The organism is Haladaptatus litoreus (assembly GCF_900156425.1).
In the GTDB taxonomy this organism is placed as follows: domain Archaea; phylum Halobacteriota; class Halobacteria; order Halobacteriales; family Haladaptataceae; genus Haladaptatus; species Haladaptatus litoreus.
Window position 1 is genome coordinate 1 of the sequence record NZ_FTNO01000008.1, and the last position, 55,362, is coordinate 55,362.

Here is a 55,362-nt window from a genome sequence, read left to right on the forward strand (position 1 = left end):
CATTCAAAAATATCACCAGTCGCCCGTACCTGCTGTTCTGTCTGCTGAGACGGGGTTTCTGAACTGAAGGCACCGCGTAACCGATGTAGTAGTTCCATAGCAATGCACAGACACTTTCTCTACATATATATTTTACCGCCAAAATGGCATAATACTTACTATTATTACTGTGTCGAATATTACTAATGAAGTCGGCTTATCGGTTCCGAGATACCGCTGAACCCCTCATAGTCGCACTCCTTAGGATCGTCAATCTTCACCCTCGGAGAAAGTCCCAAGCGACCCGGGAAGTACTCGGCGGCGATATCGGCCGCGTGCTGTTGTGTATTATCCCTCAGGTGTATCGTCGGCGTTGCATCCGCGTTTTCCGTCAGTGTTCGCTGGCCAGTGATATCCGAGAACGTCACTTGGCGTGCCATGGATAAAAAGAGCTGAAGCAGTGGTTCGTTCGGCAGTTCTTTGCGACCCGCACGAACGCATGGCCAGCACGGGAAGTCACCGAGGCTATCGCAGTCGCAGTCTTCGGGTTCGTCTTCGTCCTCGGAAGGGAAGGCCTCAAGCATCCCGTCGTCAGTTGCATTATCCACGGCGACCATGTGTTTGCAGTCGGCGGTGCGGTGGACGTGGTGCGGGCAGGTACAGGCCATTAGGTCCTCGGTCACGTCGTCGATGGAGACTGTGATTGGTGCATCGTTTCGTACCTGTGGAGTCCACTACAGCAGTCTTATTACTCTCTATTACATACTGTTACGTATGCCCGTTGACTTCGAGAGCTATCACCCAACAGAGCTACCGAATGAAAACACGAATGGACGGTACATCCTCGAGTTTCTTGCCGACGATCCAGAGTTGGGATACCGTGCTGGTGAATTAGCCAAGGAACTCGATATCCCCCGTGGGAGTGTTGGAACCACACTGAGTCGACTTGAAACTCGGGGACTTGTCCGGCATAAGGGAGAATATTGGGCAATCAATCCTGAAGCGTACGATGCTCACACGGCGAGCCTCATCGGATTAGAGACGGTTGCAATACAGTTCGAGGGCGACTACTACGACGAGAATCCGGACTGGGACGAAGATCTGCCAGATCTTGACGAAGAGGGGCAAGAGAGTTCTTCGACGGGGGAGGAGTGATGTATGGCCGTGGTGCCGTGGTCGTCGCTTCTGACCCGTTTGGAAATACACCTCGACGGCCGTATTTGATTATCAGCGGTCAGGATCATCCGTTTGCCGAGCAACAGTATATCGCGCTTGGAATCACCACGAAAGAGTATCCTGAAGGGCTCTCACTGGCGAACGAATTCGAGGCGGGTACACTGAATCGAGAATCGTTTGTCTCTCCGTGGGCTGTTGTCTCACTCATGGACATTGATATTGATCGTGCAGTTGCTCGACTGACTGAGGAGTTTGTGGACATCGCGGTCGAAACGATGACGCAGTACGTTTTCGAGTAATATTCACGGCCCTTTGTTGAGTGTCACTCGTCGTCGGAGTGGCCGTCGCCCACTTCGACACGGAGTGACCCACCACACTCACTACAGCTGTACTTTTCCGGGTTGCGCACTGTTTTCGAGCGTCGATACCGAGCAATCCAACCACCGCAGTCCTCGCACACGAGCCACCACTTCGGGGTGGTGAAGCGTTCGCAGTGCCGCGAGGTGCCGAGGGCGTCCGTCCAGCGGGTGAATGTTGCGCCGTGGTCCGCGTCACCGAACTCGTGGTACTGCCAGGCGTGGATGAGTTCGTGGCGGACGGTGGAGCTGAATTGCTCCCACCCATGCTGTTCGTAGGCCGTCCAGGTCAGCGCAATCGTGATCTCTTCTGTTGTGGGGTCGTATTTCGTGACGCATGCCTGTCGTTGGGCTCGATGTGAGATCTCCCAGTCGATCGTTTCGACCGGCAGATCTGGGAAGTGCTCGGTGGCGACGTCGGCCGCATGGCATTGCGTACAATTGAGCAAATCCTGCTCGGTATCTCGTGGGGACTCTGGTAATTGATACTGAGTGTTGAGAGAACCCGACGTAATCGAATTTCTGTAGTACTATTCTATGGGGGATTTTCTCGAAGATCGCGAACGTACATTTCTGGTGGATCAACATTCGAGGACGGCATTCCAACTTTACTAGGGTCAAGATCAAGAAGCCCACTAGATTCGAAATTTTTTGCAGCATAAAAGGCTCGTGCACCGTCGTTTTTCGGGTGGAACAGGACTTTCACGCGATCGATTGATTCGGGAAGAGTCTTCAATCCCCGTTCAAGTAATCGTGTTCCGATTCCTTCACCATAGTAGTCAGGGTGAAGATAAATATGCCGTAGATCGGCTTCGTTTGCGTCTAGATAGGATGAAGCTGTCGTATCCCATGTGAGGTAGAGATACCCGATGATCCCTGCAGCATCGTCGTCAACTACGAGAACAACACCTTCGCTATCAGCGAGCCGCTCTTTCAATTCTTCGGAGTGATAGAATTCGTTGCTTGTCACGTGGGTCCGAACGGTGTCAGTGCCAAGATAGTCAGAGTACGTTGCAATCCATGATTCCTGTACAGTTGTTCGAATACCAGGAAAATCGTCTTCACGTGCGTTTCGAATCATCAACTACGATGAGTCACGAGAAGCGGTTAGCATTTGTGTCGTGATAGTGCAACAATTGTCAATAGAAAATGATACTGGTTGATCTGTTTTCGCTATTGATTTGCTATATCGACAGATTCCAGCCCTGACAGAGCACAGTAATATTTTTACCATCTAACTCTTCTGGTTGCACATGCGCGAATTTCGATTCACGGTTGAGTTTGATAGTGGAGCAGATCCTGTCGCAGATGTATTTCTCAATCATCCAAGTTTACAGGCAAAATCAATCTCACTTTCCGTCTCTACACACGGGATGTGGCGTGTTGACCGCATTACAGGGGCTGATGACGGGATTACAGCACTCACATCAGCACTTGTCGACGATCAGTATTGCCCCGAATGCGTTGGTGAACACGAAGGGTGTGACGCACAATGGGAGTACGAAATAATCAGTCGAGATACTGGTGGTGTATTTCTATATTCGTTTTTAGATACAGTTTCGTACTGTCATTCAATTCCATTTCTTGCGGCGACAGGCATGGGCAACGGATCGTTCTTCGATACATATCGTCACCAGGGCATCTACAATTGGCGCATCTTACTTCGAGAGCACCAACGTGTTAGTGAGTTATTTGAGCAAGTCCAAGAGAACGTTCCATCAGGGGTGTCGATCACGCTCCAGCAATTGAAAGAGCCCACACAGTGGGGCAATGGGGCCAAGACGCTCGCGGATCTCTCCCGCAAACAACAACAGGCGATTGAGACTGCTCATCAATTGGGATACTATGCAACCCCCCGCTCTGTAACGCTTGAAGACATCGCGACTAAACTCGAAATTCCTCGATCAACTCTTCGCTATCGTCTTCGCAGTGCTGAGGAGTGGGTTATGGATAGTTTTGTAGCCCAGCATCGCCTTTCGGAGTAGAAAACAACACCAGAATCATCTAGCGCTGTTGTCGGGTCGTACTTCGTGACGCCTGCTTGTCGTTGTGATCGGTGTGAGACCTCCCACTCGATCGGTTTGACCGGCAGGTCAGGGAAATGCTCGGCGGGGACGTTTGTTGCGTGCTGTTGTGCCTGGTCGAGGAGGGCTGTCGGTGTCTGGGTGTATTGTTGGTCACAACAGTTAGAAACTATATCAGTAGAAAGAAAACGGTGAGAGATATCGGATTAACAACTGCCGAGATTCCGGAAGTCGCTCTGGTCACACTTTGAACAATGGGATGGTTTCGAGATAAAGGTGGTACCGCATTCTTCGCATTCAAAAATATCACCAGTCGCCCGTCCCTGCTGTTCCGTCTGCCGAGACGGGTTTTCTGAACGAAAGACACCGCGTAACCGATGTAGTATTTCCATTGCTATGTATAGACACTTGCTCCACATGCATATATTTTATCACCAAACTGCCATAATGATCTCTATTATTACTGTATAGAATACTGTTAATGAAGTCGGCTCACCGATTATGAGACGCCGCTAAAACCCTCATAGTCACACTCTTTCGATTCGTCATTCTTCGCCCTTCAAGGAAAGTCCCACGCGTTTCAGGAAGTGCTTGGCGGTGATATCGGCCGCGTGCCGTTGGTGTCTCATGAGTATCATCGGTCGCAGCATTCGTGCTTTCCGTCAGTGTTCGCTGGTCGGTGATCTCCGAGACCGTCACTTGGTGTACCATGGATAAAAAAGACTGAATCGGTGGTTAGTTCGGCAGTTCTGTCCGTCCTGTTCGTACGCATGGCCAGCACGGAAAGTCACCGAGACCGTCACAGTCGCACTCTGCCGATTCAGTGTCGTCTTCGTTGTCCTCGTCGTCCTTCGACGGGAAAGCCTCAAGCGTCCCGTCATCTGTTGCGTTTTCGACAGCGGCCATGTGTTTTCAAAAGGCGTTCCGGTGGACGTGATGCGGGCACGTGCATGCTATCAGTTCCTCGGTCACGTCATCGATGGAGACGGTATCCTGTGGTCAAGGCTATTACCGTTGAGATTCCCGAAGAATGAGTGGGCCAATCGCAAGCGTTCGCTTGGCAACGGGTGCGATGCGAAGGATGTAGGAAGTAAACAAGAGGAATGGAATGAGTGTCACTGTAAACGCCCCGCTCACGACCCATGTAACAATAGGAATCGCAAGAAATGTACCGCTGAATGTTTCTGCTCCAACGAAGGTTAGCATACCTCCAGCAACAATGAGCGCTGGAATAGCTGCATAAAGAATGTATTGTGAGAGATCAACGAGTGCCCACTGGAAATACAGCGTCTTAATGTGTTCTCGAGCTGGGCCAAACATGGCCAACGCTGTCTCCAGATCATCAAAGGCCATTCGTTGATCATCAGTCAGTGAATCAGAAAATTCAGTTACCATTCGTTCGACCTGGTAGATCTTCCACCCATAGTTGAAATTCAATGCCGAAAATAGAACATCAAACGTCCCAAATTGGGATCCTTCGAGCTCGTCTTGGACTTCTTTGGCGTTTCCATGGAGGCTGTCAACGAATTCGGAAACCTGCTGGATTAGTTCTTCATCGTCGCTTTCGTCGACAAGTCGATCAAGAACCTCTGCTCGCCGTTCAGTTTCATTTACCAGTTCTCCAAGGAAGGCAGATGGATCGGCTGGAACAACGGAGTTGAACAAATCTTTTGTGTAGGTTCGAAAGTCCATCGCATCGCTCATACGTTTTCGTTGATCGCCCAATGGGCCATTTTCTTGTGAAAGAACGAGTTGGCTGATAGTGACGACAAGTGTTGTTCCGGTGACGATGACACCGATCATCGCAGAGAAGATCGTTTCAATTGTGTCGGTTGACTTGATTTCGCTCGGAAAGGACGGATCCAGAGTAAGACTGAAGACGAGAAAGGAAAGAAGAACGAGAAGAGCAAGTAATCCAGTCAGGAGAAATCGATTCATTCGAAAGAGAACCCACATTTTGAGTCGGCTCTCTTCGGACCGTCCTCGCATCGTATTCGCAGTCCCAATATCGCTTTCGTTGGTACTCATTTATTCCTCCATTCCGTGTTCTATAGGTCGTTTCAAAACGAGATACTTTGTGCCACCACCCTCATACTCGATCGTATCGACGAACTCCCATCCATCAGCTCCAAGTTCGTTGAGTTTGTCCGTTGGATCACTTGCTTCTTTTTGTGTCTCTTCACGTGGGGGTCTGAGGCTGTAGTACTCCCATTGAGTAGCGTTCTGGGCACACATCAGTCTACTCTTCGAGTTTTTATCATATGAGCCTTCGGTCGATATCCTAAAACCAGTATCTCTGGGACAGGAGACGTGTCTTCGTTCTGGTTCGCAATCGGTCAAAGTACATCGATTATGTGATAAAATACAACTAACAACAGAGCGTGCGAGTTTAGAAAAAATAGATATTGGCTGACGGGATAGACCCATACTAATGGCCGGAACGATTGTCGAAGTGACATTCCCCGCTAAACAATTTGCACTCGAACACACACTCAACACGCTTGAGACGGTGACCTTCGAAGTCGAGCAAATAGTTGCAACCAATCCGGACAGCTTGATGCCGTTCATTTGGATCACCACGTCAGATCAAAGCTTACTCGAAGAAGCCTTTACTGCCGATGAAAGTGTGGCCGAGTTTCAGTTGATTGCTGACTTCGAGACAGAGTATTTGTACCAACTCGAATGGGTTGACCATATTGAGCATCTCATTCGAATTCTCGTGACGGAAAAAGCGACAGTCCTGGCTGCGAGAGGGCAAGAAAATACGTGGCATTTACGATTGTTATTTGCTGATCACGATTCTGTTACACGGACTCACGAGTACTGTCAGGAACACGGTATCGAATTTGACATCGAGAATATCCAAGAATTCAGCAATCAACGGAGCACTCGATTTGGGCTCACCGAAACTCAGCAAAATGCACTCTACCTTGCTGCTGATCGTGGGTACTACTCAGTTCCACGGGAGAGCACGACCGAGGAACTCGCGGAAGCCCTCGACGTAAGTCACCAGGCGCTCTCCGAGCGGCTACGGCGCGGTCATGGCACTCTCGTCGATCATCTGCTGAGTACAAGTAAGACAGCAGAACCTCACGAAACAACATTCACTGAACCAGACCAGAAAACACGTACGGACTAACAGAGACGCCGTCGAAATCAGGACTCATCTGCAGGAAGAGGATCCAGAGAAATTGTTCTATCACCGGCGACAGTAACGCGGTAGCCACAGTACTGGAAAGTTACTTTCCCGTGGCGTTCGCTCCCTGCTTGCGTTGGTGTGAACAAGTTGTCAAGGGCATCTGGATCGATGACATCATATAATAGTGGGCAGTCATCTGGATTGATCTCTTCTCGTGCCGTAATTGCCTCGAGAATGAGGAATGCGATCGATGGTTCTGTTGCAGTACGCTGACTATCGTTAGGTGTGTTGTCAGTGCTCTCTCCCATTGTATCTCACGTCTAGGGTACCCACGGTAGGGAAATCCCTCCTCAAGTACAAACCCCCATGAGCACTCCATCCTCGCTAAGGATGGTAGTTATAAACATGTTCTGGCGGTTGATGAAAACAGATGATTGTTCATTAGATTTGATCCCCTGAGAAAGTGTATCACTACCACGGCCGAAATCTGATTAGTTGATTATCTCAATTATAGGGTCTCCACCTGTTTGTGTCGGCATCGATGTCCATTTTGGCGATTCTTCGTGACGCCTGTCGTTGTGCTCGATGGAAGACCACTAGTCGATTACTTGGCACCATTAGTATGAGCTACTAGCAGTACAGGCTTTACATGTGAACGAAGAGCGAAAGCAAGAGCTTAAGCACAGTCACCCGTGAAAATCTTCCTCGTATCTACTGCTTGTCGCAAGAACTACGTAAACGAGAAGTGGTTAGTGACCGTTACCTACTTCGAAGCGTAGTGATCCACTGCACTCACCACAACGGTATTGCTCCGGGTTGCGGACGGTCTTCGAGCGCCGATACCGGGTAATCCGACCGCCGCAGTCCCCGCACACCAGCCACCACTGTGGTGCAGTGAAGCGTTCGCAGCGTTGTGAGGTGTGCAGAATGTCCGTCCGTTGGGTCAAGATAGCTCCGTGACCGTCCTTACCTACTCATAGCAATTTAGAGAGGACATTACGATTATGTGAAGTTGTTTAGGTTCTGGTAACGCTGGTTAAGCCAGTGAATAGCTTCTAGACGGATGTTATGGGGGGAAAAACAGACGAATTCAAACCAGAAGGTGAAGAGGAACGCGAGGTAGCTGAAAAAGCTGCATACGATCGCTCCGAGCTGCTTTCGCTACTCCAGCAGTACTATCGTGGCGAAATGTCTCAGTCAGCAACCTTTCTTGGCCGACTCGATTTGACTGTTGATTGGGCGATTGCGGTTGTTACAGCGATTCTTGCGTTATCATTCGAAAGCAGAGGTTCTTACTTGCTTCTGATTGGAATGGTTGCTCTCACAATGTTTCTGATTTTTGATGTACGCCGATATCGGATGTACGATGCCTATCGGGCACGAGTCCGTCTTATCGAAGAAAACGTCCTTGCGAACGCATTTGACCCGGAGGGAGTACCACTCTCCAATTGGCGTGAAGAGATCGCTAACGATCTAAAACATCCCACGTATAAAGTGTCATATATTGAGACACTAGCCCGCCGCCTCAAACGGATTTATCTGCCATTGTTGGTGCTACTTGGTCTCGCCTGGCTCTTCCGTATCACCATCTTTGTGCCTGATGAGACATGGAACGAAACAGCAGCAATCCCTGGAATTCCCGGTGAAATTGTCGTCAGTATCGTCGGAGTTTTTTATCTAGTCTTATTTGTGCTGACGTTCTGGCCACGTGAGCGGAAAGCGAAAGGAGAGTTCCATGGGAAATCATCAGACACGTGGAAAAAAGCAGACTAACTCTTCGATTCCACCATTCATATTGAATAGATACGAGATACACTTTTTCTTGATGTAAGGAGTCACGTTCGCTGGTTGTTGTATCCCCACGTTCCACGAGCATTCGCTACTCGGTGCTATCCGAGACCGTCAATCGGCATACCTGGGATAAAAAGTGCTGAAGCGAGAGTTAGTTCGGCAGTTCCGTCCGTCCCGTCCGCACGCATGGCCAGCACGGGAAGCCATTCAGACCCTCACAGTCGCAGTCGTCTGGTTCGACATCGCTGTCGTCCTCGGAGGGGAAGACCTCGAGCGCCCCATCGTCAGTTACGTTTTCGACGGCCGCCATGTGTTTGCAGAAGGCGTTGCGGTGGACGTGATGCGGGCAGGTGCAGGCCATCAGTTCGTCGGTCACGTCGTCGATGGACACGACGTATTGGTGGGCTGCGGGGTCTCGTGACTCTCGGAGTTAGCGACGCTTACCAGTCGGAAGGTCAACCACAAGACGGCGGTGGATGTGCTTCAGACGATTCGGCGTTCGGAGAGTTTCAATATTCTTCCTGTTGAGGAAGGTGTGTTTGCAGCGGCGTGTGATGAGTTCGAGCGCTATGACGATCAGCAGATTTCGTTTGTTGATCACACGAGTGCGGTACTGGCTCGTGAGTACGATATCGAGCATGTCTTTACCTTTGGTCGGGATTTCACGACGCTTGGGCTGACTCGGGTGCCTACTGATATTCACTTTCGCGAGTGAAGAGGAGAGAATCGCATAACACCGCTATCGGTCAGTAAGATTGTTCAACAACACTCGGCCCTCGACAACCGATATCCGGTCTTCAACACCAACGGCTACCAAGGCAGCTCGAATCGCTTGCTCCGCGATCCTATCGCTCACGAGTACCGCAACATGCGTTTGGCCTTTGGCGACGTATTGATAGGCTAACCCGGCGAGAATAGTATCCGTTTTCTCAATCTCGTCTTCCGTGACGTCATCTGCAGAGAGGCTCAACATCCGTCTTCGCGTTTTGTCGACGACTTCCGGAACACGAGGAGTTGAAAAATCAATTCGACCTGGCTCTAACCACCCTGCATCTTGGGCTGCTCGCAATCGGTCGCGCTGATAGGCGTATGCATCGGGGCTCTCACCCAACTCTGCAGCGACCTGTTCGGGAACAGTGACGGTGAGGTTTCGCTGCCGAACAAATTGCTCGAACGCTTGGTATTTCTCGTTCGACGGTCCACCCATTGCGAACAGGACGCTACTGTCGATGATTGCGGTGCTATCGCTCGGAATCTCCACCCCTACCATTATTCGGCCCGCTCCAGATAGGGATCGTAATCAGCCGCCTCCTCGACCACATCCTGTAACGCAGTGAAGACAGTCATTCCCTCGACGGGGTGAACACCGAGTTTGGATGCCCCAGTCCGTTGTGTGAGCTCACCATTCATCACCCGGAGCGTATAGTGGAGCGCCGCGGCCAGTTTGGCAATACCCTGCCGCTCGACGAAGACACGAATGTCCTCTGTATCGTGCTGGCGGCCAATCGCGTCGATGAGGGTTGGGGTTGCAGTCACATCGCCATGCTCGGTCTCGATCTGGAGGCGAATCGGTTCGACAGTGACCATTGCTGGTGTCTCATCGTCGTGGCGGGACAGCACACCCATCTCTTCGAGTTGCCCGATGTATTTGTAGGTCGTCGAATGGGCCATGTCGAGATCCGTTTTGATCGTCTCGATTGTGACTGGCCCGTTCTGGAGAATGTAGATGTAGAGGCGGGCGAGTTGTGGGGTGTTCAGGAGTTCAGCGTAGGTGAGAAGGTCGTTGAACGTCTCCTCGTGGTTGGTGGTTGTCGAGATTCGGTCGTCCGTCGACATCACAATACATATTCTATGGATAGTGTATTAACTCTTGTCCTGCGGTGTGGACGGCATTGAAAGCAGAAATTCGGGAAGAACGCTATGACGACCGGCAGATTTCGTTTATTGATCGTTTGAATGCGGTACTGGCTCGGGAGTACGATATCGACCATATCTTTGCCTTTGATCGGGATTTCTCGACGCTCGGGCTGGCTCGGGTTCCTGCGAAGATTCACTTCCCGGAGTGAAGTTGGTGAGGAGTCCAAGAAGGATTCTAGCTGGAAGATTTGTTAGTAAGCGTTGTGTTTCGGACAGCCATTCGAATGTCGGTTTTGTAGGGAATTAGAGGGTTGAGAGGTGTCAATCAATCCGTCTCAATTGGTAAGTCGGTGCCTCGCGAAGGAAGGCTATGGAAGAGGATCTCCACGAATACCATGGAAAGGACATCGAGGTCACCTATGATCACAATCGATGTATTCACGTCCGGGAGTGTGTCGAGGGACTTCCCGGGGTGTTTGACCCGAATCAACGGCCATGGATTGACGCGGACAATGCTGACGCTGACGAAGTAGCGCGAGTGATCGAACGGTGTCCAACAGGAGCACTTCACTACGAGCGAACAGACGATGGTGCTCCTGAATCAGTACCTCCCCGCAATACAGTCACTGCTACCGCCAACGGACCGCTGTATCTCCACGGCGATATCGTGATTCGGTCGAACGATGACGTTGTCCTCGAGGATACACGAGTCGGCCTCTGTCGCTGTGGACATACAATGAACGAACCACTCTGTGACAACAGTCATGCACGAGTCTTCGAGGCTGAGGGAAACAAATCGGTAGATCCAGCCAGTAGTGAAGATATCGAGGATAAGGACGTTGAGGAGTATGACACGTTAGACACGAGCGATGGGGAAGACGGTGAGAACCAACCCGATGGGCCGTTAGTCGTGACGCCGACACCGAACGGGCCACTTATCCTTGATGGATTCTTCGAACTCCTTTACGGGGAGGAAGAACCGACCCGACATGATGAAGCTGCATTGTGTCGGTGTGGTGGGTCGGCGGCCAAACCATTCTGTGATGGGACGCACGCCACGATTGGTTTCACAACGAATGCGGAGGAGTGAAAATCTGGATACGTTTGTGTTGATGATGCTGATTGCAGTATTTTGTGAGGATGCTTTGAGTTACTAGTCGGTTTAGCAACTGCCATGATTCTGAAATTCGCTCCGATTACACTGTGTACAGTGAGTGGGTTTCGAAATGAATGTTGTACCGCATTCTTCACACTCAAAAATATCACCGGTCGGTCGTACCTTGCTTTCTGTCTGTTGAGAAGGGCTTTCTTGAGTAAAGGCATCTCGCAACTGGTGTAGTATCTCCATAGGCGGAGTCAAATTCAACAACCTTGTACAAAGACTTTGTTACCTTGAAGACAATATATCTCTCTTCTCTATTGAGAACGAAATAGGCAGGTAGCACTTATTTCCCATTACTAGCAGATTACTAACAATAGAAATCTAAAGACACTGATGAGAAGAATCTATTTTACAGAAATCGTTTTGTGTATTCAAAACAGTAGAAGGAGTATGTCTGCCCTCGATTCCACGTCCGAGGAAACGATGATATTCCCGAACCAACGGTGGAATCTGGCGCTTGCAGCCATGTTCACCCTTCTGGGCGTCTACTTCATACTCTCTCCACAGATGGGTGCTGGATCATCTACGGCTGGTGTCCCACTCCTATTATTCGGCGTATTTGGATTCATTGTCTCCTTTGTGAGATACGTCCGTCACTAGCTGATATGAAACCGAACATGAACCACCGTGTAAACAAGTACTGCATACTGGAAACCTTCATTAGTTCTGGAGTCACCTTGTAATCCATGGGAAAGTTAGTAGCTATAACGACTGATAACAAGGAAATAGAATGTCACGATATAAGAGAAGGAGACAATGGTTTACAACTTCGTAACGAGGAGAAAGAGCTTGTTGGATATATTCCCTACGACCGTCTCTGCTACGTAGAAACGACGTAAGCTAGTTTCTGAGCATTTCCCGAAAGACATTGCTGTGCTTGCCGGATGTCTGCTCTACTTTCCCCACCATCTCAACGTTGGGTCGATCCATGAGACAGGTTGGTATTTAACCTCTTATCGCGTATTTTTCCTTATGAAATTTTCTCGTAGACAGTTCCTCGCTACCAGTGCTGCTGGTATCGGAGTTGTCTTCGCAGGGTGTCTAGTCGGAGTCTTTCCCGTGGGGATCTGGCTGTAACAACGGAACCCTCCATACCGATCACTCGATTCACACCGATCGGATCACGGCCACTTGGCCCCGCCATCGATATGACGCAGGCAACACCGCGTGGAACGCCGATAGTCGCCCATCACGACAACAGCCGCTTCATGCATGGTAATACAAACTCTGTTCGAACACGGTCACCGCTCCGGTTGTGGCTAACGATCGAATTTTCGTTGGTACTGCTAGTGGTCTTCTCGCTCTTCATGCTGTGACAGGGAAACGCCAGTGGCAATCAGATGAAAGCACGGTGAAGAGTCCACCAACAGTTGCGAGCGGAACAGTGTATGCTGCGACAACCGAACACCTGTCGAGGAGGTGCTAAACTAGACAGTGCCGGGATTATTATAACATCAACCGTTTGCCGGTTTCGACAGTATATCATAATTATAATAAAAAGGCAGGAAATCGAGCGAGACTGCGTTCGTTAGTCGTTCACAGCACTCTGTGCCGAGTCGGCGTGCTGTCGTTCATCGGTGAGATCTGCCTCCCGCCAGGTGCCCCGACGGAACCACAGAAACGCGATAACCGCACCAGTGACGTTCGAGACTGCAAATGAGAGCCAGATGCCCTCCGCTCCGAATGGACGGGAGGCAAACCAGGCAACCGGGAGGCGGATTACACCGAGCATCAATACCGAGATGACTGCGGCGGTCAACGTTTTGCCGGCTCCTCGGAAGCCGCCGGTGTAGGCGCGGACGACACCGATAAACCCGAATGTTGGCGCAACATACTGCAAGAAGGTTACACCCACGTCGGTGACTGCAGGATTGGTTGTAAAGACGGCGACGACCGGACGCGCACTCAGCCAAACGACGATACCCATAGCACCTAGAATTAAGAACATTGCCCGGGCTGCGAAATCGTTCGTCGCTGCGACGCGATCACGCTCATCGGCACCGATGTTCTGTCCGGTCATTGTCTCGACACCGCGGGCGACTGCAATCGCTGGCAGAAAGATCACCGAAAAGACACGGACGCCGATTCCATACCCAGCGACAACCGTCGTCGGGAAGAGGCCAACGATAATCAAGAGCAAGTTAACCGAGAGTGCCCGCCCTGTGACTTCGACCGACGCCGGGACACCGATTCTAAGCATTTTCCGGAGATACGATAGATTAGGAATCATCTGTTCAAGTCGGATTTGGAGTCCGTGCGACCCGTGGATCAGGATACTCAGTCCAACGACCATCGCAAGCATACGTGCAAAGATCGTTGCGTATGCCGCACCTGCCACTCCCAGTCTAGGAAACGGTCCCCACCCGAAAATCAAGAACGGATCAAGGACGATGTTGATGGCGACCGATCCGAACATGACGAGCATCGGCGTCACCGTATCGCCATAGCCTCGCATCAGCGCGACGAAAATCCAGAAGCCGAACATGAACACGAGTCCCAGAGAGATAATCCGCATATATGAGGTTGCAAGAGGCAATACGGCTGGTGAGGCACCAAGCAGTGCGAGGAGGTCCCCGACGAGAAAGTATCCTCCCCCTCCAATCATCAACGCTGCAACCACAGAGAAGACGACGGTCTGTGACGCCGCATAGCCCGCCTGCTGTTGTTCGTCAGCGCCTGTATGCTGAGCAACGAGGACGCTCCCAGCGACCGATAATCCCATTCCGAGCGCGATGAGCAAGAACACCATGGGAAACGCGAAGCTGATCGCGGCGAGCGCATTCGTGCTGTACTGGCCAAGCCAAAATGTATCTGTGAGATTGTAGGCCGTTTGGAGCAGGTTTGTTACGACGATCGGCAACGAAAGATAGAACAACGGCCTGGCGATGCCGCCCGAGGTGAGGTCGAACTCCTCACGCGTTTTGAAAACGTTTCCAAGGCGGTCGCGAATGCTCACCTCAATACCTCGTCCGCAATCGACCGCTCTCGAATCGGTGTCGGAGAACTGACCGCAATGTTCTCACGTAACTGACTATAGTCGATTTCTCGCTGTTTTGTATGGACTGCCGTCGAAGTACCGTTCCAGCCACCGTTCGTCCTTTTTTGCAAGTACATCACTGTCTCTCCCACATCTTCCATCGCGGTTCGCTTACGTCGTTGATTCATATCTATAAATTCATTTCTACTATCGTGCATTCGAGCACCCATCATTCGAACAATTCTGTATCACACTCTCCCCACTTGGAACCGTTTAGTGACAGGGTGGGCAGGATGAATTGACTTCCGGCCATCCTTTACAATCCCTTCGAGCACGAAATCAGCGAACGTGTGGTCGGTCATACGTAGATTGTGAATGTACTCAGAGAAATGGGAATGCCTCAATCTCCTTCCAGCCGTCCCCCGACTGACCGGTTTGACACGGATTGCGTCAAAGCCATCGGTCACAGTATCACATTCTTGGGCAAGCGACGGTCGGCCTACAACGTCCTCACTCGACTCCATGAGAGCGACGAGTTCGAAAGAAGAAGCCCGAAGCTCGCTGTGTGATCTGGATTCGACCGGAATAGCGGTCCGCCAGTAGGGAAATGAGTGCTGTGTAGCGACAAAAAAACAGGTTGATGCTAGCTTAAGGCGATGGGCAGCTACAAATCGCGCGCTTGGACGGTTTTACGATCGTTTTCTTCGGCTCGTCGGGAAGCGTTGTCGAGGACTGCTGCGACTTCGTCATCAAGTGCATCGTAGAAGTCGCTAGCCACGTTTTGTCCTTCGAGCTGTTCTTTCACTGCGGATTTGACAATCAAATCGGCCATACAAGCGCCCAGACGGTAGAATACTACAAAAAGACAGCGGCAAAATAGTCGAGAAAGGACCATTAATTCGGGTCACTGATGTCAATATCCTTTGAGTGATTGAGGGTTCAAGTTTCCGACGGTGACTGCTCGGTGGGTCGTAGATACGGTTGGGATAGAACGACGACCAGTATATGGCGACTCGAGAAGTTGCATGAACGCGGTGAGGTGGAACATGGGAAAAGTGAGTTCGCGAGTAGTTATCTGGTGGATTCCAGAAGGATAGTGAGTAAATCAGCGTGCCCCACATGCGAACGGTTATCAGCCAGAATGTGGAGTCTCTGCTGATCGATCCGTCATGTTCTAGACCACAAAGTCTAATATGGCACTATCTCGTAGTATGGCATATGCCCGTGAATGAGGATGCGCAGCGTCGGATGAACAAGGACGTCCGAGAAAACTCTGCACTGTATGCAGCGCTCGCTGACGCTGACGACGACGAATAACTACTTCTTCGCGTATTCTAGTACATCGTCAAAATAGCGCCGCCAGACGTCATAGAGCGGATCTCTCTGATAGATGTCTGCAAGGTAATGTTGGTAGTTCACCTCGAACAGTGTGAGATTCGTCCCTCGCTCGGCGAGTCCGTTCTGGATCCCAGTCGCCAGGAGGAAGGTCGTTTTCAGCCATAATCTCACGGAGGATAACGACCGCTGTTCGATGGTTTGCGTCCGGGAAAAAGTGCTTACCGACGAACGCTTGCATCCACAGAGCGCATTGGTCGTGGAGTGGTTCACCGTATGGAAATCGTTGCAGGAGTTTTTTGATATCTCCATTTCTCACGACCCATATATCATGCCGAAGTCGATGATCAAGAAGTCCTTGTCCAACGCGATACTCCATCCCATCCTGTTCCAGGAAATGGGTGTTTTGGAGCTTGATGTCCTCCGGATTGAGAAATGAGAGATCCTCGATCTTGGCAGGGGAATTATCGGGGGACACAAGCTGTCTTTTGTTGGTATTGGGTCAAAGAGCTTTCCCAGTGACGGTGGACCAGACGAATTCCAAAGAAAAAGTGAATCGATTCCCTGATTCACGAATTACGTCGAAAGACGTAGCTGCAGACAGGACACGTTCGTTTGAGTTCATCGATCACGCAATCACTTGTCTTACCGGTCCATCCACAGTCAGGAAATTGAGTGAGGCCAGTACTCATTTCATTCCTCAACGAGTTCCTGTACCAACTACTTTAGGAACGCAAGAAATGTCCTGAATCGACGATCGGATTGGCAGGTATATCTCCAAAGATACAAGTACATGTAGTAGTATTTATGGAATTTTGATAATATGGATTTAAGGCTGGATAGAGGCGTTCTATTCCGCGATACTACCTGTGTGAGCCCATATCGACTCGCAAACCTAAGGTTGGAATAGTAACAGAAATAGGAGCGTCTAAGGTTGGATGAGTAACAGGAATTAGTATTACTCGGTTAAGTCCAGTTTTCGGCCGCGTGAAGCCGTGAAAAGCTGCATTTACGATTTCGATCCAGCCTTAGAATCCTAAGGCTGGATTCTATGGCCGGAAACCAGCCCTACGCAATTCTATGCAATTTTAAAGCCGTCAAATGCCGATCTGTACCTCCAAATTCTTCCAAAGTAATAGGGGGGTACGAACAAATTGAACGAGGATCAACAGGGATAGGAATATCATGATCGCAAGACAGTTTTGAACAGCTGTATTTTCACTATTTGATAACTTCGTCTGAGCACTGAACCACTGATGACTCTCCCCCTCGATAATGGAGATAGTTGGTCACCTGCTGAACGTATTCGAATATGATCGCGTTCCGAATGGCTATGAGCGGTGCACGCGTCATGAGTAGGTATGAGCTCGGTCGATGACTACACTATCTCTAATTTTACGGTCACCACGACGACTGTGATGCCTACACACTCGTATCATCTCAGACCGTCCGCCTACTATTCTGATGAGGCCGTTGCTGACGAGTTCACGAATCCAACGATTGTCGATATTCCGATGATCGAGAATCCAGAGCATCGCGAAACGCTCCAGACGATACTCCAAGAGGGAGAGATTTGGACAGACGACATTCCGACTGGGCTTGCTGAACTCATTGAGGAGACCGACTTTTTCACCTGGGAAGCAGGAACCAATGATGTATGGACGCATATCGGCGTCGTACTCTACCGACGATCGCCCGACACGCCCTCAGCTCTTGCGATTACAGCCGAGTTGGAAAGTGAGCAAGTCACACCAGAATCCCCTGGGGTGATTGAATTTCGTGTGACCAATCGAAGTGACGAGGAACGAATCATTATGAGTGGACCGTCCCCACCATTGAGTGTCCTATGGGTTGAAGCAGACACTGACGACCGCTCATTCTTATTGTGGGGAGAGTATGCATCGAGTGGCCATATATCGTTCAGAGATGGGGAATTGGAAGTCAATTCAGTTAGAATCGGAACACGGATCGAACCGGGTGAGACGATCACTCGAACGTATGAGATTCGCGCTGGAACAGACGGGGTGGCACCTGGAGACTACGTGATTTCGGAGACACTCACGTCACGGCTTGGAGAGGAACCACCATCAGAGGCTATCGAGTGGACAGTCAGTTTTTCACTTACAGAGGCGAGTCGCGACGAGGCATGAGTAGATCACTTTGAAAGGGCACAATAGGTCGGCAGACGAAGGGAGATGGTTACAGGAGTGGTCGAGATTTGGGGCCACTCGATGTTAGTATTATATACTAACTTTGGAACCACCCAAGTCCAGAAAAGCGAGCTAAATGAGAGAGCGCGACGGAAGGGAGGCGAGTTCATTCAGGAACGAAAGCCAGCGGATGTACTCGAGATCGTGGAATCGCTCTTTTAGTGCTGTTTTGAATCGGTTAGCGGATTCAGGTAGTTGCTTATTGCTCTAGGAATGGATTTACCTTCAGGAAGCAATACAACATCTATGGTCACCACAGAATTCTCTTCAAGAGCTTTGTTCGAGCGCTATCTTCACTCGAGAGGATGGTGGCTGGTGATCCTCGCAATTCCGGTGCTTTTCGCTCTTTGGTTCGTTGTGACGATCTTTACAATAGGTATCGCAAGATTTGTTCCGCTCAATGTCTCTGGATTTCTGACGACGTATCTTGCTGGGGGGATCATCCTCATTAGTTATGCAGCGGCGCTTCTCTCCCTGCCTGCCGTGTATTCTGACCGCCAATATGTCCGGAAGCACTCCGAGTGGAAGCCAACCATACTCTATTATCTGATGGTCATTCCGCTGCTCAATGTCCCGATTGCATGCCTCTATCTGTATTTTCGGCATCGGCATCTCGGAATTCCGTGATAGTCTCAGTATGCGCTCTGACTGCAAACGAGAGTGAGCGCGACGAGCAGGGACGATTTGCGGAGCAAACGAGTGACGACAATGTTCTCAACAAGGATCACCGGTCATCTTCTCCTGTAACCGATTGATTCGTTGTAACATTGTGGATCCAGGCTGGTTGCGGGACTTGAGTACTCCCTATCCTAGTAAAGCGAACGGTTCTGCTTCCGGACACAGTCTGGTTTTTCGTTTGACCAGTGTAGATGAGCTGGTATTTATGAATCACACCCCAGCGATCAATCGTCGCTGTCAATGACGCATTCGTCACCGTCTCGAGACCGTGATAGTTTACGACAAGTGCTGGACGTTCAAGTCGTGTTAGTTGAACTTTATAGCGGGGTGAAGATGTATTCGGACGTTCTGTAACTATAAAGCCTTGAGACTGATTAAACGCGTTCAAGACAGCATAGAAATACTCGCGAGATGTGAATGTTTTAGCCACCGGTGCTTCGGAGCGATTAAAAACTTCAACGGTCGTGTTATTTTGGCCGATATATCTTTGGTAAACCGTATCTTTCTTGCCATAGTACTCATAGTGCTGTAAAGTAAAGCTGGCAAAGGTCGGTGGTGGAGTGGGAAATCGGGTTTGTGAATAGAAGTGTGTACTACTGGGACCACGTTGCGTTTGACCATGCGATTGGTACCGCACTGTTCTATTTGAATATCGCTGGACATTCGTCCAGGAGACAGTATAGGAGTCTTCTTGGAGAATCCGTGCATGGGCATCTGTAAGTGCGCCTATGTCGGTTACGCCTTGCGCAGTCAGCCCAGGGGCGAGTTGTCCCTGAAGAGTTGAGGTAGTCGACGTCTGAGGGTCAGATCCTGGAAGGAGGGAATTGCATCCAGCAGTAAGACAGAGACATCCAACCAGCAGGAGTGCGAGCCAGCGGCGAGGGATACCCATTGAGATTCAGTATCGGTGACAAGATAGCATAAATCCATTGAATCATTAGATGAGAATTGGATCGAGAGAAATGGAGATAATGAACTGACGGCTACGATGACAGATGATCGAGAACGCGATACGAGTGGTCAATTTATGCTATTTCAGATTGAGTCCAGATCAAGATCAACGGCATACCAGTCAAGTGCTAATAGGACAGCACCCCCAATCAGCGCTGCACCGACAAAGGCTATGATCACGTCTGAGGAAAAACCGATCTCGCTTTGGACTGTCTCTACCGGAGCGCGAAGTGCGCCCACGACAAGAGCAACAAGGAAGGCCATGGTTGCCCGCCGATTCCGATCTAATGAACGACGAACAACCCGCGAAATAGTGAAGAGACCAACAAGCCCGCCAAGAATGAACGTTACAACGACCGTTCCAAGGTCAGTCAACTGCCCGATCGGTCCACCCGTAACAACTCGACTCAGAGCGTCAATAAACTGGCTGAGCGTCGTAGACATTCGTGTGTATTGGCCGAGGATAACCAATAGAAGTGATCCGGAGATACCCGGAAGAATCATCGCACTGACGGCGATTGCCCCAGCGGAGAAGACGACGAGGAGGCCCCCACCCTCTAAGAACTCTATTGAACCAGAAAGAACGAAGGCGATGACGAAGCCAACGATGGCGGCAGTTGCCTGAAACACCGTTGCTATTTTCAGTTCCCGAAGGAGGATAATTGCCGACGCAGCGATCAAGCCGAAGAAGAACCCAAAGAGTAGCGTCGGGTAATTCTGATCGAGAATGTGTACAATTCGAGTGACGATGATCACGGCGGTAACAACGCCTGTGGCTAGCGAGAGGCCGAACCAACCGTCAATGTCTTCCCAAACAGCCAGTGCTTCCCGAACTGATACTCCATTATTGTGCGGAACAAGCGCGGCGAGTAGATGCCATAGTCGCTCCGGGGTGATAGCCGTAATCATAGCAATGAGGCGACCGTAGATACCCGCGATGAGGGCAATCGTTCCGCCGGAGACGCCCGGAACGGCGTCGGCACTCCCCATACAGATACCAATAACGAACGTCCGCAGCCACTCATATAGCGATGGGAGTGAGGTACGTAGTGTTGGTAACTCCTTGTTCCTCTGATCGGTTGTCATATTGAGTCTCCTTTAAGAAATCTACGCGTATCATTCATATTCGGATTAGTAATGACGTGATTTGAATATAGTATCGATCTGTGATGAGATCCGATTGCTGGTAGTCGTTGCATGGTGTATGGTTTTTGATTTGTTATCTTGTCCCCACAAGTATGAGCTATTGCGTGAGCATTTATTTGATTTCCAAGATTAGTAGGGTTCACCCGCAAGTAGACCCAAATTCAGCATGATGTCGATTTTGAGACTGCGTGTGTCATGTTGAATACTATTAGGGCACTTAAACAGTTCTGCGGCGCAATCGTTACTACGCACAAATTATTTCTGAATGGGGTGTTTATCCGAAAGTATCGATGGTAAGCCGTGAAAATTGGATAACGATCGCCTTTGTTGTCGTAGCCCTCCCCGCAGCGTACGCTGTCAACATTTTACTGGAATCAAACGGCATCGCTCAAGATACCGCTTTCACGATCTCGTTTTTCGTACTGCTTGTTGTCGGCGTTGGCCTCCCAAAATTTGCAACGCACAGCGGATGACCCTAGTCACGCACTATCAGTACTTGACGACATCAAGTAGTACGGTCTTCGTCGTCTGAATTACGTCGTATCTGTTAGTCGTGCATCCGCGCTTCCTGCGAGCGTTCGCTGGTCGGTGATATCCGAGAACGTCACTTGGCGTGCCATGGATAAAAAGAGTTGTAGTGGCGGTTAGTTCGGTAGTTCTATTCGTCTCATTCGCATGCACGGCCAGCACGGGAAGCCACCGAGGCACTCACAATCACAGTCTTCGGGTTCGAAGTCGTCGCCCCCCGAAGGGAATGCGTCGAGCGTCCCGTCTTCGGTTGCGTTATAGAATTCGAACAGCTGCTTATTCCCGAGCGGTACGTCTTTTGTCGAGATACTGCTGTTGAACCAGCGTAACATATAATAAATGTGTATGCGTATGTATGCACATGGGGACGAAAACTATTCGGTTAGACGATGAAGCTTATGACCGCCTCAAACACCGGAAGGGGGAAGGAGAAAGCTTCTCGGATGTGGTCAAACGGCTCGCAGGAGAGCGATCATTCTTGGAACTCGCGGGAATACTTTCGGATGAACAGGCAGATGCCGTTCGCGATGCAGTCGCTGAACTCCGCGAGCGTGAAAACGAACAGATGGCGGCACGTCGCGCCGAATTCGCTGGAGACCACGAGTAGTCAATGATTCTCGACACTAACGTCCTTATCGATGTAATGAACGGTGACGAGAACGCAATCGAGACTGTACGCGTTGCCGAGCGTGAGCGAGAACAGCTCTATCTTTCCGCACGGACGTTATTTGAACTCTATCAGGGGATACCCCGTGCACCAAACAGTGAACAAGAACAAGCAACCGTCGAAAAAGTCCTCGAAACAAGAGAGATACTGCCCGCGGACGGTGCAGTCATGAAGAAGGCTGGACGACTGTATGGCGACCTGATTACTGAAGGCAAACGTATCGATGTCGGTGATTGCATTATTGGTGCAACCGGTATCATCCACGAACAGGCGGTACTCACACGGAATACGTCTCATTTTGAGCGAATTCCCGGACTCGAAATCCGAAAATACTGACTTACATTGGTGTGACAGTGATATCTGTGAATGTCAATTGGCATGCCATGGATAATAAGGGTTGAAGCGGTGGTTAGTTCGGCAGTTCTTTTCGTCCTACTCTCACGCACGGCCAACACGGGAGGCCACCGAGACCGTCGCAGTCACAGTCTTCCGGTTCGGCATCGTCTTTATCCTCGGACGGGAATGCCTCGAGCGTACCATCGTCAGTTGCGGTTTCGACGGCGGCCATGTGTTTGCAGTAGGCGTTGCGGTGGACGTGGTGCGGGCACGTGCAGGCCATCAGTTCCTCTGTCACGTCGTCGATGGAAACGGTGTACTGGTGGGCTTCGGAGTTCTCGTGGCTCTCATTGGTGACTTTGATGAGTCCAAGAGAATCGACGTCGAAGGAGAACTGTTCCCATTGTGCGCGGTTCTGTGCCGTCTCGTCAGCTTCAAGTTCACTAGGCGATTTCGTTGACATGGTCTTTCGAGTTGCATTTTGGAAGACCAGTGCCGGGTGTTCAAGCACCCGGCGCGTTTCTACACACGCCCGAGGGCACCGTTCTTCCTACCATATCCTATGTGGGAGCCGGTATTAAAGATTTCGGTATCCTACGTAGGAGTTGGTGTTAAGTAGGTGGCTGTGATACTATGCGCTATGACTGAAAATGAGAGTGATCGTGACGAGCAGGGACGATTTGCGGAGCAAACGAGTGATGATGATATTCTTCGAGTGATTCATGCGGCCGAGTTTCCGGCAGTAACCGCCCGGTGGGTTGCAGATACGGTCGGGATGGAACGGCGGCCAGTACATCAGCGGCTCGAGGAGTTGCATGAACAGGGCAAGTTAGAACGCGGGAAATTGAGTCCGCGAGTGGTTATCTGGTGGATTCCGGAAGAGTGGCTACAAATAGAAATTGTTCTTGAAGAAGAGTGTCTACGAAGATCTGTGCATTACTCATTTCTAATAGGTGTGAGTATGAGCGAAACAGATGTCTGAGGACAAAGCCAAATCAATCATTCGGGAAGGGGTAGAAGGATATATACATGAGATAGAGTGCTATGCGGTAGAAAACAACGTTGGTATCCCAGAAACTGCAGTTTTTACTCCAACGAAGTCCTCACGAGAAGATCCGGAAAAGATAGTAAAGAAACCGTCTAAATTGGTTGAATATGGGCGTGTACCAGGGAAGTATTTTCTTAATGAGGCCGTCAGTGAGCTAATTGAGACAGAAAATGGTTTTGACATTCCACCCGGGGTGGAGTCCCAGAAGGAAGAAATCGTCCCTCAATACTATCGAAAGAAGTTAGCGGAATTTACTAAGTGCGTTCTTGACTATGGTGGAACGTTTGAATTCAAGCCCCAAGCATTTGATTCAGCCTTTGATGATCACATCTCTCCCCGGTACTCATCTACCCATTGTCACGAGGTGATAATTCCACTGCCAAAGTTGAGTTTATATGATAGCGAAAATGTAAGAAATGAGAATTTATTGTTGTCTCCGCTGATTTCCTCTTCTCGATCAGGCGCATACAAATGGAAGGTCGCTTCAGGACCAACAATTTCTAAACTCACTGATCGAGAAATGGCAGGCATTCAAACGTATGGCCATCCTCATGTTTCTTCAAAGAAGGGGAAGACAAAGAAAGATCTCCAGTGGTATTGTAAACTCCGAACGGAAATTGAAATTGAGCATTCACCGACGGCCCACAGTGATTCTAGACCCGGAATTAACCGAAATTGGACTGGAGGTTTGGCGCGAAGAATTGGCGCTAGAATTGGAGAGCAAGTACTAACAACGCTCCGTCTATATCGACCACGCAACTATGTGGGACTTGGACCGATTTATACTGTCGAAAATGCTTGGCTTTCCTACCGTAATTACTGTGCAGATATTAGTGGTTCATATAATGGACCTCGTTCACATGGCGGCCCTACTGTTAGGATAGAAAACTATCTCTTGGAAAGAGACCAATTCAACGATTTCTACGAATTTTGGGAGAGACATGGTGAGATCTGCGATCCGTTAGACGATTCAGAACTGTCTCGACCGATCAGGCGTCTGAACCAGGCATTCGGTGATAAGAGATATGAAGATAAAGTCATAGATTGTTATCTTGGCTTTGAGACTACGCTTGCAAAAGAACGTGGCGTAAATCGATTCCAATTCCCAATAAGAGCACTTCTTCTTTTTAAAAATACTTCTCTTACCTTTCCAGATGGCTCAGAGATTAGTCTTGAATTTATTTATGAGTTCTTCGAAGAACTCTATAATCGTCGGAATGGAATAATACACGACGACTCTGATCTGCAGCTGGGACGTTTTGAACAACGAGAAGAGTGGTCGGATGACATTTCACCCGAAGATCTCTCTAATCGTGAGTTTATTCTCTTTGGGCGGTATTTCCTTGCAAAAGCGCTCCAAGAATATAATAAGATCATTGAGCAAAATGGGACCACTGTCGAAGAGATAAACCGTACAAGGTTAGACAGAGAAATTGTAGATTTGTTAAAACAATAAGATTGCTCGCATCCTCCTTTAATTCACTTTTGGCACCATACAATTAGATAAGACAAATATATGTATTAAATTAAAATTATAAGGAGGATTTGGTAAGAAGGGAAGAGACCCCATATTCAGACGTAAGATAATCGGTTAGAACAGGAAATATATAATTAGAGGCATAAGGAGATACAATTACTTCATCAACCATTTCGGGGAAATCAATATCGGTTCGGGGAATAGGATCATCTAAATCAGCTACATCAGAATAGCTAAAATCATCATCTCTCTTTGAAAAAAGATCACTTGGTGTAGTAATCACGCGCACAGCATCTTCACAATCATAATTCATAGATTTATATTTAAATATATCAAATAAGGAAGTACGCGTATAATTACTACCATTTCGTTCTAATTCGAATGAGAAGTCATTCCAATCTTCGTAGTGAACATTCCGGATTTCAAGATTTGTAGCACTATTCGAAAGGGAATTATTAAGTGCGGTAAGAGATGTTTTTAACGCAAGTGGTTTTTCAGAATTCCGTTCCCACATAGCTCGAGATTCATATGAATTAGAATACCACTCAGAGATACTTACGCATTCAACGATGTGTCTCCAGCATCTTGAGGCGAGATTTTCGATTTTTTCTTCTCCTGGAAAATAGTCTCCCGTCTCAAGATGACCTGAGGCTAGATTAGTAGGCAGTATTTGATTTTCGATCATATATAGTAAGTCTACAGTTTCAACATACTGCCACAAAATGATATCGTCTGAAGTAGTACTCATTGGTGTTAGTTGAACAACAATCTGCAGGTATTAAATAGTGTCACTCTGAACTGAAGCTACTTACATGCCTTACGTTGAGCGGATCAGCGATCAAAGTGACTCCGAGTATGATGAGTACGAAAACGCATTCCCAGATCCGAATATTGGCATAAATGAATATGTATGGCGATATCTATCTATCGAGCAATTTATTAGCTTATTCAAAAGCTCAAAACTCTATTTTTCACGAGCAGACAGGATGGCTGATGAATTTGAGGGTACAATACCAAAAGGAGAAAACTTGGATGAAGATGTAGAACAGATATATAAAAAATGGAGAAGACTAGTTCATCTCAACTGCTGGAATGTGAACAATACAGAGTCTATGGTAATGTGGGAGTTTCATGCACCAAAAGGAGTCGCAATACGATCCACTTTGGATCATTTATTAAGATCATTAGATTCGGAAGCAGATTTCACTATCCATCTGGGAGAAGTCAAATATATAAACTTCTCTGAAGATAAATTAAACCTGATAGATTATGGTGATGATTCTCGATCGGGAAATTTATTTGAACCATTCCAATATAAGCGTGAATATTTTACTGAAGAAAGAGAAATTAGAATTATGACGAATCCTTTGGCAGATTTGTCGCGTCGTGAGGAGCTTAAAGGAACATCAATTCCTCCTTCAGAGCTTGAGGATATGCAGGAGCGAGCACTTCTAGTGGATATTAACTTGAGCGAATTAATTGAGGAGGTCGTAGTCCATCCTAACGCTAGGGGCTTGGCGTTTAACTCGATAAAGACTGTAGCAGAGCGAACCCAAGGATTGGGGGATCGCGTTCATCGATCTTCAATTAAAAGATAAAAACGGGATTCGTACTGCTAATCCCCATTCTAAGGTAAAATATAACTGGTGCAGTCGATCAGAAATATATTAATACATTTAATCTATTTCTCTCGGGTCTTCTACATATTCATAAAGTCCACGAGCACAACGAGTAATCCAACCCGCATCTCTCAATCGGCGGAGATGATACTCAACATTCGGTTTTTTAATCCCTGTCTGATCAATAATGAAGCGAGGGTTCGCACGCCCCCAGGGGTTGTCACTCTCTTGACCGTCCTTAAATACACTAAGTACACGATCACAATCTTCAGAAGGGTCGAAATCTTCGTTGACCATTTCTATGCGATTCATAGTGCAGTACAGTACAAAAGATGGTTTGATATGCAAAATAGTTTACTTTGGATACTGCAGAGCATTATGTAATACATAGTTTTATTGCCCTCTAAAACGAAGACATAATTGTAGAAGCGTGGGACGCCTTCACAGAAAGGCCGGTGTTGGATCCACCGACCGCGCTTCTGAGGTCACAGAAGCATGACTAGCAATACCCTTTCCGTAGAAAAACGCATCGACTACCAACCACCATTTTCCGGAGGACAGGACTAATGGCGGCCTTCGACGAGAAACCCAACGGTGGACTCCTCTCCCTCGAGGCCCAATTCGGCGCAAAAACCTTCCACCCCGTCAAACGCCTCGAACCTACACCCCAAACAGCCACTCAGGACCCCAACCAACCCACGCCCGATACCGACGAGCCAATCACCCGTGCGTACCTCGTCGAACTCCGCGTGGGCTTCCAAACCCGAACCAAGACCACTGACCAAGCGCCCTACCTGTACTGCATCTACGCCACGCCGGACTGCCAACGGTTTTTCGAACGTCGTTGCCCGATCGACTACGACGAAGAGGGCTTCCAGATTCCCGAGGACACCGACACCTACCGCTCGGTCGCCACCACCAAAACGGGCAATCCACAGCTCCCTTCGACACCACCGGGCGAAACCCACGCAGAAACCCGCAGGCACTACCAGTGCATCCTCGAACGGTGCTACGGCATCGACGCCACCACTCACACCACCTCAACCGAGGTGCACACGTAGATGGCCCCCACTGAACGCCCTTCCCAGAGAGCAACAGCCATCGGCGGTGATGGGCGATGACCCGCACGTCCACCTCGATCACCCCCGAGGAGATCGACGACACATTCGAACGCTGTCCGGACTGTGGTACCTACGCGGTGCAGATCACCGACTCCCATTACTGTAACAGCCGGTTCACAAGCAACCTCACCGATGCCGAACGCGACCAGCGCATCGCTGCCGATCCCTATCCTGGCGATGAGACGGTCGCTATCGTCGATCAATTTGTAGGCGACGCCTTTGCCTATCACGAACTCGACGCAGACGACGAGCCACACTGTACGCTGCAGACCGACAACCCACTCGCCTATTGCACTCGTAAAGAGGCACAAGACGACCAATACGCACCCTGCCAGCTCTGTCAACGCCTTCGCGAAAAACGGGAGGCAGACCAATGACCGACCGAGAAACGGTTCTCGCATTGGCGTGTGCAGACCCAATCCAGATCAACACTGAGCAACGCACGTTCACGGGCGTTGTCTATCAGTGTGAGCATTCGGAGCCCGAACTCACCTGCCGAGGCCCCGAGCCCGGCGAGCACGTCCTGTACGTTGCGACCCCAACCCACGATCTGTATCGTCTGCTGTTCGCCTACTACGACGAAATTGAGCACACCGAAGCCACACTCGAGCACTACGATCTCTCACCAAGTGGTCGGTACACCTGGCTTCGGACGGGTGCGCAGGTCGAGTGCATCATCAACCCGACGGGAGGTGAGCAAGCGTGAGTACCGACCAGCACTCGATCGTTCCCAAGCCACTGAATCCACGCAATGCCGGTACACTCGTCCAGCAACTCTCACCCGGTGATCGCGTTCGCATTACGACGACCGACTTGCCACGAACGATTCTGACGGTGCAAGAGACACACCCACTGACGAGTCGAGCACCACAGCTGGTGCTGACAGCGCCACCGGTGACGACGACTGCACAGGACGAGGTCCACCAAGCCACCTACCACTGCACGGCCAACCGCTCAGGTTCCTCTATGAATGTCATCGAGTACATCCACACCGTCAGAGACACCACCACTCGCTGTATCGGTACGCTCACCACCATCGCCCATCTTCCGCGGCTCTCAACGCCAGTAGACGACAGGACGGCCAAAGCAGAGGTGTCTGCCAATGAGTAACACCACGATTTCCACTGACTTCGCTGCTAAAACCGCTGTGAAACCACCGAAATTCGAAGATCCAATTGCAGGGAGTGATCGATAGATGTCGGCAACAACCGATTCTGTCACCCAGTCACACCAACTGAGTCCGAAAAACGTCCAAAAGACCTTCTGGACGGACAGCCAGGGTGACGCACAACTCGATGCACTCGCCGCACTCAACGACTGTTCGCAGGGCGCACTCCTACGGTCACTCGTTGACCAGGCCTTTACTGAGCAATTCGACGAGCTTGAGCCAGCACATATCGAACACAATCAGGTTTCCGTCGAAGATCTCCAGGCACTCGCAAATGGCGAACTCACCGTCGAAGAACTCGATCTGACTACCAACACACCCGAGCCAGTCACGGAGTACGAACCGGACTCGTACTATCTCACAGTCACCCCCGACGACCTCGCTGAACCCGGCCCCGAACTCGACTGGGAAACCCTGCGGGATGCCGTGAAAAATCCCGAGGAGGGTGGGTACTGGAACGACGAACTCGAAATCCACGAGAGTCGAATTGGCGATACGACATTGAAAGCCAGCCACTTGCCTGCTGCCCGCATTCTCGCAGGACTGGCTCGTTCGAACGCCTACGAGAACGGCATCGTGCCGCGGGCGACCATCGACGACCTCGTCGATGAGTACTGTCTGCATCTCACCAACCGACTCACTGCCGACGAACAGGAACGCGGGAAAGCGCATATCCGTGAGACGTACACGACGCTCATCACCGACCACTTGTACGAAAATCCGTCACCAGTCGCCGACTCATACTTCTGTACGAAGACACAGCGCACGAAGCGATTGCAGGCGGAAGTGAATACCGCTCACCGGCTCGCCCAGCAGGCCGACACCATCACCGACTTCGAGACGTGGAAACTGGACGAAGAAGAACGGAAACGGGAACGGAAACAAACGCGTGACACGAGTGAGAGCGACGCAGGCGGCGAGGTGACGCGTGACCAGTGGTTCTATGATCTCCACCACTGGGTGACCGAGATTCTGCAAGCGAAATATATCGGTCGCACGTATGCCATGGAACTTCGGCGGGATGCGTACGACATTCCCACTTCTGACGCAGACGATAGGGCCGATCGGAACGCCGATAACGATGGAAAGAGCGCGCCGGGTTCCAATGAGGACGACACACCGGCAACGGCGTTCGACGCACTTCACGAGCATCTCCGTACTGCGCGGACGGCCTTCGGCACCCTCCCGGCGGACGTGAAGGCCGAGGTCATCGAGGACCTCGACGATGCGTTGCTCGCCGCTGCCCGTTTCGACTAACGAGTACTCCAGCGATGATCGCCTGCGGTTTATAGCGATAGCTTTCTCACTCCAATTGCCGAGTAACCTCTCACACCCGTATTGTCGTCTCCAGTGGCGGATACAAACACAGATTCTTGTATTTACAGACTGATTTCGTAGGTAGATGGAGATTCCCGACCAACTACGCTGTCTGTTTAGTAGCGAAATCAAAGCAGAGGATGGATCATACACGTTCACTGTGCCAAGCCGAGAAATTGAAGATGGCGACATCCAGCCGGACGGTGCATACCGTGTGGCAATACTGAAACAGCCGGCATCAGCGGACAGCCCAGCGCGAGAGACAGCACCCTCGACTACATCACCGTCGACACGCCAGGAACAGAAGCAAGACCAACAGTCGAATCATTCAACAGCCCCAGTCGAAGAGGGCGACCGCCGAACAGTCGAAATCGAAGACGTTGGTGAGCAAGGCGATGGTATCGCCCGCGTCGAGCGCGGCTACGTGATTATCGTGCCCGACACGGAGAAACGCGACCGAGTTACAATCGAGATCGACAATGTCACGCCAACCGTGGCCTTCGCCGAGGTCGTCGAACGGAAAGCCCACTACGAGTAGTCTCCGAGCTTGTTCTCTAGCGTTTCCACGATTGTTCGACTACGCCGGTCGTGCCGTCCACAACCGGGAAACAGTCGAGTCACACTCAAAGGTGAGAGCCGGGGGCAGATTGATCATCACCGCGAGCTGAAGAGCCCGCTCTCACACCCGGTCCACCTACCGTCAACCCAATAGGAGTGATATCACTCGGCGAATTCTCGTCCAGCCGCGAAACCCAATTCTTTAGAAAATCGCGCTCTCGATGCAACGAAACACCCCTCGAACGGAGTGATATCACAATCGTCGATCTTCTTTTCGTCCACGTGATCCTACCGAATCCGTCCAGCTAATACAATCGAAGATGGTTCTCACGGTGGCCACCCACACGAAAACACACAAACCACGACAAGAGACGAACCACGAGAGAAAGACGCATTCCGGACGACCACGGGTCGTCCGTCACTACACCAGCTGTTCTACGGACTTCTAGAATACATGGCCATTTAAAATTTTCTATAACTGTAAGCGGATTTATTTTGTTTTATTGCTAGCTTTCGCAGTTATTTCCGTGTGTTTGATGAATCGTCGTCGTTATTCGTCGGTTTCGTCCCTACACCGAGACGAGTGTGGAAGAAACTTGAACGACGAGAATACGGCTGGTTGTGATATCACTCGTCCAGGACCTCTCGCCAGGTGATCGCGTTTATATCACGATGACCGATTTGCTACGGACGAATTGCACCGTTAGGGAGAAGAGGGTGTCAGCCCAGTAGAGTTTCAAAAGTACCCTCGTTGAATTGAACATCCATCATAGCGGTATATGATGTCAAATATCACATAGAAGTTTGAAAATAACCTCAGTTAGTAGGTTCTAACGACGGTGTCAGTAGCAGGTGCGATGACGATATTGCAGCACGTGGCCTCCGTCGCTAAGAAATCAACTGCCCACCAGAAACGATTATTGACAGTATACGATAATCATACCCAGTAAACGAGTATTTTAGCTAGCTCCTGTTTCAAAGCACTAGTGTTATTTATTGCTGACTCTGAAATCGGGTGTGACTACCATTGGATCAAATTTTGATGTGGAGCTACAACTAGCATGCAGTGGGTACCGAATTACCGTTGACGAGGGCCGTGAGTCGTTTTTTGCAATCTGTATCGAAGAACCGGGGAATGAAAAAGCGTGGATTATGTCGGATACCGCTCAATCATTGAAAACAATGCGCTAGTACGCTAACTCGGCTCGCGGAAAAACGCGTTGCAGCAGGTTCTTATTTAGCATCCTCCCCGCACTAAAGGGCGTGGCCTCCTCCTCGAACTTCCGTACTGATGAGGAGTGACAACACCGATATTGAAGATGCACAGAAGGTGAATCACTTCGGGATCACACCCCGAGTCACAACACCCCCACGAGTGGAAGTAGATTTGCGATGAGAATTGGGAGGAATGCAATCGTAGTTGGCGAGGCATCGCCGTACCGGGTGGCGGACATTAGTTAAGCAATCATTTTATCAAATCAGACATCTGATGAAGCGGTATTCGTAAATTCCTCTTCCCGGCTTTCGAATTCTATTCTCAAACGTTTGTGTCACCAATCAATTGGATCAACGGGCTGTGCGAAGCGTGCTCATGGCACAACGATTTATACTATGTTTCCAGTAGTCTACGCTACATCCATGACTCAATCTGCAAAGAGACCGCTGAGCTGCGATAACGCAGTCGCACTTCCCGATGTAACACATTCAGGAAACCTGATTTTCGGAAAAAACAGCGATCGACCTGCATTCGAGTGTCAGCCGGTTGTCTACGGAGATGCGAAGAGTCCACCGCCAGGTGCAACGTTGCAACTCGCAAACCGCACCCTCTCACAGCCATCAGAAACGTACGCAACACTTGGAAGTGCTCCATACTGGTGCTGGGGCTATGAATTAGGAATCAATGAACATCACGTCGTCATCGGAAACGAAGCCGTCTTTACGAAACCCTGGAAAGCGGCACTTGACGCTTCTGACCGGGGTGAACCCCCGGATAAGGGGATTTTGGGTATGGAGTATGTACGCCTCGGTTTAGAGCGAGCGACGACGGCCGAGGGAGCAGTCGATGTTATCAGCAATCTCCTCGAAGAATACGGGCAGTTCGGTTCAGCAGTCGCCGGGGAGAGTCTTGAGAAGGGTGCATACGACAACTCGTATCTCATCGCTGACCCAAATGAGGCATGGGTTCTCGAAACGGCTGGTCGGCGATGGGCAGCAAAACGAATTTCGACTGGATCGGACTCGATATCGAACGAACTGTCGATTCGACATTCCTGGACGAAAGGATCAGATGATTTAATCGCACACGCAATCGCACAGGGGTGGTGGCCAGAAGAAGGTGACCTGTTCGATTTCGCTGACGCGTACACCGACCATGGAACCGCTCTACAAGTCTCTCATATTAGGTACAAACGTTCTCAGCAGTTGCTCGATACCTTCACTAAAGACGGTGAGTTCGATATCGAAGTAATGCAACGAATTCTTAGAGATCATTACGAAGGAACATTTCTTGATGGACCGAAATTCAACGCGACACTGCCGGATTTCTTGACGATTTGTATGCATGCATCCCCGGCAGAATTCACGTGGGGTGATAGCGTCAGCTCAGCTGTTTTCGAGGTACCACCAAACGATGATGGATTTGCAAAACTGTGGTGGACACCTGGACCACCCTGTATGGGTGTCTATATTCCATTTTATATCGAAAGTGGAACCGTCCCGCCAGTAGTTTCGAACGCTGGAACGGCAACCCGCCAGGTAGTGCATCCAACCAAGGTTAGCGAAGATGAGGCCAAAGAGGAATCGTACTGGTGGGAGTTCAAACAACTACTAATGGCCATGAAGGGAGACGAATACGGCCGGGACTTCGAAACGAACCGCGAAATCGTCCGCGGTCGTTTTGACAAGCTAGAATCAAAGTTCCGTGATCAAGCTGTCGACAGAGAGGAGAAAGCTCGTGAATTCTATGACAACGGACAAAATGAGGCGGGAAGTGAAGTACTGGCATCATTCACTGAAGCCTGTGTCTCAGAAGTCCGTGGTGAGATAGATCAACTCCTACAGATGCTCGGATAACTGGGATTGCAGCAGCCGTCACTATCAGAATCACTAAAATAATGAGTTTCGCGAGTGTCCCGGAATCATCCCAAACCGCTTTTGTTATGCTGTCGATCCCCTGTGCGATGCGTTTGATTCGTCCAGCCATCTGAATCACTTTCCCAATGTTCTACTAGTTTCTTGGTTCCCAGCATACAGAGGTACGCTTTTTGGCTAGTGTTCCAACAGGAAGTACAATCCGCACGAAAACGATTTCGGTGGAGTTCTCTCTCCTCCGCAAAAGGTACCCTCGTTGACTAAGCTATTGCCTTGCTTCATCGGCGTGAATAGACCAATAGATATGTATATCCGTGTGGTGGCGGTCAAGATGCTCTTGGAGTAATGCTCCTGTTTCAAGCTCGGTGTTACAGATGTCACAGTAATATTGATGATGTGGCCATGGCGCAGTCTCTTTCTGAAGAGTACCAGGCGTGTTTCTGGTTTGGACACTAAAGCGACCGAAAATTGATGAGTTCAGCCACACGGATATTTTATCAAAGGTCAAAAATTTTGGATGGTCAACTATGAGTTCCGAGATAATAGCGAAGGGAATCGCAATCAGCACGACCACTCCAACGATGTCAAATGTGAGTTCTGCATCAGTAGCGATCAAGACTGCGAGAATATCTTCGGTTACACCGAAGACGATTCCTATGACGAAGAACTCGAGTACACGCTTTATTTGACTCCGATGCATGTTCTATGGATGCTCTATCGTTACATTATTTGACCCATTTTGTTCGATATCTAGTGGTATTCAATCTGACCAAGACTCTCTGTAGGTGATTTTGATCGATACCAGATTCAACCGGAGCAACTGGGCTAATTTCGAAGCTTACCGACTGTTATGCTGTGTCCTCGAATCAGATCAGCAGCGACTCGACGTAATAAATGAACGAACTCCCCAGTTGGAGATCGGATTGACGACCGCGAACAAAAAGTCGCCGAGAAAGACAGACAAATCAAACGTCAATGATCTAAGGACGGATTGAGCTACCAGGAGATGCGTCTCGTTCTCAAGGCCGACGTTGAGCTGCCTGGTGAGGTGACAAGCAGCAACACGGACGATAATCCGACCACAGACGCAGGTGCCGGAGAGTAACGTCGTTGGGCCGAACTCACACCCGAGAGGGACACGACTCTAACACGAACACATAAACAAACGCGGTTGTGGACGTCCCGAATTGCCACAGTTCGGGACTGGCGCCGTACGACTACTCGTAAGTACGGCAGTTGTATCGGCGACTATCGGCTACAAACCAGCGGGAGGGGGAGAGCTGATACCGGCCACCGCGTCTGTGGTCGGAAACGGCTGGTACGCGAGACTCCCGTCAGAGAATTCGACAACAGAGTTTTCCCGTTCGGCTCACAATGTACACACATGAGTTCGGATACAGGCGAGAAAAAGCGAGTTCAATTCCGTGCTCCCGAGCGGCTTGTCCAGCAAACGGATACGCTCGCCACCGTCTTAGAAACAGATCGGACGACAGTCATTCTTTCGGCACTCCGGGACTATCTCCGCGATGCTGCGCATAACGACGAACTCAAACAGGAGATCGCCGAAGCATTCTACAGTGACGATATTACATTCACGGAGTTGAAGGAACTTGTTGGTCACGAAGAAGCCGCCAACTTCCGGGTTCTCAAAGAGCAGCTCGAGGACGAATTCATTGACGAGACCGCCGAGGAGCTAGCTGATTCGTAGATGCAGGTTGTCGCAGACACATCTGCTCTTGTGAGCCTCGGCACGGTCGCCGATCACACGTGGAACCCACTCGACCATCTCCTTGCTACCCACACGATCATCGTTCCAACGCTGGTTTTCGATGAGTTAGAGGAGACAGCAGCGTATGATGATGCGTCGGGACACGGCGTAGAACTGGTTCTCGATCGACGGGAAGACTTTGACGAACGAGCTGTCGACCTCGATGAGTCATTTCCACTAGATGATGGCGAGAACGCCGCCGTGACACTCACGAACGAACTCAGCGCGACGCAATTTCTGTGTGACGAGTTCAATCGGCTTGCCCTCATCCATGCGTCACTCGTTGATACTCGGCTTGTAACGACACCGATGCTGCTCGTTGCTCTCGTGCGAAACCAGATCGTATCACCAGCTGATGCGGAGTCATTACTCGATGAGATGAGTACTGCCAGAAGTTGGTCGAAGAACACCTATGTACAACGTGCAAGAGCTGTCTTGAATAGCCAGTGACTTCCTCGATTTGCTTGGCTAGAATGTAGGCTGCCAGCTCTCCGAGACAGTGCAGCGTTCAGAACAGAACACCGAGCTCGTCAACTTCCGCGAGAAACGCGCTGAGAGCCAGCAAGTGGAGGACAAGTATCTCGATGTGCTTGAGCATGCGAAGAACGTCGCCAAGACGAACGGCGTAATGGTCGCACGATTAGGCTATCGAGAGGTGGCGACTCACTACAGCTGTGCGTACAAGAACGACGGCTATCGTGTAATGGAAGAAATGGCCGAACGAGTGCCTGGCGTGAGCTACAAGGAATCTCGAACGCAGTGTGTGGACGACGCGATGGGCGCTGGTGGTCACCACATCGAGATTACGTTCGCCCATCCCGACTTAGCCGGGGGGGATGCGAGCACACGAAGCAAACGTGGGAGGAAACGGAGGACGCTAATTATAGCGTTGTACTCACGGTGGTTCGTAGAACCCCCACTCGGGCGGCACCACCACCCGAGATTCACACCGCACTGCCGGTGAAACATGGTGGTAGCAATCGGTTGGTTACGGTGGAGTGTGTCATTTTCTGCGTCTATTTCTGCGAAATGGAGGGGGTCGCTTACGCGATCCCCCTCTATTACAACGTTGTAATTGACGAGTTCGAAGGGCCAGCACGGAAAGTTATTGTACGGTGGTTGAGTTATTGACAACATGAACGCAGACACCACAACAGGGCGTCTTCCGTCAAGGGTAGCATGGACGGTGGCAACCGTGTCTGTTGTTATCGGAATTGCTGTGTCAGAATATCTTGGGACCGGTCTTGTTGGAAACGTACTTGCTACACTTGTTTTGATGGCTGTTTTGGCACTCGGGTACGAAGTCGTAGCGTCTTAAGTGACTGTCCGTCCCTGTTAGATGCACGCGTTCTATCAATCACAAAACCAGCAAACGATGCGACAGCTGATTCTACCCGCTCGTGCTCATGCATTGAGCGTGCCAGTCGCAACTTCTGCAAAGTACCTCGTCAATGCACTAGCATCCGAACCACGCAACGGCACAAATGCAGTTTAGTCGTAGTGGCTTCATGCTCAAGCCGAATCTCCATTTGAAAATGCGTAGACGTTAGTATTCAATACTAACCAACAGTATTTCCAGAAATGAGAGTGCGCAACCAGAGTCAGCTCTCGATGGAATCTCGATTTGCTCGCCATGACGACAAAACTTTCACGTCCGTAATCAATCGTGAGCCAGACGAACGCGCAGGCAGGGTTTTCGTGAACGCGACAAGGGCGGTCGATATTCACTCTGGTCCAAAAGGACCGGTGATATCTGTGCCCATTTCGATGGCTCTGGATGGCCGTTGAATCGTCTAAAGATCGCTGATGGGGCGAGCTCTCATTGTCACACATCCTGGGTCGAGCACTCCCTTTGCTGCTGGGGTGATGGTGTCAGTGATGCGTTCAAATTCCATCTGCTGAGCAAGTGTTGCAAGCGCCAGTTTCAACTCGATCATCGCAAATCGCATGCCGATACAGTGTCGTGGACCGCCACCAAATGGGAGATAGGCATATTCAGGACGAGACGCACCCTCTTTTTGCCACCGTTCGGGATCAAAGGTATCGGGATTATCCCACCACCGTGGATCGCGTTGAATGTTATACGTGGCAAGCTGAAGCGTCGTGTCGCTAGAAATTTGATAGTTTCCAAGCAGGAGATCCTGCCGTGGTTGGCGGTAGAACGAGGAGATAGGAGGATAGAGCCGGAGTGCTTCTTTGATGATGCATTCAGTCATTTCGAGTGCAGGAAGGTCAGCAAATGTGAGACCGGATCCGTCACTAACGGCCTCTAATTCTGCATTGAGACGAGAACGAACGCTCGGACTTCCCGAAAGCAACCAAATCGCATAGGTGAGTGCGACGGAGGTTGTTTCATGACCAGCAAAGAAAAATGTAATAAGCTGATCGCGTACTGTGGATTCATCCATCCGTGAACCATCAGCAAATTCGACGTCTAATAACAGTGTGAGGAGATCGTCATACTCACTAACTGCTTCACGTCTTTCAGCTATGAGATCGCTAATGAGGTCATCAAACTGTGCCATTACACGATCGTATCGGCGTTCAGTTGGAGTTCGAGGAGCCCATTCAGGAAGAACCATTGCCGCACCACTCGCATCAACGAGGTCTCCAATAGCAGAAGCCGCATTGCGAATGACTGCACCACGATCGCTATTTAGATCGACATCAAACAGGGAGTCTACTAGAATCGAAAGCGTGAGCTTTGAACAGGCGTCACGAAGATCAATCTCACGACGTTTACTCCAGTGATTCGCACTGATCGAGGTCTTCTCTACGATTGAATCAGCGTGTGTTTGGATTTGTTGCGGTGTAAATGCAGGTTGGAGGGCGGATCGTTGACGACGCCATTGTTCTCCCTCTGTGAATGCAAGACCATTGGGCGCAAATAAATCACCAAATGCCATCTCAAAATCACCCTTCCAAAACTCATCATTGCGGGAAACGAGTATTGATTCGATTAACTCGGGATCATAGATGGCGACGAAATCCTCACCGAAGGCAGTGTATGCGACCACGTCACCATATTTGTGAAGTTGTTCCGAAAACGCCAACCCATGGCGAGCGAGCGTAAGTGTGCTTCCTACCAATGGAAGTCCACGAGGACCGGGTGGGATTTCACCACTCTGTTGAGATTTGCCTAATTCTCCCTCGACACCGTTCGAAGTTCCCGTCGACTCTCCGTCCGCATGGGCTTCATTGGCGTTTAGGTCTGACATCATGTGTTTATTGCTGATAGTCAGATGTTGCGATTGCCGCGAAGCACTGAACCTTTTTAATACAGGGTTGGTGTTCTCGTACTATGCAGTCGATCGATCTCACTGTCGACCTTCCTGAATCGATGCAACTGCCGATTCCGGAGTCGCTTTCGACGGACGCCTTCGTTCGGGAAGAATTACTCACATGGCAGGTTCGTGAGGAAACGGACGTTGTTTGTTTTCTCTCATTAGTGGTTGGAGAGATTGAGACGATTCGCACAACAGTCGCCAGTCTCGATGTCGTTCAGCAGACAGATTTTACGATGGTAGATGAGAATACGTTCTACCTCTATGCTGAGATGGATCTTCGTCCATCTGATTATGCATTGTGGGCTGCGTTGGATCATCATGGAATCGTTCCTGTTCCGCCGATCGTGTATACTGACACGGGGACGATTCAGGTAACGATTTTAGGTGAAGAAGATGCACTCAGCCGGGCAGTCAGTAGCTTCCCCAACGAAGTCGATATCGACGTTACACGGGTTGGTGAACACCAACACTTGATTGGATCACTTGCAGGTCGGCTCACCTACCGTCAATTCGAAGCAATAACAATTGCACACGAACTGGGCTATTATAGAGTGCCACGCGAGACTTCCCTTGCAGATGTCGCTGCAGCTCTCGATTGCTCGGAAAGTAGTGCTTCGACCTTGCTTCGAAAAGGAGAACAGTCACTAGTAAATGCTGCACTCGGTCACTAAGGATACCTGTTGTTTTTCAGCCTCTTAAAACCTCAAACGGCCAATTTGCTATGGAGAGTAGCGCTATCACTGTGGTTCGAGAACTCGTTTTAGAAGAGTATGCTATCGTATGAAGCCGTCGCAACGCCACCCAGTACTCGTTCGCAACGAGGACAAACAACCAGTCCCGAAGATCCTCGCTTACTTTCACTCGTCTGGAAAAAAACTCGACGGCATTATCAGCCGTAATCGTAGCTACTTTTGGCCTTTCCGACGAACTCGGAGTGTGTTTTCGTAAGAGATGTTCACATGCTCACCGAAACAGCTTAGTCTATAGTTCGCGTACTGTGGACTACAATGTCAGGGACCATCAAGAACGGCAGTCCCAACGGAGATCAGGGAGCAGCAACCTTCTTTATCGCACAGAAACTGCTGTCGGATCCCAATCTCGCATACTTCTACACGGATCTCCTCGTCAATTCACCAACGACGATCAAAGAAGCGATGGCACGCCAGAATATCGTGAAAAGTACGGCATACAAATACGCAAACGAGCTAGCCGAACTCGGCATTGCAGAAGAACTCGATCAACTCGAAGATGGGGCGGCACTCTGGCATGTCGATCCAATCGCAGGGACGTGGGAAACAGGCGACACTGAACTCATCGTCTCACCGACGGTCATCGCCGTTTACGGCGCTGCGAAAGTCGATGACGATATCAAGTACTTCAGTGAGCGTTACGGGAACGAGCGCCTGCTCCGTGCTATCGATGAAACACTCGAATACCTCAATGGAAATCATACCCGCCGCGGCGTCGCCAGTTCTCTGCAGGTCTCATCGGCGGCCGGAATCGCAATTTCCCAAGCCATTGAAGCCGTTATTGGGGTCGTGAGTCGATACGATCCGGAATTACCCGATCTCTCGGAAGAAATCCACCAGCGTGTGATTGCCGACGCCCCATACACGATCAGCCGTGACTAGAACATCTTTTCCCCCCGTCCCGACTGCACTACTCCTCGACACCAGTTTTCTCCGGACGCTCGGTGGACCGGGGCACCACCGGCACCAACTCTTCACGGAGTATGTGAAAGCCACCGATATTGAATTGTATCTGAGTGAGCGTGTCCGGCAGGAGATCGAAGAACAAGAGGGATGGATCAGTCCAGATTGGCTCCACAAGTCACAGACAGAGTCGTGGGTGACTGCTGCCCAACCAGTTCAAGAAGGAGTAAGCGTCTATGATGGTCCATCTGCAGCAGTGATTATGGATCGAATTCAGCAGCGACTCTCAAAGATTGAGCAAATCCCACCGGACAAACTCCGGAAGACAGACGCTGGCCTAGCTGGCACAGCGATCATGATTCTCGCCTCGACAGATCACGACGACATCGGCATCGTGATGGATGACAAAAACGCCGAACAAACGATTCAAGCCGTTCTATCGGATACGTACTATGAGGACTATATTCGGGTGTTCAATATTTGGGATATCATCGAATTTATTGAAGAATAACACGGAACGCGTCAACGTCCGCGAGAAGCGTGCTGATCGACTTCTCCCTAACGACAGTCGAGGACGGCTTGGTTGAGAACGTGTTGAAGTGACCCAAGCTGACGAGTCAGCAGTTAAACATTACCTACCAGTCTTCAGTTAGAAATGGTGTGCCAGATATAGAGGATGGATTCAGCATACACTCATGGAATGCTATTCGTTCAAGTTTCGGAAAACTCCGTACGGCTGAGCTTTCGATGGAAGGCTGCCGATGTGGTGCTATCGGGTGGCGATAATGACTCCGACCGATGCAGTGATGATTTCGATATCGGTGAGCGTGAAACCTGCATCCACGAGGAGATTTGCGACGGTTCCCATCGGTGGCAGCGTCTCGTACTCGCTTGGGGACTGCACCGGGCCGAAACTCATCTTGTCGGCGATCACTACACACCGCGAATTTAGCGACGCGAGACCATCGATGGCGCCGCGTAATTCGTCCTCGCCGCCTTCGTCGTAGGCCATGTAGAGGGCATAGCTGGCGACGACGACGTCCACCGGTTCGTCAACGTTCGGGTCACGGAACGACCCGTGGCCGAACGAGACGTTCTCGATGCCGCGCTGCTCAGCCTTCTCACGGGCATATCGGAGCCACTCGTCGTAGATGTCCCGTCCTAATACGTGGTCACACTTCGACGCAAGTTCGAGAGCGACGATGCCGGTACCCGTACCGATGTCGAGTACCACATCGTCAGGCTCGATGGGCGCGTGTGCGAGAAGATACGACAGACACATTTGATACACCTCGTCTGTCTCGCTGTCCGCATCGTAGTCCATCGGGGTGTAGCCATGGTAGTCGCGTTCCGTGTTGGTCATCCGTACGGTGAATAGGGTGTGCTGATGGATAAGGGTCTCAAGAATCATCGCTGACACATACTACCGACTCGCCCCCTCTATGCAGCACGCTCACAGAATCATATCAACGTTTGAGTATTTCAACAAGGCCGGGGGTTTCAAAAGACCGTGACTGTTGGTTCTATAGAGACGCAGGTATGCACCGAATCCATCCTCTAGGCGTGTTATTGTCAGAGAAACGATTTGAGGCTGATTTCGTCGTGACTCGAAAGGAATTGCTCAATGCGTTTCTCACGCCACCCAAGCGGTGACACCACACTCGCTGCCGCACGAACCAACAACTCCCGATAGAATCCGACATCATACTCGTCTAACTCCTCCCCCGCCAACCTTACCCGCTCTCGCGACTGCTTCGAATCATCCACTACCACATACGACACAGTCTGACCAGGCGCACGTCCCAACCCCAAATCCGCCGCCCGCTCTAATGCTGCCACACTCCGCGTGGACTGCGTGTAGTCCTCGCGTTTCTTCGAAACCCGATTCGTAATCACCAACTCACTCGGATCAACCGCCCCACGCTCAAGCCGATCGACCCACGACCGAAGTTCCTCACAAACCGCTTCTGGATCACGGTACTCATCCACCTCTCGAATCAACGCTTTCTGTGCATCATCGATATACGACGGCGTACTCCGTTGACGACACTCGATACCCCGATACTTGTACTCGTCTTCACCAGCCACCTTCCCGAAGTACTTCGTCAACGCACCAGCATCCGAATCACGTAACGGCACGAACGAAATCCAGTCGTAGTGGGCTTCATGCTCAAGCCGAATTGCCACCTGCTCAGAAATCTCGGAGACAAGCTCCGAAAGCGACGTCTGTTCCTCCCCTTCGATCGGTGTCACCCACACGCTATCGACGATGCCATGCACAATCCGCCAGCCATGCTCCTCAAGTACCGCTTTCGTTTCCAACAGAATCTCCCTGGCGTACGCATTGATCGCTTCGTGGCACTCAATGCGTCCGAACTTCGCGTTCGAGAAGCCCTGATAGCCAAAACACGACACTAGAATCCACTTGATCGCACTCGATTGGCCTTCCAACTCCTCGCGACGCTCTTCATCGTCAGTCTCCCGAATCTCGGCTTTGATCGCATCTCTGTCTTCAATCAACGGCTCAAGCACATCCGGCAAGTAGCCCCGCTCGTCACAAATCGCATACCCAATGCCCGGTACGTCCTCCCGTCCAGCGTGGCACTCACACCGAATCTTCTCCGGACTCACGTTCCGCGTGACGATGATATTTGGATACAACGAGGAGAAATCGAGTTCATGAACGTCCTCGTGCAGGCCGACGTCCGGTGCAAAGGTGAACCCACCCCGGTCGGCATCGTGGAGTTGGCGCATCGTTTTGAACTTCTCGTGCCGCCACGAGCGCCACGGGACCAAAACATCCCGCTCACGGGCTTCCTGTATCTGAATCCCAGTCAGAATGGTCCCGATCGACGACCACGCCAACTCCTGCAGTGGTTTGCCCGATTGTTCGACGAGATACAGACAGCCATCGAGATTCGTCTGATTCCACATGAACGTATTCGAGCCGTCGATGATCACTCGACCAGGGAGATTGTACCGTGCCGGTGAGTGCCCGACTTGCCCGTAGCTTTCGTAGGTTGATTCACCCGCCAATTGTTGCCACCTCGACCGTCGTCCAAGCTGGAACTCTATGTCGAGTCGATCGGCCTGCTGGAACAGGACGGGAATGAGGTCGCTGGTATTCAAGAAGAATACATCCGGATCAACCGACTCAACACGTGCCGACAATGTTGCTAACACGTCCACACCACTCCCGGTCACCGTCTCATCGTTGATCGTGAGTTCAGTAACTCTCTCACTCACTAGTTCCGTCTCCGGTACAGCAATCTGCATCTGCGAGAGTTCGTGGGTCGGGAGTGGGTCGATCCCCTCTTCGAGACAGTAACGGAACTCCCGCGAGAAATCGACGTTGTAGCAGCGATACTCACCAGGCGAGCCCCACTTGCTCACCATCCTTGCCACTGAATTCACTGCCTTGAGGTCAACTACATCCACCCGAAGTACTTGCTCCGGATCGTGCCGGAAGCTCACGCGTTCATCAACCACAGTAACCCGAGCAACAGCGGGATGGTCTCGAAGTGCACCACATGCCATCGAAAAATCGCCGTCACCATGAACAGAGACGTAGAGTGTCGGTGTATACGACTCATCGACTTCACACTCCACCCCCGTCTCAGTTACCGACCATCTGAGCACGTCGCCGTCGACGTAATCTATTTTGTACACCATGACCTCATCCCTGACCGTTCAAATCGTCCTCGAGGTGATCAAGCCGTTCTTCCAAATCGTCGAGTTGTCGCTGCTGTTCGATGAGGATCGAGATGAGGATCGGCGTCTCAACGAACAGGGGCTTGTGAACCGTGCTGGGATCGGTATGCAGCTGGGCATACTCGAAGAGTCGATCAAAGACTGCTTGATCAGTTGGTCGAAGCGCTCGGCGATACTCGTCCCATCCTGTCGTGATTTGGCTGGTTTGGCTCATTACAGGTAAACACGACTACCAAGATACCCTTAGGCAAGCCAGGGTCGCTTCCGAATATTCCAATAGGGAAATGTCGATGGAATTCAGTGTGAGTACTGATCGTGCTGGCCACCCACTATAAAGTAAGAGCCGAGGTTCTGCTATCGTCAGTTTGGAGCGAATCAGCACGTCACTCTCCAGAACGTTCTCCACGAGGTGAGTCTCAAACAGATCCGGGAGTACCGGTCGTCAGTAGCCTAGTTGAATCGTTTCCGATTAGGTTTTCCGAAAACGCAGTTCCCACTAACGTTCACTCGGAGAAAGGCAAGGAAAGCCGACCGCAGGGCTCTCACAACCAGCCAGTTGCAGGAGCGTCGCATGATGGCGTCGGGAAATTGTCTTGACCAGCTGTGAGAGCGCAGTTAGACCATCGAACGGTAGAATAAAACGCGTTCCGGTAACACAAATACTGATTGTAGTAACCCACATACGCAATACACCCGACGATAGCAGTGGAATCCACCACACCTTCATTCATGTGATTGAACCAGCAGCCGACCAAACGACGCTTTCACTGTACGAATACATGAACCCAGATGCACTCGAAGATATCATCGAAGCAAGCGCGTCGAAACAGAGTGACGTTGAGGTGCGATTCACGATCGAGGACTATCTCGTTACGGTCCGGAGTAACCATACCGTCCTCATCTACGAACCACTTGATGCACCGCAGTAGCTAGAAGCTCTCGGTGAGATTCTCACTGCAATCTTGAGAGCACCGAGAACCGGTTCACGAGAAGGGATCTTGGGCGAGGATCCGCGTCAGTTCGTCCATTCGCTCGTGATCGTACTGCGTGAGATCATATCGATTGCTGTTGTTCCGTTCGCTGTGGGTCGAAAGGATACCAAACCGAACACAAAGTGAGAGGAGATTCCCAAGCATCTGGGGTGTGAGCTTTGCTGGCTTGGTTGATGCGAGCAATTGCTTGACAGTCGGGTAATTGTGTGAACTCGTTGCAAGCACTTGTTCGACCGTTTGAGCGTGCGATTTCAAGAGTCCATACTGGGTTGGTGCCCGCTCATGGAGAGTTCGCAGTTGGTCACGGAGTGATCCCACCATCCTAAATCATACAATAGTATGCTATCAATGAATTTGAACCTTTTGAAAAGAAATAAATCAGCAGGAACCACTGCTTAGAGGCTGTCTTCGTTAGTCAGAGCCGTAATCAGTGAGTCGGAGTTTTCCCTCGACTTCGTAAATATAGCCCTTGTTGTACAACCGGTCGATGATATCTTCGGCAGCAGGCCGCTCGAGATCTTCTTCCTCCTTCAAAATCGTATAGGCGTGGTCGTATGTGAGTTCGCCCTCATTCGGGAGTCTCCTTGCGAGTGCATCAAGTGCGTCTTGTGCAAGTGGAGTGAGGGGGGATTTTCCATTTGGCACCATTCGTACTCTCAAGTTTAACCACCTCACAGGTAAACCCTCGGTCAGGGTTGGTTCGTGCCACTAGTTAGTTTATTGGGATAAGGGGAATGAGCACGCGATATGAGGGAGAATGGGTTTTGGGATGAACACAAGGCCCCCACATCACTTACTGAGATACGCTCACTGCATTCCATTCTTTGGACGCCATGGATAAAGACTTCAGCCAACCAGAGCGGAAGTGAAACTGAAGACACGAAAGGGGATTCACAGCCCTAACGCTTCTCACCAACGACGCCGAGTCGAGAGCGCATTTACCAAGGCGAATCTTCTTGAGTTAGTATATCATACTAACTATCAATGCCCAACACCATCAAACGATCCGGCGATGGCCTCGCTCTCCAGGTCACGAAGCCTGCACGAGCCGCCGGACTCGTTGAAGAGAAAGAAGACGGAACCACTCGCCTTGCCACTGTTCGCGTGTTTGCATTCGATGGTCTCCTTCTCGTCGTCGACATCGACCGCATCAATGACGAGAATATCGTCGAGATCGCAACGTCAGCCGCGCTCGACACAGTTTCAATCCACCGAGTTGCAAACGCCTCACTCCAAATCGCGGGCAATGGCTATCAAGTGCAACTCCCCGGTGCTGCAGATGCTGGATTTCACGTCGGTGATCGAGCGCCCTGTACACCAGCGCCAAATCTGCTCGTGATTGCAGCAGAAGAATCGGGACGAGTGGCAGCAGATATAGTGACGATTCGGAAAGAGCAGATCTGAAAGTGGTTATCGCAAGTTAGTATTTGATACTAACTCTCGCAACCATGCGTGCTGATTGCGACCATCACCTCAGCAATTCTCATACACCTATTCAAATCCCATACGTATAAAGTTTTTATAGTAGTGGTTACATAGGGTATCTATGGAGAGCGGAAGTAGCCAACACGCGGCGTCAACGGGAGGTGAAGAAACATCTGCAGCGACGATACAGGTTCCAGTGCCAGCAAGCAACCCGAATCTCTATCGCCACAAAGCAACAGATAAATTGCTTCAATTTTTAATCGATCGTCCTTTCAAGGAGTACACGATCCGAACACTTGCGTCCATGGTGGACGTCACACACCGGACCGTCGGAAAAGCAGTCGACGTGCTCGCAGCAAATGACCTCGTCCACATTCGACAGGAAGGAAACAAGAAACTCGTCAGTATCAATCGAGAACGGGTGATGATTCCAGATAATCCGTTGCTCCGTATCCCACAGGCAGAATTCCACGCACCGGTACGAGCTGCTGTCGAGACACTCAATGAAGACCTCGATGATGTCCTCGGAATGCTCGTCTACGGGAGTGTCGCACGGGGTGAAGCGGATCGACAAAGCGACATTGATCTCTGGGTGCTGGTCCGCGAACACCGAGGCCGCAACCAACGACGTGCAGCTCAAATCGGTAAAGAACTCGCCTCACAGCAATTCAATGGAGAACGGTACGACTTTCACATTGTTGTTGAATCTCCTGCGTCTGTACCGGCACACACGGAAGACATCGCTGAAACTGTCGTCTCCGGGATCACGCTTTCTGAGACTGGAGAGTTCGAAAAATTCCAATCGATAATGGAGGATCTAGTCAATGAATGACGATCCAAAGGTGGTTACAGATGCACTCGAAGAGGCGCATCGATCCTTTGAGCGAGGTGGAACGCCGGAAGAAGGACTTTCCGAACTCACTGAAGAGGAAGCACAACTCAAGAAGGCATGTCGCCTAATTGCCGCCGCCCAGACGCTTCAAGATCAAAATGGCTACCATACAGCCGTCGTCGAACTCGCGTTGGGGCAATCGAACGTTCATTCGAGTTTTATGCTATCGCGATGAGCGACGATGCAGTCCACGACTTTATGGATCACGAGTATGCGTATCAACGCGCGTTTGAACTGGGAGTGATCAGCGACGGTTTGAAAGAAGACTTCCAAGCACTGTACAACGAGAACCGAGCGGCGTCGTACTATTCTGGGCGGGCAGTTACTGCCGAGCAGGCGGATGCCATGCTCGAACTTGCGGTAACGATACATGCATTCCTCCGGGATCATCCACGAGATCATTTCAACTGCCTTTGTGGATGAGAACCATCACTGGGAAGCCTGCTTCATATTAAGAGCCCAATGTGGTCAGAATGGATCCAAATGAGGGATTGTTCTCTCTGTACAGTCAGTTCAGTGTTTGAAAAGTAAAGGAAATAGTGTGATACTCGAAGACAGTGACGAATTTCGTAGCAGTTACGCCCTATACCGTCCCTTCCAAGTATATAAACGGGCACCCCCCACTACTTCCATCATATGTCTGACGCACGTCAGACCTTCGTTTCCAACCCCACCCAGCCGTTCCAGGCTTTAAGTCAGTCACCCCCCACCGTTTCCAACTTCAGACTGAATAGCCAGGCATTCCACCATTTCAAACCATTCCAAAACTTCGAGGTATATAAAGAAGACACCCCACTGTTTCCAACTCACTCACCGAGCGTCATTTGTCTATTCGCCTGTTCACGGAGATTGTCTAAGTCGTCAATTTCACCGTCCTCTTCTTGTTCGAGCGCATCAATCACGGTTTCGAGTGGCGTGTCGAGCTTGTATTTATTTGGTCGGCCTCGACCGCGCTGATCTCGATTCACGTTTTTCAGTATCCCGTTATCACACATCTCAAGTAAATGTTCGTGCGCTCCACGTCGAGTAAGAGGGTCACGACCGAATTCCTGAGCCACCGTTTTGTAGTACTCGTAGATGTCCCTCGTCTGTGCGGGCGTCTTTCCTTGGGCAGCGAGATTCGTTACGGCGAGCAAGACGTACTTTCGATGGGTGGTGAGCTTTCGAATACCAGTAGTCACCAGTTTTCGCTCGATGATCTCCTCAGCGTCACGAACGTGCTGCTCTTCGATGCAATCGAGATCATCCGATTCTACGGCTTCGTTCTCTGCTAGTTCGGCTGCTTTACGCAGCAGCCGAATTGCTTGACGGGCAGAGCCACGATCGCGAGATGCCAGTGCTGCACACAGTTCGATAACTCCTGTCTCAGTCGTGCCCTCATAGAACGCTTGCTCGGCTCGGCGGGACAAAATTGAAATGAGATCGCTCTGTTCGTACGCGGGAAAGTGAAGCTCGGTTTCACAAAGTGTGTCTTTGACCCGAGCAGGAAGGTCATCCCTGAAATTGAAGTCATTGCTGATGCCGATAATACAGAGTTCGGCGTCGAGTTTGTGCATCGTTTGGGCTCGAGTGAGCTGATAGAGAAGTTCACTATCACTGCCGAGTGTATTCACTTCGTCAAGGACGAGGATGATGTTGTCCGCGGCCTCGTTGAGGTCATCGAAAAGCTCATCATAGACCTGTTCAGCAGGGTATCCAGTCTTACTTAATTCAGGTTTATCTAGGTCGAGTGTCGTCAGTGGGTACTCGGGATTCCGTGCCTCATTGATGAGTTCGATTGTCGACTGATACGAGGTATTTGCTGACGAGCAATTGATCTCAAGCAGATCGACGTCGATATCCTGCTCCTCAGCAGTCCCTCGCAGGTCGGGGAGAAGTGTTCGGGTCGCGACGGTCTTGCCAACACCCGAGTGTCCATAGAGAAAGATATTGTCGAGATCCCAGCCCTTCAACAGTGGTCGAAGGAGCTTTACGTACTCTTCGAGTTCCTCGTCTCGTTCTTCCAGTTTCTTGGGTTTGTATTCCGGTTTCAGGACGCTCCGATCTTTGATGATGTATTCATCGAGAAACCCATCATCGTCAAAATAGCCCATGTGATTTTTACTCACGGGATGTCATAATAAAACCACCGCTTCCAACGTTTCCACCCCACACCAACACTTCCAACTAGCCGTTTACTTATAAAACACACTCCCCCCACCATTTCCAACTTCACCACCAGAACAAGTGGAGCAGCTATACATCGAATATTGTAATAAGAAAGATTTATTTACTAGAGCGTAAAACCATACCCGTACTGGAGATAAAAGAGTAGCTAGTGAACCTCTGAAGTGGTTAGTACGTTATCTCTTCCATTGTTCCTTCGAACATTGCGTTTCGTCTATCGCCGAAGTTGGAAACAGTGGGGTGGGAGGGGGTTATAAAGAAACCCGTAGTTGGAAGCACTGGTTCGGGTTGGTGTTTTCTTCTTTATGAGACCGCCACTCGACTTGAAATGGTGGTCGAATCAACTCAGCTGTTCCACCTGCGCAGCGAGATACGTTCGAAGGTCCGTAATTGTCTCCTCGGAAACTGTCGACGCACCGAAATCGCTTCGAAAGCCGTGTTTGAGATCTTCACCGTCTAGAATCTCGAGACCACGCTCGAGTTGGGTGCGAAGGGCGTCTTCATCTCCCCGATGGAGGTGTCGGGTCACAGTATCGAGATCGATTTCTTCGGCAACCGCGAGGACGTCACGAAGATCAGTCTCACGCCCACTATGAAGTTTCGCAGCGACGAGTACTGACCCATCGATGGCCTGAGCGACCGTCGCAACCGTCCCACCGCTCACTTCTTGTTCTGAACTGTGGTCGTATAGGTAGTCGAACGACCACTGCGCTTCGGTCTGACGACAGCCGAGTCCGTTCACGAGCAGATCGAAGCCGATCGGTTGCTGTGGCGCGAGGCGTTTCTCGTACTCAATGACTTCCGTGTCGTGAACTACCCCGCCCTGCTCGGCCGTATGGCCTCGCTGAGGACGGGGCTTCCTGCTTCGAGGACGCGCTTTGCAGACACAACCGTGTCCGTAGGGAGTGCAGTCTCCACAGGCGTTGATTCGGAGCGTCCCGCTCCTACTTTGGTGATACCGCGAGAAAGGATGTTCCACGCCGCATTCGCGTCTCTATCCGCTTCAAACCCGCACGCCGGACACGAGTGTTCGCGCACCCACAGCGGTTTATCGGTCGAAACGCCACAGGATGCACACTCTTTCGTCGTCCCACGTGGGTTCACTGGAACGTAGTGTGTGCCTTCACGTTCACACTTGTATTCGAGCATTCGGAGGAACGTCCCCCACGATGCACCCGCTCGATTCCGGCTGTTGTCTGGGAGTTCCATCAGCCCTTTTGCATCCAAGTCTTCGACTGCGACAAGGTCGTACTCTTTTGCGTAGTAGTTCGACAACTTGTGCAAGAAGTCCCGGCGCTTTTGTTTCAAGTCGGCGTGACGTTCTGCCACCGCACGGCGCTGTTTCTCCCAGTTCTTGGAACCGTGTTGCTTCCGTGAGAGGGTACGTTGGGTGCGTTCCAGCCGGTCACGTTCATCCGATAAGTCCAGCGATTCAACCGCTGTCCCATCGGTGTCGTGAGCGTACTTGAGAATTCCTACGTCGATGCCAACACACTTCTCGGGATTCGCCGGTTTCTCGGGAGCTTCATCGGGTGTCTCGACACCGAGGATAGCGTACCACTTTCCAGTGGGTTCCTGCTTAATCGAGACAGTCTTAATGTCCGCTTCGTCGGGCAAGTCGCGGTGGAAGGTGATGGGTATGTCACCGAGTTTCGAGAGCCATAGTCGCGTCTGACCGCTCGTGTTCTTGAGCTTGAAGCCAGATTGACTGTAGGTGAAACTGCGGTACTCTTCGGGTGCCTTCCACTTGAGCGTCCCAACACGGTAGCCGTTGTCTTTGCGACCACGGAGCGTTGAGAGGTTATCATACAACCGCTGAACGACCTTTTGAAGCACTTTCGAGTGAACGTCTTTCAGGTCGTTCCACCACTTTTTGAGACTCGGCAGGAGTTTCTGTTCGGAGTATGCCGACGTATCGTCGTTCCGGTTCAAACGGTGGAGAAAGTGGTTGTAGACCTGTCTACAGGTATCGATCGTCCACGCTAACCGCTCTTCAATGTCGGCGGGTGGGTTCAGTCGGTATCTGTAGTTGTAGTTCATCTACGTGCGTTCTTCGATGTGTTCATCAAGTTTCGTTTGAACGAACGAGGAGAGACTCATGTGGTTTTCCTGAATCCACTCCTCTTGGTCGTCGCGGATAGAAATAGTTTCACGTGTTACACACATAATTTATAAAATTTACATACAAATAGTTTGTGATTACGTGGGCCTGCAACAGAGCAGTGGATGAACAGATGATGACGGCGCTGTATCCCCTCCCTACTCGCTCCTTGAGGAGGGGGCCTTAGCGCCTGCAACTCAGGTAAAACCACGTTTTTGCGTGGTTGTCGGTTTCCTCGAACCCGTGTGTTTCGAGGAAAGATACGAATGAATCCTTGTTATCGGGTGCAACGACGATATCGAGATCTGTCGAGAAGCGAGTGTTGAATGCCGAGACGGCATACCCACCAACGAGGACGTACTGCAGGTCGTTCTCGTTTAACTCGTCAAGAAGTTCGATGAGCGCGTTGCTTCGGTTATTGAAGCTCATGGCTGGGCGCGCTCTCCTTCCTGGTAGGCGACTCCGAGGTCGAGATCGTCGTACATTCGGTCGAGCATCGCAAGGGCTGACTGGAACTGCACAAAGTTTTCGCGCATATACGCAATCGTCTCCTCACGGGAGATGACTGGGTAGCCCTCAACCTGCTCAATGTCGAGGGTCGGCTGTGGGTCGAGCACGATCTGGAGTGAGCCCTCGATCTCGTCATTCGGCTGGCGCTCTAATGCAGTCGGCAGACCGAACGACTCGAAGAATGCCTCCCATGCTTCGACATCCTGGTCGCGAACGGCGAGGAATAGTGGGTAGTCATCCGGGCTGCGACCGACCTGATAGCCGCCCTGTGTCCACACATAAACCGCGTCGATGCGGGTGAAGGCGAACGGCCACTCTCCAAACTGCGGGATAACGTATGCCTCGTCGATAGATGGAGGACTGACGCGAGCACTTGCTGCAATGAGTTCACGAGCTGCGTCTTGAACGCGGTCGTCGGTGACCGAAAGCCCACCATCGTACTCGAGATATCCTGCGTCTTCGAGTCGATTGACCGCTAGTCGCACCGTCTCGTATGGTGTATGGAGATGGTGTGCGAGACGGCGAATCGAGTCGCCACTCTCGACCCCAAGGATGACTTGTGCACCAGTGTCGTCTAGTATCTCATACATCTGGTAGTTACCAATAATTCGGGAATGGTTAAGAGTCTTACTAGAATGGTAACATCGTCGTCAAATTGAATCGCTGCTCTGATATCCAGCTGTGTCTTCGAACACTACCATTTTTTAATTGATTTGCATCTGTAAATTGGATTCTATTTTAGAATAGAATTCTATTTACTTTATTTATGCTTCTTATACTATTCTTCATCTATCCTCACTACTTGTGCCATTATTGTGCCATTTGCTATTTTTACTATTCATGCTATTCGTGCGATTTTGCCCACTTACGTCCCGTAGATATAAGTCACGAGAGGATTCTATTTCAGAATAGCATGGCTGAACCGAATAGTAGGAATAGCACAGATAGAATAAATAGCCCAAATAGCCCGTACGAATCTATCGATACGAGCGGGACGTCACGAGCCGTCTCAGTCTGTATGCTGAAGGGTGGCGTCGGGAAGTCAACCATCGCGGTGAACCTCGCGCGTCAGCTAGCCGCCCACGATCACGATGTCCTCCTCATTGATCTTGATCCGAATGGGCACGCCTCGGTGGGTCTTGGATTCGATGACCACTATCACGACACGGATGAGAGCATCGGCGAGGTCTTCTTCGACGATGCAGATCCTGCGTCAGTCATCTACGATACCGACCACGAATTCGATATCCTTCCTTCGAGCGAGAATCTTGAGCAGGTTGAGCGAAAAATCGTCGTGGGCGATGTCTTCCAACCCTCTGCACTGTTACAGCGCGAAGTCGTCGACCCGTTGCTTGGTGAGGATTACGACTATATCGTTACTGACTCGCCTGCCTATCGCTCGCGATTGACCGACAACGCACTCGTCGCGACATCCAATCTCGTTCTTCCACTTGCACCCGGCAATGAAGCCATGTCTGGACTGGAACGCACCATCGAGCGTCAGATTGTCCCGCTGCGCAAACACATGGACGTTGACGTCCTTGCGCTTGTTCCGAATATGCTGAGCGGTCGTATCGACCAGCAGACGCAGGATCGGCAGTTGCTTGAACGATTGAACTCCCACGCTAGCTTGCAAGACCGAATTCCCAACTTTGCGCGAATTACAGACTGGGAGGCCGTTGATGCGGGCGATAGTAGGCCCACACCTGGTATCCGCGACCGAACCAGCATCACGAAAGCATACGGTGAACGGCAACCGCTGTTGGACTACGATCCCGAGTGTGACCAACTGACCTGTTTCGACGAACTTGCGCATATTGTTGAGGCTGGTGAGGTGATTCGCAATGAGTGACGAGGACCCGTTTGCGGATCTTGGTCAGACGCTGGACGACGCAAACGAGCATGACGATTCTGCGTCATCACAGGAACTAGCTGAGGCAACTACCGATTCGACATCCGAGCAGCGCGTAACTCAGGATGAGGGCAACGTCGAAGACCGAGATCCAACGGAGGATACTGCCTTTTCCTATGAGGCAGCTCGCCAGCGACCGTTCTACGCGCGTGATGAAACGGTCGAGAATTTTGACTCCTGGTTGAACTATGAACTAGAGCGTGAGCTCAGTATCCGCGGCTATCAGAATATCGTTGTTCGTGAGATGACGGATGCCTTGCTACGCACGGTTGTTGAGGAAGACTTGGTTGATGAAGTAGCCGAACGATTTGAGCAGGCCCGACGAGATGCTATTCCAGAATCGGATGAATAGACTACTATTTTTTAGCACGAGGATGAGTCTTTCTAAGCTGGGTTATTGAGTATATCGTGGTTGTGAACGGATGAATAGCATAATTTTCTTAAATAGCTGAAATAGTGTAAATCGAGTGAATAGCTAGAATAGTATGAATAGAGTCCCTCAAATCGCTATGTCTGTCCAGTGTTCTGAGAGGCGTCGAGACATTGCAGGTCAGTAGGCTTCCGGGCCCGCGCACGCATCCTCTTCGAAATTAGCAGTTGGTTAGACACAACCAGGAAAACAAGCGCCAGTGACCCCAAGCCCCTGAGTTAGTATGCTATACTAACGTCAACGTCGGCTTGAGTTACGCCGATGTATTTCGATTCACCTCAGCAGGTTGCAGCTAAGTAATCGAATGCTCAGATCATGTGAAGCTGCGTGAGTTGAGTCATTACCGAGTCTGTCCATCTGTCCAGCTCGTGCTCATATAGCGGTTGCAGTTGCTTCCCTATCGTACTCTGACCACGGTCAAGAATTTCAGCGATTTCAGCTATTGTACTGTGTGGATGATCAAGTATAGTCAGATATACACGGAATGCTGCTTTATGCGCTCCACAGACCGTGGCCATCGTTTCCGTGAGTTCCAACTCAGTCTGAATGATTGGATCTGGATGTCCACGAGGGCGCGGGTCCGTACAGCTGCTCGTTGGTATCGTCAGCGTAGGGCATTTTCTCGGGTGCTTCAAGAAGTTCGAGACACAGCCCTTACTCATTCGAGAATGGTCGACAAGTTATTTCACCGCGACCGCGAAAGGAACGCTTTTCACATCGAACACATGTTCATTGCCCACAATCTTGTTTTCAAGCCGCTCCATTCGGTTGGCCATCGTTTCATACAGTTGTTTGTCCTCTTGAGT

Annotated in this window: 67 protein-coding genes and 2 pseudogenes (1 of these 69 only partly in view); 40 read left to right on the forward strand and 29 right to left on the reverse strand. The window is 50.5% G+C overall.

Translation table 11 applies throughout. The annotated features are described in order from the left end of the window. Positions 1-182: 182 nt before the first annotated feature. Positions 183-662 carry a hypothetical protein gene (locus BW974_RS26840; protein ID WP_245800265.1) on the reverse strand — a complete coding sequence of 160 codons (480 nt, stop codon included), beginning with the start codon at positions 660-662 and terminating at the stop codon, positions 183-185. A gap of 91 nt (positions 663-753) precedes the next feature. On the opposite strand from BW974_RS26840, the gene BW974_RS22605 reads away from it, so the two are divergent. Beyond that, on the forward strand, positions 754-1,134 hold the full coding sequence (locus BW974_RS22605) for a MarR family transcriptional regulator (RefSeq protein ID WP_076433260.1): 381 nt from the start codon (positions 754-756) through the stop codon (positions 1,132-1,134). Continuing rightward, positions 1,134-1,454 carry a hypothetical protein gene (locus BW974_RS22610; protein ID WP_076433262.1) on the forward strand — a complete coding sequence of 107 codons (321 nt, stop codon included), beginning with the start codon at positions 1,134-1,136 and terminating at the stop codon, positions 1,452-1,454. Before BW974_RS22605 ends, BW974_RS22610 begins: the two co-directional genes overlap by 1 nt. Before the next feature lie 23 nt (positions 1,455-1,477). On the opposite strand, the gene BW974_RS22615 is transcribed toward BW974_RS22610, so the two are convergent. Both BW974_RS22615 and BW974_RS22620 read right to left on the reverse strand, forming a co-directional pair. Then, a complete protein-coding gene (locus tag BW974_RS22615; RefSeq protein WP_076433264.1) occupies positions 1,478-1,960 on the reverse strand; it encodes a SprT-like domain-containing protein in 483 nt (160 codons plus the stop codon). 86 nt (positions 1,961-2,046) lie between these two features. Beyond that, the gene (locus BW974_RS22620) at positions 2,047-2,592 is read right to left on the reverse strand and encodes a GNAT family N-acetyltransferase (RefSeq protein ID WP_076433266.1); all 546 of its coding nucleotides are present in this window, start codon (positions 2,590-2,592) and stop codon (positions 2,047-2,049) included. 172 nt (positions 2,593-2,764) lie between these two features. Between BW974_RS22620 and BW974_RS22625 the strand changes: the two genes are divergently transcribed. Next, a complete protein-coding gene (locus BW974_RS22625; RefSeq protein WP_076433268.1) occupies positions 2,765-3,496 on the forward strand; it encodes a helix-turn-helix domain-containing protein in 732 nt (243 codons plus the stop codon). Between the two features lie 774 nt (positions 3,497-4,270). Here the strand turns inward: BW974_RS22625 and BW974_RS26035 are convergent. From BW974_RS26035 to BW974_RS22635, 3 genes are all read right to left on the reverse strand, one after another. Beyond that, entirely contained in the window at positions 4,271-4,441 is a 171-nt protein-coding gene (locus BW974_RS26035) for a hypothetical protein (protein WP_175609794.1), read from the reverse strand. Positions 4,442-4,543: 102 nt separating this feature from the next. Beyond that, the gene (locus BW974_RS22630; RefSeq protein ID WP_076433270.1) at positions 4,544-5,563 is read right to left on the reverse strand and encodes a DUF7972 family membrane protein; all 1,020 of its coding nucleotides are present in this window, start codon (positions 5,561-5,563) and stop codon (positions 4,544-4,546) included. Then, positions 5,564-5,770 (reverse strand): Sp36 family protein, encoded by a 207-nt coding sequence (locus BW974_RS22635; protein ID WP_076433272.1) that lies wholly within the window; start codon positions 5,768-5,770, stop codon positions 5,564-5,566. It abuts the gene before it with no gap. 196 nt (positions 5,771-5,966) lie between these two features. Between BW974_RS22635 and BW974_RS22640 the strand changes: the two genes are divergently transcribed. Then, positions 5,967-6,674 carry a helix-turn-helix domain-containing protein gene (locus BW974_RS22640; protein WP_076433274.1) on the forward strand — a complete coding sequence of 236 codons (708 nt, stop codon included), beginning with the start codon at positions 5,967-5,969 and terminating at the stop codon, positions 6,672-6,674. Positions 6,675-6,691: 17 nt separating this feature from the next. Here the strand turns inward: BW974_RS22640 and BW974_RS27365 are convergent, their stop codons facing one another. Next, complete coding sequence (locus tag BW974_RS27365) at positions 6,692-6,982, reverse strand: DdfA family disk-determining factor (protein WP_076433276.1); 291 nt, start codon at positions 6,980-6,982, stop codon at positions 6,692-6,694. Positions 6,983-7,742: 760 nt separating this feature from the next. Between BW974_RS27365 and BW974_RS22650 the strand changes: the two genes are divergently transcribed. Further along, positions 7,743-8,447, forward strand: a complete 705-nt coding sequence (locus BW974_RS22650; protein WP_076433278.1) for a DUF2270 domain-containing protein — start codon at positions 7,743-7,745, stop codon at positions 8,445-8,447. 169 nt (positions 8,448-8,616) lie between these two features. Here the strand turns inward: BW974_RS22650 and BW974_RS26040 are convergent, their stop codons facing one another. After that, positions 8,617-8,856, reverse strand: coding sequence for an SWIM zinc finger family protein (locus tag BW974_RS26040; protein WP_076433280.1), 240 nt, complete (start codon positions 8,854-8,856; stop codon positions 8,617-8,619). Between the two features lie 81 nt (positions 8,857-8,937). On the opposite strand from BW974_RS26040, the gene BW974_RS22660 reads away from it, so the two are divergent. Then, the gene (locus tag BW974_RS22660) at positions 8,938-9,180 is read left to right on the forward strand and encodes a type II toxin-antitoxin system VapC family toxin (RefSeq protein WP_076433282.1); all 243 of its coding nucleotides are present in this window, start codon (positions 8,938-8,940) and stop codon (positions 9,178-9,180) included. Positions 9,181-9,204: 24 nt separating this feature from the next. On the opposite strand, the gene BW974_RS22665 is transcribed toward BW974_RS22660, so the two are convergent. Both BW974_RS22665 and BW974_RS22670 read right to left on the reverse strand, forming a co-directional pair. Next, positions 9,205-9,735: a PIN domain-containing protein gene (locus BW974_RS22665; RefSeq protein ID WP_076433284.1), complete on the reverse strand. Its 531-nt coding sequence runs from the start codon at positions 9,733-9,735 to the stop codon at positions 9,205-9,207. Then, on the reverse strand, positions 9,735-10,301 hold the full coding sequence (locus BW974_RS22670; protein WP_076433286.1) for a DUF7437 domain-containing protein: 567 nt from the start codon (positions 10,299-10,301) through the stop codon (positions 9,735-9,737). Before BW974_RS22670 ends, BW974_RS22665 begins: the two co-directional genes overlap by 1 nt. A gap of 56 nt (positions 10,302-10,357) precedes the next feature. Here BW974_RS22670 and BW974_RS22675 point away from each other — a divergent pair, with 56 nt between their 5' ends. From BW974_RS22675 to BW974_RS27375, 5 genes are all read left to right on the forward strand, one after another. Then, positions 10,358-10,531, forward strand: coding sequence for a hypothetical protein (locus BW974_RS22675; RefSeq protein WP_175609795.1), 174 nt, complete (start codon positions 10,358-10,360; stop codon positions 10,529-10,531). A 161-nt stretch (positions 10,532-10,692) separates the two neighbouring features. Continuing rightward, positions 10,693-11,412, forward strand: a complete 720-nt coding sequence (locus BW974_RS22680) for a CDGSH iron-sulfur domain-containing protein (RefSeq protein ID WP_076433289.1) — start codon at positions 10,693-10,695, stop codon at positions 11,410-11,412. Between the two features lie 462 nt (positions 11,413-11,874). Beyond that, on the forward strand, positions 11,875-12,084 hold the full coding sequence (locus BW974_RS22685; RefSeq protein ID WP_076433291.1) for a hypothetical protein: 210 nt from the start codon (positions 11,875-11,877) through the stop codon (positions 12,082-12,084). Between the two features lie 372 nt (positions 12,085-12,456). Then, positions 12,457-12,561 (forward strand): twin-arginine translocation signal domain-containing protein, encoded by a 105-nt coding sequence (locus BW974_RS27370; RefSeq protein ID WP_368275082.1) that lies wholly within the window; start codon positions 12,457-12,459, stop codon positions 12,559-12,561. A 178-nt stretch (positions 12,562-12,739) separates the two neighbouring features. Beyond that, a complete protein-coding gene (locus tag BW974_RS27375) occupies positions 12,740-12,910 on the forward strand; it encodes a PQQ-binding-like beta-propeller repeat protein (RefSeq protein ID WP_139329005.1) in 171 nt (56 codons plus the stop codon). Between the two features lie 102 nt (positions 12,911-13,012). Here BW974_RS27375 and BW974_RS22695 read toward each other — a convergent pair whose 3' ends face one another. Next, on the reverse strand, positions 13,013-14,440 hold the full coding sequence (locus BW974_RS22695; RefSeq protein ID WP_076433292.1) for an MATE family efflux transporter: 1,428 nt from the start codon (positions 14,438-14,440) through the stop codon (positions 13,013-13,015). 685 nt (positions 14,441-15,125) lie between these two features. Further along, a complete protein-coding gene (locus tag BW974_RS22705) occupies positions 15,126-15,293 on the reverse strand; it encodes a DUF1931 domain-containing protein (protein WP_076433296.1) in 168 nt (55 codons plus the stop codon). 699 nt (positions 15,294-15,992) lie between these two features. Between BW974_RS22705 and BW974_RS26045 the strand changes: the two genes are divergently transcribed. The 3 genes from BW974_RS26045 to BW974_RS22720 all read left to right on the forward strand — a co-directional run bounded on the left by BW974_RS26045 (position 15,993) and on the right by BW974_RS22720 (position 18,633). Beyond that, on the forward strand, positions 15,993-16,235 hold the full coding sequence (locus tag BW974_RS26045; RefSeq protein ID WP_175609796.1) for a hypothetical protein: 243 nt from the start codon (positions 15,993-15,995) through the stop codon (positions 16,233-16,235). Positions 16,236-17,157: 922 nt separating this feature from the next. Next, the gene (locus BW974_RS22715) at positions 17,158-17,946 is read left to right on the forward strand and encodes a DUF8130 domain-containing protein (RefSeq protein WP_217694401.1); all 789 of its coding nucleotides are present in this window, start codon (positions 17,158-17,160) and stop codon (positions 17,944-17,946) included. A gap of 306 nt (positions 17,947-18,252) precedes the next feature. Beyond that, positions 18,253-18,633 (forward strand): hypothetical protein, encoded by a 381-nt coding sequence (locus BW974_RS22720; protein ID WP_076433299.1) that lies wholly within the window; start codon positions 18,253-18,255, stop codon positions 18,631-18,633. Positions 18,634-18,730: 97 nt separating this feature from the next. Here the strand turns inward: BW974_RS22720 and BW974_RS27600 are convergent, their stop codons facing one another. Both BW974_RS27600 and BW974_RS22725 read right to left on the reverse strand, forming a co-directional pair. Continuing rightward, entirely contained in the window at positions 18,731-19,576 is an 846-nt protein-coding gene (locus BW974_RS27600; protein ID WP_449267264.1) for a DUF7537 family lipoprotein, read from the reverse strand. 143 nt (positions 19,577-19,719) lie between these two features. Further along, the gene (locus tag BW974_RS22725; protein ID WP_076433301.1) at positions 19,720-20,721 is read right to left on the reverse strand and encodes a DUF368 domain-containing protein; all 1,002 of its coding nucleotides are present in this window, start codon (positions 20,719-20,721) and stop codon (positions 19,720-19,722) included. Between the two features lie 949 nt (positions 20,722-21,670). Here BW974_RS22725 and BW974_RS22740 point away from each other — a divergent pair. Both BW974_RS22740 and BW974_RS22745 read left to right on the forward strand, forming a co-directional pair. Then, positions 21,671-21,916, forward strand: a complete 246-nt coding sequence (locus BW974_RS22740) for an antitoxin VapB family protein (RefSeq protein ID WP_076433305.1) — start codon at positions 21,671-21,673, stop codon at positions 21,914-21,916. Between the two features lie 3 nt (positions 21,917-21,919). Further along, positions 21,920-22,312 (forward strand): type II toxin-antitoxin system VapC family toxin, encoded by a 393-nt coding sequence (locus tag BW974_RS22745; RefSeq protein WP_076433307.1) that lies wholly within the window; start codon positions 21,920-21,922, stop codon positions 22,310-22,312. A gap of 73 nt (positions 22,313-22,385) precedes the next feature. On the opposite strand, the gene BW974_RS26050 is transcribed toward BW974_RS22745, so the two are convergent. Next, on the reverse strand, positions 22,386-22,775 hold the full coding sequence (locus tag BW974_RS26050) for an SWIM zinc finger family protein (RefSeq protein ID WP_175609797.1): 390 nt from the start codon (positions 22,773-22,775) through the stop codon (positions 22,386-22,388). Between the two features lie 177 nt (positions 22,776-22,952). Between BW974_RS26050 and BW974_RS22755 the strand changes: the two genes are divergently transcribed. Continuing rightward, entirely contained in the window at positions 22,953-23,294 is a 342-nt protein-coding gene (locus tag BW974_RS22755) for a hypothetical protein (RefSeq protein ID WP_076433311.1), read from the forward strand. Further along, positions 23,287-24,816, forward strand: a complete 1,530-nt coding sequence (locus BW974_RS22760) for a hypothetical protein (RefSeq protein WP_076433313.1) — start codon at positions 23,287-23,289, stop codon at positions 24,814-24,816. The genes BW974_RS22755 and BW974_RS22760 overlap by 8 nt, the downstream gene beginning before the upstream one ends. Positions 24,817-24,892: 76 nt before the next feature. Here the strand turns inward: BW974_RS22760 and BW974_RS25160 are convergent, their stop codons facing one another. Next, on the reverse strand, positions 24,893-25,585 hold the full coding sequence (locus BW974_RS25160) for a hypothetical protein (protein ID WP_139329006.1): 693 nt from the start codon (positions 25,583-25,585) through the stop codon (positions 24,893-24,895). Positions 25,586-25,649: 64 nt separating this feature from the next. On the opposite strand from BW974_RS25160, the gene BW974_RS22765 reads away from it, so the two are divergent. The 8 genes from BW974_RS22765 (at position 25,650) to BW974_RS22805 (ending at position 33,692) form a co-directional block, all read left to right on the forward strand. After that, a complete protein-coding gene (locus BW974_RS22765; protein WP_076433315.1) occupies positions 25,650-26,435 on the forward strand; it encodes a DUF2971 domain-containing protein in 786 nt (261 codons plus the stop codon). A gap of 587 nt (positions 26,436-27,022) precedes the next feature. Further along, positions 27,023-27,517, forward strand: a complete 495-nt coding sequence (locus tag BW974_RS22775; RefSeq protein WP_076433317.1) for a hypothetical protein — start codon at positions 27,023-27,025, stop codon at positions 27,515-27,517. Between the two features lie 56 nt (positions 27,518-27,573). After that, entirely contained in the window at positions 27,574-27,954 is a 381-nt protein-coding gene (locus BW974_RS22780; protein ID WP_076433319.1) for a hypothetical protein, read from the forward strand. Next, positions 27,951-28,283: a hypothetical protein gene (locus BW974_RS22785; RefSeq protein WP_076433321.1), complete on the forward strand. Its 333-nt coding sequence runs from the start codon at positions 27,951-27,953 to the stop codon at positions 28,281-28,283. Before BW974_RS22780 ends, BW974_RS22785 begins: the two co-directional genes overlap by 4 nt. Then, positions 28,280-28,687: a hypothetical protein gene (locus tag BW974_RS22790; RefSeq protein ID WP_076433323.1), complete on the forward strand. Its 408-nt coding sequence runs from the start codon at positions 28,280-28,282 to the stop codon at positions 28,685-28,687. Before BW974_RS22785 ends, BW974_RS22790 begins: the two co-directional genes overlap by 4 nt. Before the next feature lie 85 nt (positions 28,688-28,772). Further along, a complete protein-coding gene (locus tag BW974_RS22795) occupies positions 28,773-30,002 on the forward strand; it encodes a hypothetical protein (protein WP_076433325.1) in 1,230 nt (409 codons plus the stop codon). 145 nt (positions 30,003-30,147) lie between these two features. Next, a complete protein-coding gene (locus tag BW974_RS22800; protein ID WP_076433327.1) occupies positions 30,148-30,600 on the forward strand; it encodes a TRAM domain-containing protein in 453 nt (150 codons plus the stop codon). Between the two features lie 1,658 nt (positions 30,601-32,258). Next, positions 32,259-33,692 (forward strand): C69 family dipeptidase, encoded by a 1,434-nt coding sequence (locus tag BW974_RS22805; RefSeq protein ID WP_076433329.1) that lies wholly within the window; start codon positions 32,259-32,261, stop codon positions 33,690-33,692. A gap of 283 nt (positions 33,693-33,975) precedes the next feature. On the opposite strand, the gene BW974_RS22815 is transcribed toward BW974_RS22805, so the two are convergent. Further along, positions 33,976-34,410 carry a hypothetical protein gene (locus BW974_RS22815; RefSeq protein ID WP_076433333.1) on the reverse strand — a complete coding sequence of 145 codons (435 nt, stop codon included), beginning with the start codon at positions 34,408-34,410 and terminating at the stop codon, positions 33,976-33,978. Between the two features lie 684 nt (positions 34,411-35,094). Here BW974_RS22815 and BW974_RS22825 point away from each other — a divergent pair. The 4 genes from BW974_RS22825 (at position 35,095) to BW974_RS25165 (ending at position 36,796) form a co-directional block, all read left to right on the forward strand. Further along, complete coding sequence (locus tag BW974_RS22825; RefSeq protein ID WP_076433335.1) at positions 35,095-35,418, forward strand: hypothetical protein; 324 nt, start codon at positions 35,095-35,097, stop codon at positions 35,416-35,418. After that, the gene (locus BW974_RS22830) at positions 35,419-35,928 is read left to right on the forward strand and encodes a PIN domain-containing protein (RefSeq protein ID WP_076433337.1); all 510 of its coding nucleotides are present in this window, start codon (positions 35,419-35,421) and stop codon (positions 35,926-35,928) included. A 49-nt stretch (positions 35,929-35,977) separates the two neighbouring features. Next, a complete protein-coding gene (locus tag BW974_RS22835; protein WP_245800266.1) occupies positions 35,978-36,442 on the forward strand; it encodes a hypothetical protein in 465 nt (154 codons plus the stop codon). Positions 36,443-36,613: 171 nt separating this feature from the next. After that, entirely contained in the window at positions 36,614-36,796 is a 183-nt protein-coding gene (locus BW974_RS25165) for a hypothetical protein (protein ID WP_139329007.1), read from the forward strand. A gap of 475 nt (positions 36,797-37,271) precedes the next feature. Here BW974_RS25165 and BW974_RS22840 read toward each other — a convergent pair whose 3' ends face one another. Further along, positions 37,272-38,699 carry a cytochrome P450 gene (locus BW974_RS22840; RefSeq protein WP_084186456.1) on the reverse strand — a complete coding sequence of 476 codons (1,428 nt, stop codon included), beginning with the start codon at positions 38,697-38,699 and terminating at the stop codon, positions 37,272-37,274. 80 nt (positions 38,700-38,779) lie between these two features. Here BW974_RS22840 and BW974_RS22845 point away from each other — a divergent pair, with 80 nt between their 5' ends. From BW974_RS22845 to BW974_RS22855, 3 genes are all read left to right on the forward strand, one after another. After that, positions 38,780-39,436, forward strand: coding sequence for a helix-turn-helix domain-containing protein (locus BW974_RS22845; RefSeq protein ID WP_076433339.1), 657 nt, complete (start codon positions 38,780-38,782; stop codon positions 39,434-39,436). Between the two features lie 336 nt (positions 39,437-39,772). Beyond that, positions 39,773-40,396 carry a DUF7437 domain-containing protein gene (locus tag BW974_RS22850; RefSeq protein WP_245800267.1) on the forward strand — a complete coding sequence of 208 codons (624 nt, stop codon included), beginning with the start codon at positions 39,773-39,775 and terminating at the stop codon, positions 40,394-40,396. 103 nt (positions 40,397-40,499) lie between these two features. Next, complete coding sequence (locus tag BW974_RS22855) at positions 40,500-40,928, forward strand: PIN domain-containing protein (RefSeq protein WP_245800268.1); 429 nt, start codon at positions 40,500-40,502, stop codon at positions 40,926-40,928. A 258-nt stretch (positions 40,929-41,186) separates the two neighbouring features. Here the strand turns inward: BW974_RS22855 and BW974_RS22860 are convergent, their stop codons facing one another. The 3 genes from BW974_RS22860 to BW974_RS22870 all read right to left on the reverse strand — a co-directional run bounded on the left by BW974_RS22860 (position 41,187) and on the right by BW974_RS22870 (position 44,342). After that, a complete protein-coding gene (locus BW974_RS22860; protein ID WP_245800269.1) occupies positions 41,187-41,780 on the reverse strand; it encodes a class I SAM-dependent methyltransferase in 594 nt (197 codons plus the stop codon). Positions 41,781-41,989: 209 nt separating this feature from the next. Further along, on the reverse strand, positions 41,990-44,089 hold the full coding sequence (locus tag BW974_RS22865) for a type B DNA-directed DNA polymerase (RefSeq protein ID WP_076433344.1): 2,100 nt from the start codon (positions 44,087-44,089) through the stop codon (positions 41,990-41,992). A gap of 4 nt (positions 44,090-44,093) precedes the next feature. Beyond that, a complete protein-coding gene (locus BW974_RS22870; RefSeq protein WP_076433345.1) occupies positions 44,094-44,342 on the reverse strand; it encodes a DUF8156 family protein in 249 nt (82 codons plus the stop codon). 517 nt (positions 44,343-44,859) lie between these two features. On the opposite strand from BW974_RS22870, the gene BW974_RS26845 reads away from it, so the two are divergent. Then, on the forward strand, positions 44,860-45,057 hold the full coding sequence (locus tag BW974_RS26845) for a HalOD1 output domain-containing protein (RefSeq protein WP_076433347.1): 198 nt from the start codon (positions 44,860-44,862) through the stop codon (positions 45,055-45,057). A 474-nt stretch (positions 45,058-45,531) separates the two neighbouring features. Here BW974_RS26845 and BW974_RS22885 read toward each other — a convergent pair whose 3' ends face one another. Further along, a complete protein-coding gene (locus BW974_RS22885) occupies positions 45,532-45,768 on the reverse strand; it encodes a hypothetical protein (protein WP_076433351.1) in 237 nt (78 codons plus the stop codon). A 336-nt stretch (positions 45,769-46,104) separates the two neighbouring features. Between BW974_RS22885 and BW974_RS22890 the strand changes: the two genes are divergently transcribed. From BW974_RS22890 to BW974_RS26855, 4 genes are all read left to right on the forward strand, one after another. After that, complete coding sequence (locus BW974_RS22890; protein ID WP_076433353.1) at positions 46,105-46,524, forward strand: hypothetical protein; 420 nt, start codon at positions 46,105-46,107, stop codon at positions 46,522-46,524. A 325-nt stretch (positions 46,525-46,849) separates the two neighbouring features. Then, entirely contained in the window at positions 46,850-47,377 is a 528-nt protein-coding gene (locus BW974_RS22895; protein WP_175609799.1) for a nucleotidyltransferase domain-containing protein, read from the forward strand. After that, a complete protein-coding gene (locus BW974_RS26850; protein ID WP_245800270.1) occupies positions 47,370-47,612 on the forward strand; it encodes a DUF8154 family protein in 243 nt (80 codons plus the stop codon). Before BW974_RS22895 ends, BW974_RS26850 begins: the two co-directional genes overlap by 8 nt. After that, positions 47,609-47,860, forward strand: a complete 252-nt coding sequence (locus tag BW974_RS26855; protein ID WP_245800271.1) for a DUF8154 family protein — start codon at positions 47,609-47,611, stop codon at positions 47,858-47,860. The genes BW974_RS26850 and BW974_RS26855 overlap by 4 nt, the downstream gene beginning before the upstream one ends. A 383-nt stretch (positions 47,861-48,243) precedes the next feature. Here the strand turns inward: BW974_RS26855 and BW974_RS22905 are convergent, their stop codons facing one another. The 6 genes and pseudogenes from BW974_RS22905 to BW974_RS22925 form a co-directional block, all read right to left on the reverse strand. Continuing rightward, positions 48,244-49,545: a Cdc6/Cdc18 family protein gene (locus tag BW974_RS22905; RefSeq protein WP_139329008.1), complete on the reverse strand. Its 1,302-nt coding sequence runs from the start codon at positions 49,543-49,545 to the stop codon at positions 48,244-48,246. 398 nt (positions 49,546-49,943) lie between these two features. After that, positions 49,944-50,414, reverse strand: a pseudogene (locus BW974_RS22910) (hypothetical protein); the annotation flags it as partial. Positions 50,415-50,416: 2 nt separating this feature from the next. Then, positions 50,417-51,643: an RNA-guided endonuclease InsQ/TnpB family protein gene (locus BW974_RS22915; protein WP_076433359.1), complete on the reverse strand. Its 1,227-nt coding sequence runs from the start codon at positions 51,641-51,643 to the stop codon at positions 50,417-50,419. Beyond that, on the reverse strand, positions 51,644-51,769 hold the full coding sequence (locus BW974_RS27085) for a hypothetical protein (RefSeq protein ID WP_281247741.1): 126 nt from the start codon (positions 51,767-51,769) through the stop codon (positions 51,644-51,646). Positions 51,770-51,905: 136 nt separating this feature from the next. Then, positions 51,906-52,133 (reverse strand): annotated as a pseudogene (locus BW974_RS22920) (nucleotidyltransferase domain-containing protein); the annotation flags it as partial. Further along, on the reverse strand, positions 52,130-52,804 hold the full coding sequence (locus BW974_RS22925) for an RNA polymerase subunit sigma-70 (RefSeq protein WP_076433363.1): 675 nt from the start codon (positions 52,802-52,804) through the stop codon (positions 52,130-52,132). The pseudogene BW974_RS22920 and the gene BW974_RS22925, both read right to left, overlap by 4 nt. 323 nt (positions 52,805-53,127) lie before the next feature. Between BW974_RS22925 and BW974_RS22930 the strand changes: the two genes are divergently transcribed. Both BW974_RS22930 and BW974_RS22935 read left to right on the forward strand, forming a co-directional pair. Continuing rightward, positions 53,128-54,066: a ParA family protein gene (locus BW974_RS22930; protein ID WP_076433365.1), complete on the forward strand. Its 939-nt coding sequence runs from the start codon at positions 53,128-53,130 to the stop codon at positions 54,064-54,066. Beyond that, entirely contained in the window at positions 54,059-54,478 is a 420-nt protein-coding gene (locus BW974_RS22935; RefSeq protein WP_076433367.1) for a DUF7970 domain-containing protein, read from the forward strand. Before BW974_RS22930 ends, BW974_RS22935 begins: the two co-directional genes overlap by 8 nt. 758 nt (positions 54,479-55,236) lie before the next feature. Here BW974_RS22935 and BW974_RS22945 read toward each other — a convergent pair. Continuing rightward, a protein-coding gene (locus BW974_RS22945; protein WP_076433371.1) for a class I SAM-dependent methyltransferase crosses the window boundary here: on the reverse strand, positions 55,237-55,362 show its final stretch. It continues 1,230 nt past the right edge of the window; only the last 126 of its 1,356 coding nucleotides appear in the window; the start codon falls outside the window, past its right edge; the stop codon is at positions 55,237-55,239.

What these genes read in the sequence shown, in the direction of transcription:
- BW974_RS22605 (WP_076433260.1), top strand. Translation starts at nt 754, where the DNA reads ATGCCCGTTGACTTCGAGAGCTATCACCCAACAGAGCTACCGAATGAA.
- BW974_RS22610 (WP_076433262.1), top strand. Translation starts at nt 1,134, where the DNA reads ATGTATGGCCGTGGTGCCGTGGTCGTCGCTTCTGACCCGTTTGGAAAT.
- BW974_RS22620 (WP_076433266.1), bottom strand. Translation starts at nt 2,592, where the DNA reads ATGATTCGAAACGCACGTGAAGACGATTTTCCTGGTATTCGAACAACT.
- BW974_RS22625 (WP_076433268.1), top strand. Translation starts at nt 2,765, where the DNA reads ATGCGCGAATTTCGATTCACGGTTGAGTTTGATAGTGGAGCAGATCCT.
- BW974_RS26035 (WP_175609794.1), bottom strand. Translation starts at nt 4,441, where the DNA reads ATGGCCGCTGTCGAAAACGCAACAGATGACGGGACGCTTGAGGCTTTC.
- BW974_RS22630 (WP_076433270.1), bottom strand. Translation starts at nt 5,563, where the DNA reads ATGAGTACCAACGAAAGCGATATTGGGACTGCGAATACGATGCGAGGA.
- BW974_RS22635 (WP_076433272.1), bottom strand. Translation starts at nt 5,770, where the DNA reads ATGTGTGCCCAGAACGCTACTCAATGGGAGTACTACAGCCTCAGACCC.
- BW974_RS22640 (WP_076433274.1), top strand. Translation starts at nt 5,967, where the DNA reads ATGGCCGGAACGATTGTCGAAGTGACATTCCCCGCTAAACAATTTGCA.
- BW974_RS27365 (WP_076433276.1), bottom strand. Translation starts at nt 6,982, where the DNA reads ATGGGAGAGAGCACTGACAACACACCTAACGATAGTCAGCGTACTGCA.
- BW974_RS22650 (WP_076433278.1), top strand. Translation starts at nt 7,743, where the DNA reads ATGGGGGGAAAAACAGACGAATTCAAACCAGAAGGTGAAGAGGAACGC.
- BW974_RS22665 (WP_076433284.1), bottom strand. Translation starts at nt 9,735, where the DNA reads ATGGTAGGGGTGGAGATTCCGAGCGATAGCACCGCAATCATCGACAGT.
- BW974_RS22670 (WP_076433286.1), bottom strand. Translation starts at nt 10,301, where the DNA reads ATGTCGACGGACGACCGAATCTCGACAACCACCAACCACGAGGAGACG.
- BW974_RS22680 (WP_076433289.1), top strand. Translation starts at nt 10,693, where the DNA reads ATGGAAGAGGATCTCCACGAATACCATGGAAAGGACATCGAGGTCACC.
- BW974_RS22685 (WP_076433291.1), top strand. Translation starts at nt 11,875, where the DNA reads ATGTCTGCCCTCGATTCCACGTCCGAGGAAACGATGATATTCCCGAAC.
- BW974_RS27370 (WP_368275082.1), top strand. Translation starts at nt 12,457, where the DNA reads ATGAAATTTTCTCGTAGACAGTTCCTCGCTACCAGTGCTGCTGGTATC.
- BW974_RS22705 (WP_076433296.1), bottom strand. Translation starts at nt 15,293, where the DNA reads ATGGCCGATTTGATTGTCAAATCCGCAGTGAAAGAACAGCTCGAAGGA.
- BW974_RS26045 (WP_175609796.1), top strand. Translation starts at nt 15,993, where the DNA reads ATGGTTTGCGTCCGGGAAAAAGTGCTTACCGACGAACGCTTGCATCCA.
- BW974_RS22715 (WP_217694401.1), top strand. Translation starts at nt 17,158, where the DNA reads ATGAGCTCGGTCGATGACTACACTATCTCTAATTTTACGGTCACCACG.
- BW974_RS22720 (WP_076433299.1), top strand. Translation starts at nt 18,253, where the DNA reads ATGGTCACCACAGAATTCTCTTCAAGAGCTTTGTTCGAGCGCTATCTT.
- BW974_RS27600 (WP_449267264.1), bottom strand. Translation starts at nt 19,576, where the DNA reads ATGGGTATCCCTCGCCGCTGGCTCGCACTCCTGCTGGTTGGATGTCTC.
- BW974_RS22725 (WP_076433301.1), bottom strand. Translation starts at nt 20,721, where the DNA reads ATGACAACCGATCAGAGGAACAAGGAGTTACCAACACTACGTACCTCA.
- BW974_RS22740 (WP_076433305.1), top strand. Translation starts at nt 21,671, where the DNA reads ATGGGGACGAAAACTATTCGGTTAGACGATGAAGCTTATGACCGCCTC.
- BW974_RS22745 (WP_076433307.1), top strand. Translation starts at nt 21,920, where the DNA reads ATGATTCTCGACACTAACGTCCTTATCGATGTAATGAACGGTGACGAG.
- BW974_RS26050 (WP_175609797.1), bottom strand. Translation starts at nt 22,775, where the DNA reads ATGTCAACGAAATCGCCTAGTGAACTTGAAGCTGACGAGACGGCACAG.
- BW974_RS22755 (WP_076433311.1), top strand. Translation starts at nt 22,953, where the DNA reads ATGACTGAAAATGAGAGTGATCGTGACGAGCAGGGACGATTTGCGGAG.
- BW974_RS22760 (WP_076433313.1), top strand. Translation starts at nt 23,287, where the DNA reads ATGTCTGAGGACAAAGCCAAATCAATCATTCGGGAAGGGGTAGAAGGA.
- BW974_RS25160 (WP_139329006.1), bottom strand. Translation starts at nt 25,585, where the DNA reads ATGAGTACTACTTCAGACGATATCATTTTGTGGCAGTATGTTGAAACT.
- BW974_RS22765 (WP_076433315.1), top strand. Translation starts at nt 25,650, where the DNA reads ATGCCTTACGTTGAGCGGATCAGCGATCAAAGTGACTCCGAGTATGAT.
- BW974_RS22775 (WP_076433317.1), top strand. Translation starts at nt 27,023, where the DNA reads ATGGCGGCCTTCGACGAGAAACCCAACGGTGGACTCCTCTCCCTCGAG.
- BW974_RS22780 (WP_076433319.1), top strand. Translation starts at nt 27,574, where the DNA reads ATGACCCGCACGTCCACCTCGATCACCCCCGAGGAGATCGACGACACA.
- BW974_RS22785 (WP_076433321.1), top strand. Translation starts at nt 27,951, where the DNA reads ATGACCGACCGAGAAACGGTTCTCGCATTGGCGTGTGCAGACCCAATC.
- BW974_RS22795 (WP_076433325.1), top strand. Translation starts at nt 28,773, where the DNA reads ATGTCGGCAACAACCGATTCTGTCACCCAGTCACACCAACTGAGTCCG.
- BW974_RS22800 (WP_076433327.1), top strand. Translation starts at nt 30,148, where the DNA reads ATGGAGATTCCCGACCAACTACGCTGTCTGTTTAGTAGCGAAATCAAA.
- BW974_RS22805 (WP_076433329.1), top strand. Translation starts at nt 32,259, where the DNA reads ATGACTCAATCTGCAAAGAGACCGCTGAGCTGCGATAACGCAGTCGCA.
- BW974_RS22815 (WP_076433333.1), bottom strand. Translation starts at nt 34,410, where the DNA reads ATGCATCGGAGTCAAATAAAGCGTGTACTCGAGTTCTTCGTCATAGGA.
- BW974_RS22825 (WP_076433335.1), top strand. Translation starts at nt 35,095, where the DNA reads ATGAGTTCGGATACAGGCGAGAAAAAGCGAGTTCAATTCCGTGCTCCC.
- BW974_RS22830 (WP_076433337.1), top strand. Translation starts at nt 35,419, where the DNA reads ATGCAGGTTGTCGCAGACACATCTGCTCTTGTGAGCCTCGGCACGGTC.
- BW974_RS25165 (WP_139329007.1), top strand. Translation starts at nt 36,614, where the DNA reads ATGAACGCAGACACCACAACAGGGCGTCTTCCGTCAAGGGTAGCATGG.
- BW974_RS22840 (WP_084186456.1), bottom strand. Translation starts at nt 38,699, where the DNA reads ATGATGTCAGACCTAAACGCCAATGAAGCCCATGCGGACGGAGAGTCG.
- BW974_RS22845 (WP_076433339.1), top strand. Translation starts at nt 38,780, where the DNA reads ATGCAGTCGATCGATCTCACTGTCGACCTTCCTGAATCGATGCAACTG.
- BW974_RS22850 (WP_245800267.1), top strand. Translation starts at nt 39,773, where the DNA reads ATGTCAGGGACCATCAAGAACGGCAGTCCCAACGGAGATCAGGGAGCA.
- BW974_RS22860 (WP_245800269.1), bottom strand. Translation starts at nt 41,780, where the DNA reads ATGACCAACACGGAACGCGACTACCATGGCTACACCCCGATGGACTAC.
- BW974_RS22865 (WP_076433344.1), bottom strand. Translation starts at nt 44,089, where the DNA reads ATGGTGTACAAAATAGATTACGTCGACGGCGACGTGCTCAGATGGTCG.
- BW974_RS22870 (WP_076433345.1), bottom strand. Translation starts at nt 44,342, where the DNA reads ATGAGCCAAACCAGCCAAATCACGACAGGATGGGACGAGTATCGCCGA.
- BW974_RS22885 (WP_076433351.1), bottom strand. Translation starts at nt 45,768, where the DNA reads ATGGTGCCAAATGGAAAATCCCCCCTCACTCCACTTGCACAAGACGCA.
- BW974_RS22890 (WP_076433353.1), top strand. Translation starts at nt 46,105, where the DNA reads ATGCCCAACACCATCAAACGATCCGGCGATGGCCTCGCTCTCCAGGTC.
- BW974_RS22895 (WP_175609799.1), top strand. Translation starts at nt 46,850, where the DNA reads ATGGTGGACGTCACACACCGGACCGTCGGAAAAGCAGTCGACGTGCTC.
- BW974_RS26850 (WP_245800270.1), top strand. Translation starts at nt 47,370, where the DNA reads ATGAATGACGATCCAAAGGTGGTTACAGATGCACTCGAAGAGGCGCAT.
- BW974_RS26855 (WP_245800271.1), top strand. Translation starts at nt 47,609, where the DNA reads ATGAGCGACGATGCAGTCCACGACTTTATGGATCACGAGTATGCGTAT.
- BW974_RS22915 (WP_076433359.1), bottom strand. Translation starts at nt 51,643, where the DNA reads ATGAACTACAACTACAGATACCGACTGAACCCACCCGCCGACATTGAA.
- BW974_RS27085 (WP_281247741.1), bottom strand. Translation starts at nt 51,769, where the DNA reads ATGTGTGTAACACGTGAAACTATTTCTATCCGCGACGACCAAGAGGAG.
- BW974_RS22925 (WP_076433363.1), bottom strand. Translation starts at nt 52,804, where the DNA reads ATGTATGAGATACTAGACGACACTGGTGCACAAGTCATCCTTGGGGTC.
- BW974_RS22930 (WP_076433365.1), top strand. Translation starts at nt 53,128, where the DNA reads ATGGCTGAACCGAATAGTAGGAATAGCACAGATAGAATAAATAGCCCA.
- BW974_RS22935 (WP_076433367.1), top strand. Translation starts at nt 54,059, where the DNA reads ATGAGTGACGAGGACCCGTTTGCGGATCTTGGTCAGACGCTGGACGAC.